Genomic DNA, 56076 nt, shown 5'->3' on the forward strand with positions numbered 1-56076 from the left:
GATCGCCGGCAGATGGCCGGTGAACTCGACGTCGACGACGGCGCCGATGACCTGGGCGATCTTGCCGGTGGCGACGATGGAGCCGGGCGCGGTCGCGGCGGCGGGCGCCTTCTTGACGGCGGGCTTCTTGGCGGCGGGTTTTTTGGCGACGGTGTCGGTCATGGCTGGGGTCCGTATCGGAATGTCTGTTCGGTCGGGATCAGAGGGCTTCGGCGCCGGCGATGATCTCGATCAGTTCGGTGGTGATCTGGGCTTGGCGCTTGCGGTTGTATTGCAGCGTCAGAGCGTTGATGAGGTCGCCGGCGTTGCGCGTGGCGTTGTCCATCGCCGCCATCTGCGACCCGAAGAAGCCCGCCTGGTTCTCGTACAGAGCGGCCAGGATCTGGGTCGTCAGGTTGCGGGGCAGCAGGGTCTCGAGGATTTCCTCTTCCGACGGCTCGTAGTCATAGACCGCGCCGTTCAGGTCGATGGGCTGGGCGTCGCCCTCGACCACGGCCGGGATCAGCTGCTTGCCGGTCGGGACCTGCTGGATCACCGACTTGAACTGGCTGTAGAACAGGGTGACCACGTCGGCCTGACCGTCCTCGAACGCCGTGGCGATCATCTCGGCGACCGGCTGGGCCGAAGGCAGGCCGATGGTCTTGTGCTCGCTCAGTTCGAAGGTGTGGATCACCTTGTCACCGTACAGACGCGTCAGCTGGTCGCGCGACTTCTTGCCGACCGCGATGATCTTCACATCCTTGCCGGCGTTGACCAGGCTGTTGATCCGCTCGCGTGCGGCGCGGATGACGTTGGTCGAGAAACCGCCGGCCAGACCCTTGTCCGCCGTCGCCACCACGATCAGGTGACGCTGGTCCTGACCCGTGCCGGCCAGCAGCTTGGGCGCGTCGGCGCCCGAGACGCCGGCGGCCAGGTTGGCGATGACCGAGGCCATCTTCTGGGCATAGGGTCGGGCGCTCTCGGCCTGATCCTGGGCGCGTTTCAGCTTGGCCGCGGCGACCATCTGCATGGCCTTCGTGATCTTCTGCGTCGCTTTGACGCTTCCGATCCGATTGCGCATTTCCTTGAGGCTGGCCATCCGGCGTTGCTCTTCCTCTAACTACCGGCGGGGTTCAGGCGAAGGTCTTGACGAAGGCGGCCAGGATGTCCTTCAGCTCGGCTTCGAGGTCCGAGGTCAGGTCCTTCTTGGTGCGGATGCCTTCCAGCAGGCTGGCGTGGTTCGCATGGATGCGCGCCAGCAGTTCCTTCTCGAACCGGCCGACGTCGCCCACGGCGATGCCGTCGATATAGCCGCGCGTGCCGGCGTAGACCGAGACGACCTGTTCTTCCATCGCCAGCGGCGAATACTGGGGCTGCTTCAGCAGCTCGGTCAGGCGGGCGCCGCGCGCCAGCAGCTTCTGGGTCGAGGCGTCCAGGTCCGAGCCGAACTTGGCGAAGGCGGCCATCTCGCGATACTGGGCCAGCTCGCCCTTGATGGTGCCGGCGACCTTCTTCATCGCCTTGGTCTGGGCCGAGGAGCCGACGCGCGACACCGAGATGCCGACGTTCACGGCCGGACGGATGCCTTGATAGAACAGGTCCGATTCCAGGAAGATTTGGCCGTCGGTGATCGAGATCACGTTGGTCGGGATGTAGGCCGAGACGTCATTGGCCTGGGTTTCGATGATCGGCAGGGCCGTCAGCGAGCCCGAGCCATAGTCTTCGTTCAGCTTGGCCGAACGCTCCAGCAGGCGCGAGTGCAGATAGAAGACGTCGCCCGGATAGGCTTCGCGGCCCGGCGGGCGGCGCAGCAGCAGGGACATCTGGCGATACGCAACAGCCTGTTTCGACAGGTCGTCATAGACGATCAGGGCGTGCATGCCGTTGTCGCGGAAGAACTCGCCCATGGCGGTGCCGGCGAAGGGCGCCAGGAACTGCAGCGGGGCCGGCTCGGACGCCGTGGCGGCGACGACGATGGTGTATTCCAGCGCGCCGGCCTCTTCGAGGGTCTTGACGATCTGGGCGACGGTCGAGCGCTTCTGGCCGATGGCGACGTAGATGCAGTAGAGCTTGGCGCTCTCGTCGTCGGTCTTGTTGACGTTCTTCTGGTTCAGGATGGTGTCGACGGCGACGGCCGTCTTGCCGACCTGACGGTCGCCGATGATCAGCTCGCGCTGGCCGCGGCCGACGGGGATCAGGGTGTCGATGGCCTTCAGGCCGGTCTGCATCGGCTCGTGAACCGACTTGCGCGGGATGATGCCCGGCGCCTTGACGTCCACGCGGCGACGCTCGGTGAACTCGATCGGGCCCTTGCCGTCGATCGGCTCGCCCAGCGGGTTGACGACGCGGCCCAGCAGGCCCCGGCCGACCGGCACGTCCACGATCTCGCCCAGGCGGCGCACGTCGTCGCCCTCGGCGATCTGGGCGTCCGCGCCGAAGATCACGGCGCCCACGTTGTCGCGTTCCAGGTTCAGGGCCATGCCCTTGACGCCGGCCTTGGTGAACTCGACCATTTCGCCGGCCTGGACATTGTCCAGACCGTGGATGCGGGCGATGCCGTCGCCGACCGACAGCACGCTGCCGACGTCGGAAACGTCGGCTTCGACGCCGAAGTTGGCGATCTGCGACTTGAGGATGGCCGAAATTTCAGCGGCGCGGATGTCCATGACGGGCTCTCTGTTCTTCAGTCTTATGCGGTTGCGCCGTTCAGGCGCGACATTCTGGTGGTCGGGTCGGGCTTACGCCCGCTTGAGGGCGAACTTCATCTGGTCGAGTTTGGTCTTCAGCGAGGCGTCGAACAGTTTCGAGCCGACCTTGATCTTCAGGCCGCCCAGGATCGACGGATCGACGCGCGCGGTCAGTTCCGGCGCCTTGCCCAGGCTGTTGGACAGGGCGGCGGTGATGGCGGCGACCTGTTTGGCGTCCAGCGGCTGGGCCGAGACGACCTCGGCGGCGACGACGCCGGCGTGTTTGGCGTAACGCGCCTCGAAGCCGGCGATCACGCCCGGCAGATCCTTGGCGCGATGGTTCTGGGCCAGCAGACCCAGGAAGTTGGACGTGGTCTGTTCGAACTTCGCCTTGGCGGCGATGGCGACCAGACCCTTGGCCTGATCGTCGGCGGAGATGACGGGCGAGGCGGCCAGGCGACGCAGGTCGGCGCTCTCGATCCAGGCCGCCTTCAGCGACTTCAGATCGGCGCGCACGGCGTCCAGGCGGCCGGTTTCCAGCGCCAGGTCAAACAGCGCCTGTGCGTAGCGATCGCCGACTTCCGTCGTTCTGAAATCATCAGCCACTGATTAGGGTCCGAGGTCGTTGTGTCAGGGTCGCGACCGACGCGAGGCTCGCAACGGTCAAAAGCTTGAAATGCTTACGGAAAGCACGACAGAGGCCGTATCCGTGAATACGCCCCCTTCAAGCCGGGCGCCTGATAGCACGGGGTTTCGCCGCTCGCAACATTGCGTGAAGGCGCGTCGATGCCGCAGGGGACAATGGAGGAACTCTCAAAGCCTCACAGACGCCTCTCCCTCCCCTTCATGGGGAGGGACGATCGCACAGCGATCCGGGTGGGGCCGTAAGAACGGGCGCATCGCTTCACACGCCCCCACCCCGGCGGCGCTTCGCTTCGCCGCCCCTCCCCATGAAGGGGAGGGAGAAAACTTCGCAGCGAAACGCCGCGAAGGCGCTTCCGCACGCCCGTTTTCCGTCGCAGACTGACTGGGGGTGCGACCATGACGCCGCACCCTGTCGCTTGATCGGAACTCGCGGCGGCCCTAGCGCTTTCCGCTCAAGCTTTATTTTCCACCAGGAACCCCAATGCTCGACAGCATAACCCCTCTGCTCTCCGATCCGGCCGCCTGGGCCGCATTGGTGACCCTCATCGTGATGGAGGTCGTGCTTGGTATCGACAACCTGATCTTCATCTCCATCCTCTCGAACAAGCTGCCCGAGCACCAGCGTCAGAAGGTCCGTCGCCTCGGCATCGGCCTGGCCCTGATCATGCGCCTGGCCCTGCTGTCGATCATCGCCTGGCTGGTCGGCCTGGTTCAGCCCGTCTTCACCGTCATGGGCAACGAGTTCTCGTGGAAGGATCTGATCCTGATCGCGGGCGGCCTGTTCCTGGTCTGGAAGGCGACCAAGGAAATCCACCACACCGTCGATCCCACGCCCAGCCATGACGTGATGGACAAGAAGGACGTGATGATCATGAACGCGGGCGCCGCGATCTTCCAGATCATCCTGCTGGACATCGTCTTCTCGATCGACTCGATCCTGACCGCCGTCGGCATGACCGAGCACCTGCCGATCATGGTCGTCGCCGTCCTGGTCGCCGTGACCGTCATGCTGCTGGCCGCCGATCCCCTGGCCAACTTCATCAACAAGAACCCCAGCGTGGTCATGCTGGCGCTCGGCTTCCTCTTGATGATCGGCATGGTGTTGATCGCCGACGGCTTCGGCTATCATGTGCCCAAGGGCTACATCTACGCCGCCATGGCCTTCTCGGCCGGGGTCGAGGCCCTGAACATGATGGGGCGTCGCGGCGCCACCAAGAAGGAAATGGCCGAACAGGCCCGCAGCGACGCGAACGCCGCCGAGGTCCGCGCCCAGAAGGCCGAGGCCGAAGCCGCCGCCGAGCACGGCTGAGGCTCATGAACCGCCTGTCGTCGCGTCTCGCCGGTCTGATCGCCGGCCTGATCCTGGCGACGGGCGGTGTCCTTCCGGTCCGGGCGGAAGTCCCGGTTCAGGCCTATGAGGTGGTGCGCGCCTATCCGCACGACCGGACAGCCTTCACCCAAGGCCTCTTGTTTCACGAGGGCGCCCTGTATGAGAGCACGGGCCAATACCCCTCTTCCATCCGTCAGGTGCGGCTGGAGACGGGCGAGGTGGTGCGCCGGCGCGACCTGCCGACCATCTATTTCGGCGAGGGCATGACCACGCTGAACGGAAAGCTCTACAGCCTGACCTGGCGCAACCACATCGGCTTCATCTGGAATCTGGACGACTTCTCGCCCCTGGGCGGCTTCTCCTATCCGGGCGAGGGCTGGGCCCTGACCACCGACGGCCGCCGCCTGATCATGAGCGACGGCACCGACCAGCTGCGCTTCCTCGATCCGGAGACTCTCGCAGAGACCGGCCGCGTCTCCGTCACCGCCGACGGCAAGCCGCTGGGTCAGATCAACGAGCTGGAGTGGATCGACGGCGAAGTCTTCGCCAACCTGTGGCAGGACAACCGCATCGCCCGCATCGACCCCGAGACCGGCGTGGTGAAGGCCTTCATCGACCTGACCGCCCTGGTCCCCAAGGACGCCGGCTTGGACCCCAATGACGACGTCCTGAACGGAATTGCCTGGGACGCCGCCGGCAAGCGGCTGTTCGTCACCGGCAAACGCTGGCCGCAACTGTTCGAGATCAAGCTGCGCTAGGACAGCGAAAGGGCCGGACGCGACGGCGTCCGGCCCTTTGCTTTCAGTTCTGGCTCAGGCTCAACCGTGCAGGTCGAACCGGTCCAGTTCGGTCACCTTGGCCCAGGCCGCCACGAAGTCCGACACGAACTTTCCTTGCGCATCCGCCCCGGCATAGACCTCGGCCAGGGCGCGCAGAACCGCGTTGGAGCCGAACACCAGATCGACGCGGGTGCCCGTCCATTTCGGTTCGCCCGTGCGACGGTCGCGCCCTTCGAACACGTCCTGGGCGTCCGAGGTCGCCGTCCACTTCACGTCCATGTCCAGCAGATTGACGAAGACGTCGTTGGACAGGACGCCGGGCCGATCCGTCAGCACGCCGTGCGTCGCCCCGCCGGTATTGATGTTGATGGCGCGCAAGCCGCCGATCAGCACCGTCATCTCGGGCGCGGTCAGCGTCAGCCGCTGCGCCTGGTCGATCAGCAGGGCCTCGGCCGGAACCGCATAGCGGGCCTTCTGGAAGTTGCGGAACCCATCGGCGACCGGCTCCAGATAGGAGAAGGATTCGACGTCCGTCTGCGCCTGGCTGGCGTCCGTCCGACCCGGCGTGAAGGGCACGCTGGTCTCGTGGCCCGCCGCCTCGGCCGCCTGCTCGACGCCCGCATTGCCCGCCAGCACGATCAGATCGGCCATCGAGACTTTCTTGCCGCCCGCCTGGCCCTGGTTGAACTCGAACTGGATACGCTCCAGCGTCTTCAACACCCGGTCCAGCTGTTCCGGCTGGTTGGCGGCCCAGTCCTTTTGCGGCGCCAGGCGGATGCGGGCGCCGTTCGCCCCGCCCCGCTTGTCCCCGCCCCGGAAGGTCGAGGCCGAGGCCCAGGCCGTGCCGACCAGTTCCGACGCGCTCAGGCCCGAATCCAGCACCTTGGCTTTCAGGACCGCCGCATCCGTCGCATCGATCAGCGGGTGATCGACCTCCGGCACGGGATCCTGCCAGATCAACACTTCGCGCGGGACTTCCGGCCCGACGTAGCGCGAGCGCGGCCCCAGGTCGCGGTGCGTCAGCTTGAACCAGGCCCGCGCAAAGGCGTCGGCGAAGGCCTGCGGATTGTTCAGGAAGCGGCGCGAGATCTTTTCGTATTCCGGGTCGAACCGCAGCGCCAGGTCGGTCGTCAGCATGGTCGGACGACGCTTCCTGGACGGATCATGGGCGTCGGGAATGATCTCCCCCGCGTCCTTGGCCACCCACTGGTGCGCGCCCGCCGGGGACTTCTCCAGCTCCCATTCGAAGCCGAACAGGTTCTCGAAGAAGAAGTTGCTCCACTGGGCCGGGGTCTGGGTCCAGGTCACTTCCAGCCCGCTGGTGATCGCGTCCCCGGCCTTGCCGGAACGGAAGCTGGAGGCCCAGCCCAACCCTTGCGCCTCAAGACCGTCGGCCTCGGGCTCGGCCCCGACGTGGTCGGCCGGGCCGGCGCCGTGGGTCTTGCCGAAGGTGTGGCCCCCGGCGATCAGGGCGACGGTCTCCTCGTCGTTCATCGCCATCCGTCCGAAGGTGTCGCGGATGTCCCGGGCGGAGGCGATCGGGTCGGGATTGCCGTCCGGCCCTTCCGGATTGACGTAGATCAGACCCATCTGCACCGCCGCCAGCGGGTTCTCCAGATCGCGCGAATGCTCGTCGCCGTCCGCGTCGTCATCGCTGACCAGCACGGCCTCGTCGCCCGGCTTCACCACCCCGTGCGAGCCGTGGGCGTAGCGTTCGTCGCCACCCAGCCAGGTGGTCTCGCGCCCCCAATAGACGTCCTGATCCGGCTCCCAGACGTCTTCGCGGCCGCCCGCGAACCCGAAGGTGCGGAAGCCCATCGTCTCCAGCGCCACGTTTCCGGTCAGGATCAGCAGGTCGGCCCAGGAGATGGCCTGGCCGTATTTCTGCTTGATCGGCCACAACAGGCGCCGCGACTTGTCGATATTGACGTTGTCGGGCCAGGAGTTCAGCGGCGCGAACCGCTGCTGACCGCGCCCGCCGCCGCCGCGCCCATCGCCGACGCGATAGGTGCCGGCGCTGTGCCAGGCCATGCGGATGAACTGCGGCCCATAGTGACCGAAGTCCGCCGGCCACCAGTCCTGCGAATCCGTCATCAGCGCGCGCAGGTCCGCCTTCAGCGCCTCATAGTCCAGCTTGGCGAAGGCCTCGCGGTAGCTGAACCCCTCGCCCAGCGGGTCGGACTTCGACGAATGCTGGTTCAGCAGGTCGGTCCTCAGTTGGCCCGGCCACCAGTCGCGGTTCTGCACGCCGCCGCCCGCGACCGACTCCGTCGTCCGCCCGGAAACGGGGCATTTGGCTTCACTGGACATGATAATCTTCCCTGCTGGTTTGCGCGGCTTGGGCCGGGTCTCGATAGCCGTGTAGATGACGGGGTCATTCGACACGGGTCAAACACATAAAGCCAATCGATTGTCCTTGGCGTCAGCATAGGTTCATCCTATCTTGCAGCCATGCTTCCAACCCTTCGACAGCTTCAGTATCTCAAGCTTCTCGCCGACCACGGCAGCTTCTCGCGCGCCGCCGAGGCCGCCCACGTCAGCCAGCCGGCCCTCAGCGCCGGGGTGCAGGAGCTGGAGCGTATCCTCGGCGCACCCGTGGTGGAGCGGGCGCGCGGCGCCGTCATCATGACCGCCGTCGGGGTCGAGGCCGTGCGCCGGGCCGAGGACGTGCTGGCCCGCACCGAGGATCTGGTCGAGGCGGCCAAGAACGCCGGCCGCCTGCTGTCCGGCCGTTTCCGCCTGGGCGTCATCCCCACCGTCGCCCCCTTCCTGCTGCCCGCCAAGCTTCCGTCGCTGAAGGCCGCCTATCCCAGCCTGAAGCTCTACATCCGCGAGGACCTGACGCCACGCCTGATCGCGGCCCTGAAGGCGGGCCAGATCGACGCCGCCGTCATCGCCCTGCCTTACGACGCGCCAGGCATCGAACACGCCCGCATCGGCGACGACGAGATCATGGCCGCCGCCCCCCATGACCACGCCCTGGCCGCGCCTGGGCCCATCCGCCCCGGCTCGCTGAGAGCCGAGGATCTGATCCTGCTGGAGGATGGCCATTGCCTGCGCGACCACGCCCTGGCGGCGCTCGACATCGAAGCGCCGCGCGGCGACGACGTCTTCGCCGCCACCAGCCTGCACACCCTGGTCCAGATGGTCGGTTCGGGCCTGGGCGTCTCCTTCCTGCCGAAGATGGCGGTCCAGGCGGGTCTGGCCGACAACCCGTCGGTCGCCATCCGCGCCTTCGAGAACCAGGCCGACGGCGCGCCGCCCCATCGCGAGATCGTCGTCGCCTGGCGCGCCGGCTCCAGCCGCGCCGCCGAGGCCCGGCTGCTGGCCGAGGCCCTGAAACTAGATTGAAGCTGGACTGAAACTGGACTGGCCCTGTTGACCTGAGCGCCGAACAGGCCGCTTGGGAAGCGCATGGCAACCGAAACCGTCTACATCGTCCAGGCCTATGTCCAGGGCAGAGGCAAGGCCCTCCGCGCCGAACAGCAGGTCGGCTGCAAGGACGCCGAGGAGGCGCGCCGCAAGGCCGAGTGCCTGGCCCCCTTACGCCTGGGCGTCGTCGCCTTCGCCGTCTCGGCCGACACCGAAATGGGCGACTATGACGAGGAGCCGACGATCATCTTCAAGTCCGGCCAGCTGCCGCCGCCATTCAGCGACGCGGATTAAAAGCAGGGCAACCGCCCTGCCCAGCAGGCGTTGACTTTCTGACAACGGATCGGCGCCGCCCCGGGCGTCCGACCGAAGCTTCAGGACGCCGCATGGCCTATCGCACCCTCAATCCGTTCACCGAACAGACGCTTCAGGAATACCCCGAACACTCGGACGACGCCGTCGAGGCCGCCCTGGCCAAGGCCGACGCCGTCTTCCGTTCCGACTGGTCCCAGGGCGACATCCAGCCCCGTCTGGCCGTGCTGAAGTCGCTGTCGACCCTGCTGACCGAGAACCGCGACAGCCTGGCCCGCACTATCGCCGAGGAGATGGGCAAGCCGCTGGCCCAGGGGCAGGGCGAGATCGACCTGTGCGCCGGCATCGCCGCCTACTATGCCGAAAAGGCCGCCGACTTCCTCAAACCCCAGAAGATCGACAGCGAGCTGGGCGAGGCCTGGGTCGAGTTCCATCCCGTCGGCGTGCTTCTGGCGGTCGAGCCGTGGAACTTCCCCATCTATCAGCTGATCCGCGTCATCGCCCCCGCCATCGCGGTGGGCAATCCAGTGCTCTACAAGCACGCCGGTATCGTGCCGCGCTGCGCCGCCCGTTTCGCCGAACTGGTGCGTGAAGCCGGCGCGCCCGAGGGCTGCGTCACCAACCTCTACATATCCTCGGACAAGGTCGCCGAACTGATCGGCGACGACCGCATCCAGGGCGTGGCCCTGACCGGGTCGGAGGGCGCCGGCGCCAAGGTCTCGGCCCGCGCGTCGGAAATGCTGAAGAAGTCCACGCTGGAACTGGGCGGCAGCGACGTCTTCGTCGTGCTGGACGACGCCGATATGGAGAAGGCGATCGCGGCGGGCGTCGAGGGGCGGCTGTCCAACGCCGGTCAGGTCTGCACCGGCTCCAAGCGTTTCATCGTCCAGAAGTCGGTCGCCGACGCCTTCACCAGCGGCTTCGTCGAGGGGATGAAGAGCGCCGTCATGGGCGACCCGCTGGACGAGGCCACGGTGCTGGGTCCGCTGTCGTCCGAGGACGCGCTGAAGACATTGACCCAACAGGTCGAGGAGGCGGTCCAGCACGGCGCCAAGGCGGTGATCGGCGGCAAGCCCGCCGACCGCACCGGCTTCTTCTACGAACCCACCGTCCTGACCGACGTGGCGCGCGAAAACCCGGCCTTCTATCAGGAGTTCTTCGGCCCCGTGGCCCAGGTCTTCGTGGTCGAGGACGACGATGCGGTCGTGGCCCTGGCCAATGATTCCCGCTTCGGCCTGGGCGGGTCGATCTTCTCGGGCGACACGGCGCGCGCCCGCAAGCTGGCGTCGCGGATCGAGACCGGCATGGTCTTCATCAACACCACCACGACCTCCATGCCCGAACTGCCGTTCGGCGGGATCAAGCGCTCGGGCTTCGGCCGCGAGCTGGGTGATGTCGGCATCAAGGAGTTCGTCAACCGCAAGCTGGTGGTCGTCAGCGCCGACTGACGCCGCACATTCGGACAAGCAAAAGGGCCGGCGGATCGCTCCGCCGGCCCTCTTTTCGTTTCAGCGAACCGCTGCCTATTCGGCGGCGATCGGCGCTTCGGTTTCCGGGCCGCGGGCCAGGTTGCGCAGCACGTAGGGCATGACGCCGCCGGCCAGCAGGTAATCCAGCTCGGTCTGGTTATCGATGCGGCAACGCACGGGGAAGCGGGCCATCTTGCCGTCCGACGGGCGGAACAGCTCGACCCACAGGTCCTGGCGAGGCTTCAGCTTGCCGATGTTGGCGTCCGACAGGCCGCGGATCGTGACGATCTCTTCGCCCGTCAGGCCCAGCTTCAGCCAGCCGTCCTGCTTGAACTGCAGCGGCACCACGCCCATGCCGACCAGGTTCGAACGGTGGATGCGCTCGAAGCTTTCGGCGATGACGGCGCGAACGCCCAACAGACGCGTGCCCTTGGCCGCCCAGTCGCGCGACGAGCCGGTGCCGTATTCCTTTCCGGCGAAGACGACCAGCGGCCGGCCTTCCGACTGGTAACGCATGGCGGCGTCATAGATCGACATGGTGTCGTTCGACGGGAAGTGTTTGGTCACGCCGCCCTCGATCTCGGGCGTGATCCGGTTCTTGATGCGGATATTGGCGAAGGTGCCGCGCATCATGACTTCGTGGTTGCCGCGACGGGCGCCGTAGCTGTTGAACTCGGCCGCCTCGACGCCGTGTTGGGTCAGATAGACGCCGGCGGGCGAGGTCTTCTTGATCGAACCGGCCGGGCTGATGTGGTCGGTGGTGATCGAGTCGCCGAAGATGGCCAGGACGCGGGCCTCGACGATGTCCTGGACCGGGGTCAGGTCCATCGACAGGCCTTCGAAATAGGGCGGGTTGGCGACGTAGGTGGAGGCGTCGTCCCACTCATAGGTCTGACCGCCCGTGACCTTGATCGCCTGCCAGTGCTTGTCGCCCTTGAAGACGTCCTTGTAGCGTTTGGCGAACATGGCCGGGGTGACCGACTTCTTCTGGATGTCGGCGATCTCTTGCGAGGTCGGCCAGACGTCCTTCAGGAAGACGTCATTGCCCTTCTTGTCCTGGCCGATCGGATCCTTGGTGATGTCGATCCGCATCGAGCCGGCGATGGCGTAGGCCACGACCAGCGGCGGCGAGGCCAGGTAGTTGGCCTGAACGTCCGGGTTCACGCGACCTTCGAAGTTGCGGTTGCCCGACAGGACCGAGGTGGCGACCAGGGCGTTGTCGTTGATCGCCTTGGAGATCGCCGGGTCCAGCGGACCCGAGTTGCCGATGCAGGTGGTGCAGCCATAGCCGACCAGGTTGAAGCCCAGGGCGTCCAGGTCCTTTTGCAGGCCCGCGTCGGTCAGATAGTCGGTGACCACCTGCGATCCGGGAGCCAGCGAGGTCTTGACCCACGGCTTGGCCTTCAGGCCCAGCGCATTGGCCTTGCGCGCCACCAGGCCGGCGGCGATCAGGACCGACGGGTTGGAGGTGTTGGTGCACGAGGTGATAGCCGCGATGACCACGTCGCCGTCGCCGACGGTGAACTTCTGGCCGTCAACGGACACGCGCTCGGCGTCGTTCGGGCGGCTGAAGACCTCAGCCAGGGCGGTTTCGAAGGCCGGGGCGGCGGTGGTCAGTTCAACACGGTCCTGCGGACGTTTCGGACCGGCCAGCGACGGCACGACGGTCGAGATGTCCAGTTCCAGCACGTCGGTGAAGACCGGGTCTTCCGAGGTTTCGTCGATCCACAGGCCTTGAGCCTTGGCGTAGGCTTCGACCAGGGCGACGCGCGCCTTGTCGCGGCCCGTGGCGGTCAGATAGCCGATGGTGGCGGCCGAGACGGGGAAGAAGCCGCAGGTGGCGCCGTATTCCGGGGCCATGTTGGCGATGGTCGCCTGGTCCTCAATGGTCATGTTCGGCAGGGCGTCGCCGAAGAACTCGACGAACTTGCCGACCACGCCCTTCTTGCGCAGCATCTGGGTGACGGTCAGCACCAGGTCGGTGGCCGTCGTGCCTTCCGGCATGGCGCCGGTCAGTTTGAAGCCGATGACTTCGGGGATCAGCATCGGGATCGGCTGGCCCAGCATGGCCGCCTCGGCCTCAATGCCGCCGACGCCCCAGCCCAGGACGGCCAGACCGTTGATCATGGTGGTGTGGCTGTCGGTGCCGACGACGGTGTCGGGATAGGCGACGGTCTTCTTGCCTTCGTCCAGCGTCCAGACGGTCTGGGCCAGGTTCTCCAGGTTCACCTGGTGGCAAATGCCGGTGCCGGGGGGCACGACGCGGAAGTTGTTGAAGGCCGACGAGCCCCAGCGCAGGAAGTTGTAGCGCTCGATGTTGCGTTCGTATTCGCGCTCGACGTTCTGGCCGAAAGCCTTGGACGTGCCGAAGTTGTCGACCATGACCGAGTGGTCGATGACCAGATCGACCGGCACCAGCGGGTTGATCTTGGCGGCGTCGGCGCCCAGGGCGCTCATCGCGTCGCGCATGGCGGCCAGGTCGACCACGGCGGGAACGCCGGTGAAGTCCTGCATCAGGACGCGGGCCGGGCGGAAGGCGATCTCGTGCTCGACAGAGCCCTTGTTCTCGACCCAGGCGGCGACGGCGCGCAGGTCGGCTTCGGTGACGGACACGCCGTCCTCGTTGCGCAGCAGGTTCTCCAGCAGCACCTTCATCGAGCGCGGCAGACGGGAAATCCCGGTCAGACCGGCTTCCTCGGCGGCGGGAAGGCTGTAATAGGCGTATTTCTTACGCCCGACGGAAAGGTCCTGGCGGGTCTTGAAGCTGTCGTTCGACGGCATGGAGTCTTCCTCTGGTCAGCGCCGCCCGACAATCCGGTTGCGCCTTCGCGCGACAGACGCAGCGGCTCACAGGGCCCCTGCGCGCGCGGCGAAAGCCTGCTGCGGCGACCGTGCCTATAGCTCCACGGGACCCGACCGTCCATGTGTCCACACCCTCGACAGGGACATTGAGAAGGGTTCGCAGATTCCGCGAACGTGGCGGGGCGTAGATGATCCACACCCTCACCCTCTCCGACCTGACCGTCTCGCGCGGCGAGCGGAGGCTGTTCCACGGTCTCGACCTGACCCTGCGCGCCGGCGAGGTCCTGGCCCTGACGGGCGCCAACGGCGCGGGCAAGACCAGCCTGCTGCGCACCATCGCCGGCCTGCTTCGCCCCGATGCGGGCACGGTCGGTTTCCAGGACGGCGACGGCAATCCGCTGGACGAGCGGCAGGCGCGCGGCCGCGAAACCCATTTCCTGGGCCATCTGGACGGGCTGAAGGGCGGCCGCACGGCGCGCGAGGAATTGGGCTTTCAGTGCGACTGGCTGGGCCACACCCAGTACGGCCTCGATCACGCCGTCGAGGCCTTCGGCCTGAAGCCCCTGCTGGATCTGGAAGTCCGGCGTCTCTCCGCCGGTCAGCGCCGCCGCCTGGCCATGGGGCGGCTGGTCGGGTCGCCGCGCGCCCTGTGGCTGCTGGACGAGCCGATGGCCCCGCTGGACGCCCGCTGGCGCGAGGCCTTCGCCGAACAGATGAAGCGCCATCTCGACGCCGACGGCCTGATCGTCGCCGCCGTCCACGACTCCCTGCCCCTGCCGACCCGCGCTCTCGACCTGGGGAGCCTGAAATGAGCCGCCGCAATCTCGATCAGGAACCGCGCCCGCCCGGCTTGCGGGGCGCCACCCGCGTCCTGCTGGAACGCGAGCTGGATCTGGCCTGGGGCGGGGGCGGCGGGCCGCTGCTGGCCTGCGGCTTTTTCGCCTGTCTCACCGCCATCCTGCCGTTGGCGGCCGGCGGCGACCCGCGCACGCTCGGCCCGGTCGCGGGCGGCGTCGCCTGGCTGGCCCTGGCCCTGGCGTCCCTGCTGTCGCTGGAGCGGCTGTTCGAGCGGGACATGGAGGACGGGGGCCTGGACCTGCTGGCGCTCGGCCATCTGTCGCTGGAGCAGGTCGTGCTGATCAAGGCCCTGGCCCAGTGGATCGCCGTCGGCCTGCCGCTCGCCCTGACCGCGCCCGTCGCCGCCCTGGCCCTGGGGCTGCCGGCGTCGCTGACGCCGCTCGTCGCCCTGACGGCCCTGATCGGCGGCGCGGGCTTCGCCTTCACCGGGGCGCTGGGCGCGGCTCTCGCGCTGGGGGCCAAACGCGGCGGCCTGCTGATCGCCGTGGTCGTCCTGCCGCTGTTCATCCCGCCCGTGGTCTTCGGCGCCGGCGCTCTGGAACGCGCCGCATCCAGCCAGCCTGTCGGTCCGGCCCTGGCCCTGCTTTGCGCCTACGTCCTCTTCGCCGCCGTCATCGCCCCCTTCGCCGGGGCGGCCGCCGTTCGGAACGCGCAAGGGTGAGCTTGCCCGTCGCCCCTTCGCCGCGTAAGCGCTGAACCGATGTTCGGCCTGTCCAATCCGCAGCGCTTCATGGCCTTCACCGGCCCGTTGACGCCCGTTCTGTGGGGCCTCGCCGCCGTGCTGCTGGGCGTCGGAAGTTGGCTCAGCTTCTCCGTCCCGGCCGATTATCAGCAGGGCGACACGGTTCGGATCATGTTCGTCCATGTGCCCGCCGCCGTCTGGGGCCTGGGCGCCTATGCGGCCCTGGGCGTGTCCAGCTTCTTCGCGCTCGTGTTTCGCCATGCGTTGGCCGACGCCGCCGCCCGCGCCGCCGCCCTGCCCGGCGCCGCCTTCACGGCCCTGGCCCTGTTCACCGGCTCGCTGTGGGGCCAGCCGATGTGGGGGACCTGGTGGGTGTGGGATGCGCGCCTGACCAGCGTGCTGGTGCTGTTTCTCTTCTACCTCGGCTATATGGCGCTGCGGGCCTCGATCGACGACGAGCAGAAGGCCGGGCGCGCCGCCGCCGTCCTGGGTCTGGTCGGCCTGATCAACCTGCCGATCGTCAAGTTCTCGGTCGACTGGTGGAACACCCTGCATCAGCCCGCCAGTTTCCTCACCCCCGGATCGTCGGGTCTGGACCCGGTCTATCTGCCGCCCTTCCTGACCATGCTTGCGGCCTATGGGGTGCTGTTCGCGGCGCTTTGGCTGACCGCCATACGCACCGAGATCCGCCGCCGCCGCGTCATGACCCTGCGCGCCCGCCAAGCCCAGGAGGCGTAGAATGCTCGACCTAGACATGACCCCCTACGCCGCCTTCGTCTGGCCCGCCTGGGCCGTCAGCGCCCTGGTCCTGACCGCCCTGACCGCCCGCGCCGTCATCGCCTCGCGCAAATGGAAACGAGAACTGGCACGGCTTGAGGCAGACCACGGCACACCTCCGGAAGCAGCGTACTCCAGCCGTCCTCAAGCAGCGCAAGGCGCGATAGGACAACAAAAATGAACCGCTGGCTGGCCCTCCTCCCGCTGGCCGTCCTCGCGGCGCTGGCGGCCCTGTTCGTCGGCTGGTCGCTGAAGCGCGATCCCGCCTTCAAGCCTGACGCCCTGGTCGGCCAGACCATTCCCGAGACCGTCCTGCCGATGCTGTCCGGCGACGAAGCCGGGCCAGGCAACCTCGACCTCAAGACCGCCGGCGTCGGTCGGCCCATGCTGGTCAATGTCTTCGCCTCATGGTGCGCGCCGTGCCGGATCGAACACCCCAAGCTGCTGGCGCTGAAGGCGCGCGGCGTCGCCGTCGTCGGCATCGCCTACAAGGACGAGCCGGTCGCGACCCGCGCCTTCCTGGACGAGCTGGGCGACTCCTATTCGATGGTTCTGGTGGACCGCGAGGGCCGCGCCGGCCTCGACCTTGGCATCTCCGGCGTGCCCGAGACCTTCGCCGTCGACGCCATGGGCCGGATCACCGCCAAACAGTCCGGCCCCCTGCTGGACGACGCCGACATCGAGCGGCTGGTCGCCTCCATGCAGGCCCCGCCCCGTTCAGCACCCAGCCCGGCCCCGCGCCCTCAATGATCGCCCCTAAAAGCCGTTAACCCTTTTTCGAGGGTTTCCATTAACCATACCGGCATGAGCGCGATTCGCACCGGCCTGCCGCTGAACCTGCCCGCCCAGGGCCTCGATCTGCCCAGCGCGCGCAACGCCCAGGCGGCCTTCTTCCGCGCCGCCATGGATCAGGCGGCCGCTCCCAAGGCGCCCGCGCCGGCCGCCGCCGTCATGTCCTCGATCCGCACGACCAACCCGGCCCGACCCGCAGAAGCCCCCGCCATGGCGCCTGAACGTGAAGAGCCCCGAATCATGCGCCCCGGCTCCTACCTCGACATCCGGGTCTGACGCTCAGTCCAGCGGCGTCGCGCCCAGCAGCGTCCGACACGCCTCGGCTTCCGCCGCCAGCGCCGCCCGCTTTGTTTCGCCGAACCCGTCCAGCGTCTTGTAGGGCATGGCCAGCCGCACATTGTCCCTCAGCCGAGGCCGGTTGCGCTCCAGAAAGCCCCAGTACAGCCGGTTGAACGGGCAGGCCGCATCGCCGCTCTTGCTCTTCACATCATAGCGACAGGCCCCGCAGTAGTCGCTCATCCGGTCGATATAGGCCCCCGACGCCGCATAGGGCTTCGACCCCACGATCCCGCCATCCGCGAACAGGGCCATGCCCCGCGTGTTGGGCATCTCCACCCACTCATAGGCGTCGGCGTAGACGCACATATACCAGTCGTCGACCGCGTCGGGATGCACGCCCAGCAGCAGGGCGAGATTTCCCGTCACCATCAGCCGCTGGATGTGATGGGCATAGGCGTTGTCGCGCGTCGTCTTCACCACATCGGCGACGCAGGCCATGTCGGTCTCGCCGGACCAGTAGAACCAGGGCAGTTTGCGGTCCGCGTCCAGGAAGTTTCGCACCCGATATTCCGGCGCCTTCAGCCAATAGATTCCCCGCACGAACTCGCGCCACCCCAGGATCTGGCGAATGAACCCCTCCACCGCGTTCAGCGGCGCGCGTCCTGCGCGATAGGCCGCCTCGGCCCGGCGACAGACGTCCAGCGGGTCCAGCAGGCCCAGATTGATCGAGGTCGAGATCAGCCCGTGCCACATCCACGGCTGGTTCTCAGCCATCGCATCCTGCCCGTCCCCGAACGACGGCAGGACATCGCTCAGGAATTGCGCCAGCGTCGTTTCCGCCTCGTCCGCCGTCGTCGCCCAGCCGAACCCGTCCAACGATCCGAAATGGTCGCCAAACAGCCGCTCCACATCCGCCATCGCCTCGTGCGCCACGGCGTTGGGCGGGATGCGCAGCCGACCCGGCGGCGTCACGCCCTTCGCCAACTTCTTTCGGTTCTCGGCGTCATAGTTCCAGCGCCCGCCCTCCGGCTGGGCGCCGTCCACCAGGATGCCCGTCTCGCGCCGCATCTCGCGATAGAAGAACTCCATCCGCAGCTGCGACTTGCCCGAGGCCCAGCGTCGGAAGCGGTCGTGCGAGCTGATGAAGCGGCGATCCTCGCGGATTTCGACAGGCAAGTCCGCACCCTCGGCGAAGGCCGCCAGATGCTCGGACAGCCGCCACTCGCCGCATTCCGTCAGCACCACCCGGTCGTAACTGCCGCCCTCCAGCGCCCGGCCCAGTTCGCCGGTGATCGAGCCGCTGTTCTCAGGATCGTCGATCCGCACATAGCGCACCCGCACGCCCCGCGCCTTCAACCGCTCGGCATGGTTCCGCATGGCGGCGAACACCAGGGCGAGCTTCTGCTTGTGATGCCGGACATAGGTCGCCTCGTCCCGGACCTCGGCCATCAGGACAGTGTCGGCTCCATGGTCCAGCCCCTCCAGCGCCGACAGGTCGTCGGACAGCTGATCGCCCAGCACCAGCCTAAGCACCGACATGCGTCATCCCCATTTGCGCGCCAGAGACTGAAGACGCGGACGCACGCGAAGAAAGAGCCGATACGCGCCTTCCAACGCCGCAAGAACCACCGGAACACGCGCCGCCAGCCCTATGGGCCGCAGCAAAGGTATGGCCCGCCACATGGCCGCAAAGGCCGCAGCGCCGGACAGCAGCCGCCCATCCTCGCTGGCGTGGAACCGGGCGAGCAGGGCGTCGCGGTCGATGGGACAAGTCGCGTCGCCCTTGTCCACATCGACGAACCGGATCGCGCCCCGGCGATCCAGCCGACGCATCAACGCGATCTCGCGACGACACAGGGGACAGCCTCCATCATACCAGACAAGCAGTTGGGTCATCGATACCGAGGGCTTTCGTGGACGTGGCGCATGGTCGCCATGATATACGGGCGTCTTCTGTAGTCTGGATTGCACGCAGCCCCGACAGGTGTCCGATGGATGTTGAAATGACCGACCGACGTCGATTGCCGCCGATCGCCCGTGTCCTGGGTTTCGCGGGCCTCCTGCCCCAGGCGGCGGCGGTCGCGGTGGTCGTCTTAGGCGGACCTGATCTTCGGTCCGCCGCGCTCGGCCTGGCCTATGTCTACGCCGCCTTGATCTTCAGCTTCCTGGGCGGGGTCTGGTGGGGACTGGGCGCGGCGGCGGACGGCCCAGCGCCGCGCTGGGTCTGGATCGTTGCGGTCGCGCCGTCCCTGATCGCTCTGGCTTGCGCCTTGCCCCTGGTGAACCGCCCGGCCGATCTCAGCCTGTCCCTGGTCGCCCTGGGCGGCCTTATCGCCTTCAGCCTGCTGGCCGATCTACGCCTCAAGGCCGCAGGACTGACACCCGAAGGATGGCTGGCTTTGCGCATCCCTCTTTCGCTGGGACTTGGCCTTCTGACGCTGGCGGCCGGCCTGATCTGAAAGGCGCTCCTAGCGGCGCCCAGCTATGCGATCACGGTTTGTCGGTGGAGATCGCCGACCAGGCGCTGACGAATGCGCGCGCCGCACTTTCCGCTTCCGTGGGTGTTGTTCCCGGCTTGTATAGGGATGCGCCGATGCCGAAGCCCGACGCCCCGGCGTCGCACCAGGCCTGCATCGAAGCCGGATTGGCGCCGCCCACGGCGTAGACCCGCGTGACAGGCGGCAGGACGGCGCGAACGGCGCGCAGACCCGGGGGGCCGGCGAGCTCTGCCGGAAAGAGTTTCAGCACATCGGCGCCCGCCGCCAGGGCCGCGAAGGCTTCCGACGGCGTGTAGAAGCCGGGCATCGAGACCAGGCCGGCCGCCTTGGCCGCCCGAATGACGTCCGTATCGGTGTTGGGCGAGATCACCAGTTGGCTGCCGGCGTCGGCGATGGCGTGGACAGCATCGCGCGTCAGGACCGTGCCCGCCCCCACGACGGCGCGACCGTCCAGGGCATCGCGCAGCTTGCGGATGCTGACCAGCGGATCGGGAGAATTGAGCGGCACTTCAAGGCAACGGAAGCCGGCGGCGACGATGGCTTCGCCCACCTCCACGGCTTCGTCGGGTCTAAGCCCCCGCAGAATGGCGACGAGTGGAAGCGTGTCGAGTTCGGACAGGACGGCGTTGGTCATTGGGATGCGCTCCATATACGCCAAAGGCCGAGCGCCGTGGCGGCTTGGCCATCCGCCACGACCATGTTGGTGAAGCCTGCCGCCTCCATCGCCAGGCGGTAGCGGGCAGAAAGACCAGGCGCGCCCACGATTCTCAGACGCGCGTCCCGCGCGACGGTCGCCTGCGCCGCCAGTTCGGCCCCGATCAGCAGACCGGACAGATAGTCGGCGGCGGCGTCGTCCTGCAGCCGACCGGACAGCCGTCGCGCGCGCAACGAAAACAAGGCGGCGGTGATCGCGGTATCGCTCAGACTTCGTCGGACGCCCTCCAGAAAGGCGGCGTCGTCCTGATCGCCTTCGCCCAATCCGGCGCCGATCACTGTCGCTTGGCGGACGGCGGCGAACAGTTCGCCCGTTACGAAGGTCCGGAAATCGGCGATCCGCCCATTCGTCACCGACACCCATTTGCTGTGGGTTCCAGGGGCGACGATGAGACCGTCCTGACCGGCGTCGAACATCCCCATGGCCTGGGTCTCTTCGCCCCGCATGACATCGACCAGTCCCCGCTCATCGACGACAGCCACGCCCGGCACGATCGCGACGTCCAGCGCCGGCTCAGGACGTACGAACGCCCCGGCCAAGTCGTCGAGCCCGGCGGAGCAGGCGACATACTCCGTTTCGCGCCATCGCCCCCGCGCCCCCGCCATGCCGCACACCACGATGGGATGACCGTCGTCGAGCCAGTCTCCCGCGACATCGCGCAACACACCGGAAAACTCTTGAGGCTGGAGCTGTCCCGCCCCCCGCGGGTCGCTTCGACTGTCGCGTGCGGCGCCGTCGGCGCCGATCCGCATTACGCGAAGATTGCTCGTTCCCCAGTCGACCCCGATGAGGGCGACCCGTCCTGGCGCAGCCGAATCCATCACCACCAGATCGTGTAGACGGCGATGAGGAACACGATCACGCCGACCGCCGCGATGTTGAACCCGATCGAGGTCTTGTAGCTGACGCCGTCAAGACGGATCTGCATGGTGCCGGGCTTGGGCGGAACCAGCAGCGACACGACGATCGCGGCGATCAGCGAGACGACGAACACCAGTCCCACGCGGTTCATGAAAGGGAGGGTGAACACGTCGGCCTTGTCGAGCCAGAAGAGCAAGCCCGACAGCGCCACGCCGCCCAGGGCGGCCGTCAGGGCGCCGGCTTCCGACGCCCGCTTCCAGAACAGGCCGAGGATGAAGATCACCACGATCGAAGGCGTGAAGAAGCCGGTGAAGTCCTGGATGAACTGGAAGGCCTGGCTGAAGCCGCCGAGCAGAGGCCGGGCGACCAGGATGCCGATCACCATGGCGCCGACGGCGGCGAGGCGTCCGACCAGAACCAGGTGCTGCTCGCTCATGCCTTTGCGAGCCTTGGCGTAGAGGTCCAGCGTGAAGATGGTCGAGATCGAATTCACCTTGGACGCCAGCGAGGCGACGATGGCCGCGATCAGGGCCGCGAACACAAGACCTTTGAGACCCACGGGCAGCAGGTTCATCATCGTCGGATAGGCTTGGTCGGGCTTGGCCAGGCCGGGGGCGATGACCAGCGCCGCCAGGCCCGGCAGCACGATGATGACCGGCATCAAGAGCTTGAGATAGGCGGCGAAGGCGATGCCCTTCTGCGCTTCCCCGATCGAGCGGGCGGCCAGGGCGCGCTGGATAATATACTGGTTGAAGCCCCAATAGCTGATGTTCATCACCCAAAGACCGCCCAGCAATACGGCGATGCCCGGTAGTTCCTGGTAGTGGGGATTGTCTTTCGACAGGATCATGTCGAACTTCTCGGGAAACTCGGTCATCAGGGTGGTGAAGCCTGCGATCGGGCCTGCGCCGTCCCCGATGTTCGACAGGGCGATGAAACCGATGATCAATCCGCCGGCGACCAGAAGGGCGACCTGAACGATGTCGGTCAGGGCGACGGCCTTGAGCCCGCCCCATAGCTGGTACGCCAGGGCGAAGACGCCGATTGCGATGATGGCGTAGTTCTGGTCGAGGCCGGTGACGGTGGTGACGGCGATCGAACCGAGCCACAGGATCGAGGTCACATTGACGAAGACGTAGAGCAGCAGCCAGAACACGGCCATGACGTTGCGGATGGTCGGGCCATACCGTTGCTGCAGGAACTGCGGCATGGTGACGATTTCGTTGCGCAGGAAAATCGGCAGAAAATACTTGCCCACGATCAACAGCGTCAGGGCGGCCATCCACTCATAGGAGGCGATGCCGAGGCCGATGACATAGCCAGAACCGCTCATGCCGATAATCTGTTCGGCTGAGATGTTGGCCGCGATCAGCGAGGCGCCTATGGCCCACCACGGCAGGTCCTTCGAGGCCAGGAAATAGTCGGTGGACGTCTTCTTCTCGCCGCCTTTTCCGCGCGACACCCACTGAGCGAGGCCGAAGATGAAGACGGCGTAGATCGCCAAGATGGCGAGATCGATGCCTGCAAGCGTCATGGTGCAGCCTCCCGGGTCCCGGCCCGTTTTCGGGCTCGTGGCAAAATCGTAGGTGACGCACCGACGCATCGCAACGATATTTTATATGTGCCGAACGATTTTACCCGCAGCAATACGCGACTATAACTCGACCCTGAACCGGCGTTCGCCTAGGACCGGCGTGTTTCAATAGTGGACCTATCATGACCGACCAGGATCAGGCTGAGGACCGAAAATATCGCGCGCCCGCGCTCGAAAAGGGCCTGGATATCCTGGAGTTGCTGTCGGCGCAGGGCGACGCGATGACGCCGTCGCAAATGTCGATCACCCTTGGACGTTCGGTCAGCGAACTGTTCCGAATGATCCAGGTGCTGGAGTTCCGAGGCTATATCGAACAGTCGTCGGACGGCTATCGCCTGACCAACCGCCTGTTCACCCTGGGCATGACCCAGTCGCCGATCAAATCGCTCGTGGACGTCGCCATGCCGGCGATGCGGGAACTGGCCTTCGCCACCATCCAATCCTGTCATCTGGTGGTGCCGTCCGAAGACCAGATCGTCGTCATCGCCCGAATCGAGAGCCCCGGCGACCTGGGGTATTCGGTGCGTATCGGCTATCGACGGTGCATCCTTGATGCGACATCAGGCCTGGCCTTCTACGGATGGGCCGACGCGCAGACCCGAAGTCACCTCCGCGACGTTCTGGTCGCCGGTTTCGGAGCGGAACGGGTCGACGCCTTTGTCGCCCTGGCGCTGGAAGCGACCCATCAGGATTATGTCGAACGGGTCAGCGATTTCGTGAAGGGCGTCACCGACCTGGTCGCTCCCATCCGGGGCGCGAACGGGATTATCGCAACCCTGATCACCCCTTTCATCGAACAGACGCCAAGCGCGTGCAGCAAGGCCGAAACGGCAAGGCTGCTGAGGCGAACGGCGGACTCGATCTCCGAACAGATGGGGGCGGTCTCCCAGGCGTGACGCACCCGTTGACATCGACCACGCGCTTGGTCATTTTTGCAGACGAGAACGTTTTTCACTTGTGAAAGACGAACGCCGTCGTCGGCGGCTGGTGTCGGAGCCGTGCGCGATCATGGGTGCTGTCTATCAAGACCTGAAGAACCAGGTCGTCATCGTCACCGGAGGCGCTGGCGGGATTGGAGAAGCCATCACCCGCGCCTTTGCGCGCCAAGGCTGTCGGGTGGGATTTCTGGATATCGACCGCGACCGCGGCCAGCGCGTCCAGGCGGAGATCCGCGGGACAGGCGCACAGGCCCTGTTCGTCGCCTGCGACCTGACCGACATTCCGGCGATGAAGGCTGCGATCGCCACGGTGCGCGACGCCTTCGGTCCCATCGACGTCCTGGTCAACAACGCGGCCCATGACGAGCGTCACGCCACGCTGGAGGTGACCGAAGACTACTGGGACGGCCGCATGGCCGTGAACCTGAAACACCAGTTCTTCGCCGCCCAGGCCGTGCTGCCGGACATGCAGGCGACGGGCAAGGGCGCCATCGTCAATCTGGGTTCGACCTCCTGGGTCATCGGTCAGGGCGGCATGGCCGCCTATACGGCGTCCAAGTCGGCGGTGATCGGCCTGACCCGCTCGCTGGCCCGCGACTTCGGCCCCTTCGGCATCCGTGTGAACGCCGTCGCTCCCGGCTGGATCATGACAGAGCGCCAGCTGGCGCTGTGGGTCACGCCTGAAACCGACGAATACATCAATGAAAACCAGTGCCTGAAGCGCCGGCTTGTGCCCGACGACATCGCCAAGGTGGTCGTCTTCATGTGTTCGGACGAAGCCGGGGCAATCACCAATCAACACTATGTCGTCGACGGCGGCTGGACCTGAAATGACCGATACCTCGAAGCCCAAGAAGACGCTACGCAGCCGCGCCTGGTTCGACAATCCCGAGAACCCGGACATGACGGCGCTCTATCTTGAGCGCTATCTGAACTACGGCCTGACGCGCAAAGAGCTGCAGTCGGACAAGCCGATCATCGGCATAGCCCAGACCGGCTCGGACCTGTCGCCGTGCAACCGTCACCACCTGGTGCTGGCCGAACGCGTCCGCGAGGGCATCCGCGAGGCCGGCGGCATCGCCATGGAGTTCCCGGTCCATCCGATCCAGGAGACCGGCAAGCGCCCGACCGCCGGCCTGGACCGCAACCTGGCCTATCTGGGTCTGGTCGAGAGCCTGTACGGCTATCCGCTGGACGGCGTCGTCCTGACGATCGGCTGCGACAAGACCACTCCCGCCTGTCTGATGGCCGCCGCCACCGTGGACATCCCCGCCATCGCCCTGTCGGTCGGCCCCATGCTGAACGGCTGGCACAAGGGCGAGCGCACAGGCTCGGGCACCATCATCTGGAAGGCGCGTCAGATGATGGCGGCCGGAGAGATCGACTATGACGGCTTCATCGAACTGGTGGCCTCGTCCGCCCCTTCGGTCGGCTATTGCAACACCATGGGCACGGCGACGACCATGAACTCGCTGGCCGAGGCCCTGGGCATGTCTTTGCCCGGCTCGGCCGCCATTCCGGCGCCGTATCGCGAGCGCGCCCAGGTCGCCTATGAGACCGGCCTGCGCATCGTCGAGATGGTGCGTGAAGATCTGAAGCCATCGGACATCCTGACCAAGGAAGCCTTCCACAACGCCATCGTCGTCAACTCCGCCATCGGGGGCTCGACCAACGCCCCGATCCATCTGACGGCCCTGGCGCGCCACGCTCACGTCGATGTGCCGTTGCAGGACTGGCAGACGCAAGGGTTGCACGTGCCGCTGCTGGTGAACTTGCAGCCCGCGGGCGACTATCTGGGCGAGGACTATTTCCACGCCGGCGGCGTGCCGGCGGTCGTGTCCGAGCTGATGAAGCAGGGACTGATCAACAAGGACGCCCTGACCGTCACCGGCAAGTCGATCGGCGACAACTTCCGCGACGCGGAGATCGTTCTGCCCGACGTCATCAAGACCTTCGACGCCCCGATGAAGACCGACGCCGGCTTCGTCGTCTTCACCGGCAATCTGTTCAACTCGGCCATCATGAAGCTGAGCGTGATCTCGCCCGAGTTCCGCGAACGCTATCTGTCCAATCCCGACGACCTGAACGCCTTCGAAGGTCCGGCCGTCGTGTTCGACGGGCCCGAGGACTATCACCACCGGATCGACGACGAGAGCCTGGGCATCACCGAACAGACCCTGCTGTTCATGCGCGGCGCCGGCCCCATCGGCTATCCGGGCGCGGCCGAGGTCGTGAACATGCGGCCGCCGTCCTACCTAATCCAGAAGGGCGTCAGCGCCCTGGCCTGTATCGGCGACGGACGTCAGTCCGGCACCTCGGGCTCGCCCTCGATCCTGAACGCCTCGCCCGAGGCGGCGGCCGGCGGCAATATCGCCCTGCTGAAGACCGGCGACCGTGTGCGCATCGACCTGAACACCGGCCGCGCCGACATTCTAATCTCGGACGAGGAACTGGCCGAACGGCGCAAGGGGTTCGAGGCGGCCGGCGGCTACAAATACCCCGCCTCCCAGACCCCTTGGCAGGAGATGCAGCGCGCCGTCGTCGGCCAGCTGGAGACCGGCGCCGTGCTGGAGCCGGCCATCAAGTATCACCGCATCATCGACCAGTTCGGCCTGCCGCGCGACAACCACTGATCACGACGGGGGTCAGACGACGGCCAGCGCCTGGGGCAGGCCGGGGGTCGTGACACGGACCCGGTAAAGGCCGCCCAGACCGGGCTGGGACGAGCGCTTGTCCGCATTGCCCAGCCAGGCGGTAGTGCAATACAGGTCGCACAGGTCGTCGCCGGCGAAGGCCGCCTTGGTCACGGTCTGGACCGGCAGTCGGATTGGCTCCAGCGGCTCCCCGCTCGCTGAAAAACGCGCCACGCCCCAGCCGTTGAACAGGCCCACGTGGAGCACCCCTGACGAATCGACGCTGGGACCATCGGCGCCGACGCCCGGCGTCTGGGCGAACAGCCGCTTGCCGGTCAGGACGCCGTCCGCATGATCGAAGGCGTAGATGCGACCTTGCGTGGTGTCATTGTGATAAAGAATGCGGCCGTCTGGGCTCATGGCCGGGCCGTTGGTGACGCGGTAGCCGTCGTCGTGGCGCGTCACACGGCCGCGGTGAAAGCGATAAAGGGCGCCCGAAACCGTCTCCTCGCTGTCATCCATCGAGCCGAACCAGACCGATCCATCGGGGGCGACAAAGCCGTCGTTGAGCCGGTTCTGCGGTCGATCCGGCTCGACTCGGACGATCAGCGAGAATTCCTCGTCGTCGGGATCGAAACGATACAGGCCGCCGCGAACGCCGCAGATCAGCGCGCCGTCCGCGGCCGGCAAGGCGAATCCCGTCTGGTCCGGCGTCGTCCAGGTCTGGGTGTCGCCCCGGTCGATCCCATAGCGATGCAGGGTGCGACCCTTGATATCGACGAACCACACAGAGCGACGCCTCTCGTCCCAGACGGGTCCTTCGGCCAGTTCGGCGCCCAGGTCCCACATCAGTTCGGGTTCGTGCAACGGCGGCTCTCCTGGGCGCGGTGTTGAGGGGATAACGGCGACAGGGGCCGCCCTTTGTCTATCAATACCGGAAACGTACGGCGAGACCGGATCGCCTTCGAGCCGAACGTCCCCAGCAAGCTCGGTGCAGCCGACCCGCATGAGGCGACCTGGCGCGCTAGAATTTGGGACGGGCGGAGAAGCGGAACACCATACGATTTCGATATCGTTGCCCGGGTTCCAGCCGAACCGAGCCGAACTCGGGGCGATTGGGCGTGTCCGGGAAGGCCTGGGGCTCCAGCGCGACGGCGTCCCCCGGGCGATAGAGCCGCCCGGCCTTGCCGAGGATCGATCCTGCCAGGAAGTTGCCCGAATAGAACTGAAGGCCAGACTGGTCCGACATCAGCTCCAGGATGCGTCCCGAGGCTGGATCTTCCAGCGTTGCGACCATGCGCAGATGTGAAGACGGTTCGCGGCTGATAACCCAGTTGTGGTCGTAGCCCCCGCCGAAGACGATCTGTTCGTCCGAGACGTCGCGGACGCGTGCGCCCACCGCCGTTGGGGTGCGGAAGTCGAACACGGTGCCGTCCACGCGACGAAACTCGCCCGTCGGAATGGCGCCGGCGTCGGTGGGCGTATATTCGGCCGCAGGAATGGTCAGGACATTGCCCATGGCGCCGGCGGCGGAGCCCTCGCCCGCCATATTCCAGTAGGCGTGGTTGGACAGATTGACGATGGTGGTCCGATCGGTCGTCGCTTCATAATCGACCGACAGTTCATTTCGCGCGTTCAGCGCATAGGTCGCCGTAACCGTCAGCACGCCCGGATAACCCTGGTCCCCATCCGGACTGACATGTCTCAGGGTCACGCTGGCTTGCGGGCCGTCTTTGACCTCGACGATTTCCCAAATGACCTTGTCGAATCCTCTGGCCCCGCCGTGCAGCGCATTCTCGCCATCGTTCTGCGGGATTCGATAGATCACGCCGTCGAGGGTGAAACGCCCCCCGGCGATCCGGTTGGCCACACGGCCTATGGTCGCGCCGAAATAATCCGGGTTCGTCAAATACCCTTCCAGCGTCGGATAGCCGAGGGTGACGTCGGCCATCACCCCGTCGCGGTCAGGCACGACCACCGACTGGATCGCTGCACCCAGGCTTATGATCCGCACAGTGACGCCGGCGGCGTTGGTCAGGCTGACCGCCTCGACGGATCCGCCGTCCGCCATCTTGCCGAACGGCGCGCGCACGACAACGGCCGTCCGGTCGCCGGCCGGCGTTCTCGACGAGGCGACACGACCCGAATGGCTCGCAGCGACGACAGTCATGAATGTCCCTACCCAATCATGGTCGCTGATGGACCGCCTTGGGATTTATAGGTCAAACCAATTTCATTGGCAATTGTCAGCCCAGATCACACACTGGGCCAAGCGCCACCACACGGAGGAGGCTGGAGCGCCCAATCTCGCCGAGCGCGATTGAACATCAGGCCATGATGAGCCCGGGAAATCATTTTAGCGGGGGAAGATGGGGTGGGCGATCCCGATGGGATCGCCCTGCCATAACTTGCTGACGACTTCAGCAATCTCGACTGGAGCGGGCGAAGAGATTCGAACTCTCGACCCCAACCTTGGCAATGTTGGGGATCAGCATTTCCGGGCTTTTCAGGACGTTCCAAAAATCAGCTTTTCATATTGTTTTACATAGGTTTTCTTGTTTATCCGGTTACGGAGCGTTTCGCACGGTTTCACTTGAGTTGGTAGCGGAGTGGTAGCGGTGGCTCGGAAATGAGCGTATATTTCTATCGCCATGACGAAGCAAAAACTAACCAAGCGAGTGGTTGAGAGCGCGCCCGTTCCGGAGATCGGCGAGGGTCGAATCTGGGACAGCGAGATCGCAGGCTTCTGTCTTCGAATCTATCCTGGGACCGAAACCCGACAGGGCCATGCCGCCAAGCCTGTCCGAAGGATGTTCGCCATCAAGTATCGGGTCCGCGGGATCCAGCGCTGGCTGACGCTCGGCGAGCATGGGGATGGGCCGGACAAGCTCACGGCGGATCGGGCTCGCAAGGAGGCGGCGTCGGTGGTGGTCGATGCGCGGCGCGGCATCGATCCCGGCGAAGCACGCAGGCGCATCGAGGGTCTCACCATCAAAGGCTTGGTCGAGTTGTATCTGGAGAAAGGGCCGGACGACAAACCGACCAAACGGGACTCGTCATGGGCCATGGACCGGACGAACCTCGAGCGCCACGTCGTTCCCCTGCTCGGCAAGATGGCGCTTGATACGGTCACCCGCGACCACATCACCGGGATGATCCGATCGATCACGGCCGGGAAGACCGCCAAGGATGTGAAGACCAAACTTCGTGGTCGATCCATCGTCAAGGGCGGGGCGGGTATCGCGGACCGGACCTATTCCACCCTGCGCGCGACCTTCAACTGGGCGATCGACAAGGGGCATTTCGCCGGCCCGAACCCGTGCGCGAAGGTCGAACGAAAGCTCCGACCGGCGGTCGAACGCTTCCTGTCCGAGTCCCAGGCTCAGGGTTTGATCGCCGCACTCGACGCCCTGGAGGCGGATGCGACGATCTCCGAACGGCAGGGCGCGGTCTATCGGCTTCTGCTTCTGACAGGCGCGCGCCGCAACGAGATCGCGGGCCTGCGGTGGACGGAGGTCGACTTTGACCGGCGCCGGCTCGTGCTACCGCCGAGCCGCACCAAGGCGGGCGGTCGCACGGGGGATCGTCGGATCTCGCTCAACGACATGGCCTTCGGAATCCTGCAGCGTCTCTACAAGACCCGCGGTCGAAGCCAGTTTGTCTTTCCGGCCACCAAGGGCGACAACGGATATGCGACCTCCGAGTCCAAGATCTGGCGCGACAAGGTGCTCCCGAAAGCCAAGCTGGAAGGCGTCCGCATCCACGACCTGCGCCACAGTTTCGCAAGCTTCGCCCTGGCGGACGGGGCCAGTCTCCCGATGATCGGCAAGGCGCTGGGACACGCCAACAGTCGCGCCACGGAACGGTATGCCCATCTGAGCGACGATCCGGTTCGGGCGCTTGCAGAGCGGATTGGTGAGCGATTCAGTCCCAAGACCTGAAGGAAACATTGGACGACTGGCTTCGCCAACCCGACAGGTGGCGAAGTGGAAAGCATCCGGTCGTACCTCTCAACCTGCGCAGCAAGACAGTTTGCTGACGTCCTTGTTGAACGTCAGCGCGGCCAGCTTCAGGCCCTCGACTGTCGTGAGGTAGGGGAAGATCGTGTCGCCCAACTGCTCCACTGTCATTCCGCACTTGATGGCCACCGCCGCCGTCTGGATGCTGTCCGCCCCTTCAGGCGCCAGAATGTGCGCGCCGAGGAGTCGCCGCGTGCCGCGATCCGCCACCAGCTTGATGAGCCCACGCGTGTCCCTGGCCGCGAGCGCGCGAGGAACGTGATGAAGGGTGATCATCGAGGTCTGCACATCGTGACCGGCCGCGCGGGCTGCGGCTTCCGTCAGTCCCACCGTCGCAACCTGCGGATCCGTGAAAACGACCGCCGGCATGGCGCGATTGTCGTAGACCTGGGTGTCGCCGTTCAGCGCGTTCCTAGCGGCCAGTCGCGCGCCGTAGGCGGCCATATAGACGAACTGATCCGTGCCGGTGACATCGCCTGCGGCATAGACGCCCGCGCGCGTCGTGCGCATCCGGTCGTCGATGACGACGCCTCCCGTTGGCGACATCTGGATCCCCATCTCGGAAAGCCCCAGCTCGTCGGAGTTGGGAACCCGGCCCGTTGTGATCAGAACGCGCTCCGCGGTTATCGTTTCTTTGCCACCGGCTTGCGTCAGCCTGAGTGAGCCCCCCTCGTCGGACGCGTCGATAGACCCGTAGACTGCCCCCGCTACGACCGTGACGCCTTCGTCCACGAGATAGCGCTGCAGCGCCTCACTGATTTCGGGTTCCCCCTCAGGCAGTAGCCGGGAGCGGCAGGCGATGGTGACGTGGACGCCCGCCCGGCTGAACATCTGGGCCAGTTCCACCCCGATATAGCCGCCGCCGATCACCAGCATCGATCGGGGCAGGGCCTCCAGTTCGAGCGCGGTCGTGCTGGTCAGATAAGGCACGGATTCGATGCCGGGGATCGCTGGAACCCCCGGACGTGAACCGGTCGCGATGATCACCTTGTCCGCAATCAGTCGGACGCCGCCGACCTCCACGCCGCCTTGGACGAGTCTCGCCGGGCCTTCGTGGTAGGTGATGGCGTCATAACCCTGCAGCACGTCCTCGTACTTTGCCTGGCGAAGGTCATCGACCAGTCTGTCTTTCTGGCGAACCGCTGCGGACCAGTCAGCGATGGCGGCCGAGGCCCGGACGCCGTCGAAGCGGCAAGCGGCCCGGGCCTGGTGCAGGGGTTCGACGGCCCGGATCAGCGCCTTGGACGGCACGCAACCGACGTTGACGCATGTGCCGCCTATCGTTCCGTCTCCGACGAGCGCGACCCGTGCGCCCTGTTCCGCCGCCGTGATGGCGGCCGAGAACCCGGCCGACCCCGCCCCGACCACGACGAGATCGTAAGTCTTGGCGATATCCCCTGAGGGCGTGCAACAATCACTCATATTGTCCGGATCCTTCTGAATAGACTTTGCCGCTAACAAAGCGGCGTCAACCCCGACGTTGCCCGGCTTACGTCGGATAGCGGCGAGAGCTGGATGTCATCACGAGCGTCTGCTGACGCGGAGACTGGCCGCGCGACAGAGTTTGAATGTCGGCCTCGAGGCGTCACGACCGGACGCCGGCAGCGTTTATCGGCGCGCCTGAACACGCGCGGGATAGCCGGCCCTGGTCGACGCGAGCGCCAGGGCGGCCGGCGTCACTCGGGCGTCATCGTAGGTCACCGTCGCCACGGCCTGTCCTCTCCCGCCCGGGGTCAAGGCGACGGTCACGGCTTCAACACCGGAGATGCGCGAGATCGTGCGGCGGACGATGGGCGCGCAGGTCACGCAGGTCACATTGCTAACGTCGAGCCTCACCGTGCGTTCGGCGGCTTGGGCGGCATCAGCGGTGAAGACAGCCGCCGCGAAGACGAGAGCGTTGCGGACCGAAAGGGTCATGATCGAAGTCTCCAGGAAAAATTCAGGCGCCGATCAGCAGCGGCGCGACATAGGGAAATGCGAGGGCGAGGGCGACGAGCAGGGTCGCCGTCCAGAGCGCGATCTTGACGAGGCGCGTCGAGGCCGGCCGGGCGCAGGTCACGTCGTCGGCGCAGGCGGCCCGGGGCTGGCGGTAGACCCGGAAGAAGCCGAGGCTCAGCAGCACCACGGCGGCGGCCACGAAATAAAGATGGTAGGGGGCCAGCGCCGTGACGTTGCCTATCCATGCCCCGCTGATCCCGAGCGCGAACAAGGCCAGCGGCAGTACGCAGCAGGAAGTGGCGCCGATCGCGGCGGCAAGTCCTCCGACGGCAAGCCACCCGCGAGCGATGGGTTTGTCGGTGCGCGCCGAGTGTCCGCCGAACTCTTGCTTGCCGTCTGCCATTAACACTCCTCACGCCTTCACTGGTCGAGACACACAAGGTAGGGTCTGTAGTCACTACAGATACAAGAGGTAAAACGCTTCATGGACAAATCGGCCCTGCGGGATACGGCCCCACAGCTTCCTATCGGCGAGTTGTCCCGGCGGACCGGGGTCAACATCGAAACCGTGCGCTATTACGAGAAGATCGGCCTGATGCCCGCGCCTGCTCGCAGCGAGGGTGGACACCGCCTCTATGGCCGCGGTCATCTGCTCCGGCTCAATTTCGTGCGCCGGGCCCGGGAGCTCGGGTTCACGCTGAATGAAATAAGGGATTTGCTCGAACTGGCCGAACAGCGCGATCTTCCGTGCGCGGAGGCGCGCGTGGTCGCTGCCGCCCATCTGGGCGACGTCCGTTCCAAGCTAGCTGCTCTGAGGAAGATGGAAGAGGTGCTCGTCGAGATGGTCTCGCGCTGCGCCGACGGCGCCACGCCGGATTGCCCGATCCTGGAAGCCCTGTTTGATTCCGAGGCTGGAACCCGGCCGGTGCCCTGAACGGCCCCTGCCCGCCCGCAGCTTTCAGGTTCGGACGTTTATATCCCGCCTCATCCGGGGCTGGCGGTTGATTTTTTGGCGCTAGTCCATCACGGCGAGCCTCGCCTCGTCACGCAATCGACCCGACGGATTTTGGAAAGACAAGAATGCTCTTGTATCTGTAGGGACTACAGACCCTACTCGGTTGTCCGAGACGATCGACACCAGCGCGCTCAACACTTGCTGGGCTCAGATCGCCATACTCCAGCTTCCCGAGGGAAAAGCGTGCCGGACCAAGAACCCATCACCCGCGCGGCTGATAAAGCGGGCGTAGTCGGCGCGATTGTTGCGGCTATGGGCTGCGCGGCGTGTTTTCCCGCACTCGGCAGCTTGGCCGCAGCTTTGGGTCTAGGCTTCTTGAGTCAGTATGAAGGGGTCTTCATCCGCTACCTGCTCCCTCTGTTCGCGGTTATCGCGTTGGCCGCCAACGTGGCCAGCGGGATGCGCCATCGGCGATGGTCAAGAATGACCCTGGGCATGGTCGGACCTCTGCTGGTAGTGGCCGCCGCCTTGCTGATGGCGAGCTTTGGCTGGCCCACGGCTTGGCTCCTTTACCCAAGTCTGACGTTGATGATCGCTGTGTCGATCTGGGATCTGGTGTCCACACCGAAAAGGAGGCTCGCCGGTGCGGCTTGAGTTTCCTTTCCCCCGGTAAGACGAGCAGATGAGCACCAAGGCCTCTCGTCGTAGGATCACACCCGCTGCCATATCGTGCGTCAAAACAGGGTCGATGGGCGAGGAGGTTCAGCGTGCTGAGCCATGTCCTTAGATCTGCTCCTTAGATCTGCAGGGTCCACAGACCCTATCTCCGTGCCGAAGCGATACGGCCGGTCTGGTTACGCGAGCTAGACCCGAAGAAGTGGCGTGAGGACCAATCCCTAGCAGCTCCCGTGTCGCTCTTATTTTAAGCTCCGGCTTCAACCGAAGGCCCACGTCGCTTGGCGCCTGTTGGACTATTTGTCGGCCGACTACGCTGGCATCTGAGTGACGATCCGGTTCGGGCGCTTACAGAGTTGATTGGCGAGCGATGCAGTGCCAAGGCCTGAACTCGGGGCGACTTGCTGGTATCAATCCCGCACCATGCATGGTTTGACTTTGAGCGCAGTAAGACACTCACGGCGTTCCAATTTCAAGAATGGCAAACCAATATGTTTGACAATCTTCATATTAGGACACTATGAGTGTTCAAATGCTGGGAAAGCTAAACAAGCTCGAACGTATCCTCCCGGAAGGCCTCCTGGTCGATTCCGGCTGGATGAATGAGAACGGCTATCCCAACTCGCTGAGGGCCAAATACGTCGCTTCGGGGCGCCTGGAACGCACGGCGCGCCGCGTTTATCGACGTCCGCGCGGAACCCTCGACTGGCCGGTCGCCGTGCTGTCGCTCCAGGCCCTGCTCGACTATTCCGTCGTCGTGGGAGGACGCACCGCGCTCGAGCTCCAGGGCTACGCCCACTACCTTCCTGCCACCCGCAAGGAGGTTCATCTCTACGGCGACGAAACCCCGCCGACCTGGCTGGCCGACCTGCCTCTGGATGTCGCGTTCAAATATCATCCGTCGCAGAAGCTGTTCAGCAGCGCCCGATACTTCGAGGTCGCCCGGCTCGGCGAGGACTCCAGCGAGACCGGCCTCCTGGCGGACTGGGCCCGCGCCGCAGTGGTGGACACCCCCCTGGGCCACTGGCAATGGCCCTTGCGCCAGTCGACGCCCGAGCGCGCCATCCTCGAACTTCTGGACGAACTCCCCGATCATGAGAGCTTCGACCAAGTGGATCAGCTGATGGGCGCCCTGGCCACCCTCAGCCCGCGACGGCTGCAGCGCCTGCTCGAGGATTGCGTGAGCGTGAAGGTCAAACGCCTGTTCTTCTATTTCGCCGATCGGCACGCTCATGCGTGGCTTAAAGCCCTGGACCGTAACACCATCGATCTGGGCAGCGGCAACCGCGTGCTCGCCAAGGGCGGCAGACTGGACCCGACCTACAAGATCACCGTGCCGAGGTCGCTCGATGCCGGTCAGTGACGTCTACGCCCGGCAGGTCCGCCTCCTCGTCCAAACCCTCCCCCTCGTGTTCCAGGAACCTGTCTTCGCCCTTAAGGGCGGCACGGCGATCAATCTGTTCGTCCGTGATCTGCCGCGGCTGTCGGTGGATATCGACCTGACCTATCTGCCGGTTGAGGATCGGGACACATCGCTCGCCGCAATCGACGCGGCCTTGAGGCGGATCGCTGACGCCATCGAACACGCCCTGCCGGGATCGGTCGTCGTGCGCGGCAAGGGTGGAGCCCAGCCCGTGATCGACAAGCTGCTCGTCCGCGCGGACGGCGCGGTGATCAAGGTGGAGGTGACGCCGGTCCTGCGCGGCGTGGTGTTCGAGCCCGAGGTCCGTCCGGTTTCAGCGGCAGTGGAAGAGCGCTTCGGCTATGCGGAGGCCCGGATGGTTTCCCACGCGGATCTCTATGCCGGCAAGATCATGGCGGCGCTGGACCGCCAGCATCCCCGCGACCTGTTCGATGTGCGCGACCTTCTGGCCAACGAGGGGATCACGCCGGCACTGCGACAGGCCTTTGTGATCTATTTGGCCAGCCACCACCGGCCCATGGCCGAGGTGCTCCGCGCCAATCCCAAGGATCTGACCCAGGAGTTCGAACGCGGCTTCGATGGGATGACCGAAGACCCAGTGGACCTTGAGGACCTCATCGCGGCGCGCGCCGCCCTGATCACTGCCATCGTCGACGATATGCCGGAGGCGCACCGCACCTTCCTGATCGGGTTCAAGGCCGGCGCGCCCGACTGGGACCTCATCGGCCTGCCCGACGCCGCCGACCTCCCCGCCGTGCGCTGGAAGCAGTTAAACCTCGACCGCCTGGAGCCCGCCCGGCGCGCGGACATGGTCGAACGGCTTCGACAGACTTGGCCGCAATCAGTCTGACAATAGCGCCAGACCGCAGCATGCTCACAGACTCCGAGGTTCGGACGGTATGAGCAACTGACAAAACGGTCGTTTAGGCGTCTGCGCGTCGGGTCTAGATGGCGATTTCCGGAACGCCAGCCTGCCCTAGGAGCGCGTAGAGCTCGGCTACCTTTGATCGTTGGCCACGTTGCTGGCAGAACGCAAAGATGGCCCGCTGCTTCGCTCGGGAGAGAGCGACGAAAAACGCGGCGAGGCCCTCTTTGTCGCCGGGTTTGTGCGCCCACCAAGCTTGGTCGTCGAGCCCCATGAAGACGATCGTGTCGTACTCAAGCCCCTTGCTCTTATGCACGGTCATCAGAGGTATCTGATCGAGACCTTCGAAGGCATCCAAGCACTCGGACCAGGTCGATACCCCAGTAGCCGATGCCATCAGGTGCTGCAGGAGCCCTTCAACGACGATCTCGAGAAGATTGCCTGCTCCATATTCAACATAGGTTCTTTGAACGGCCGCGGGATCGAGGAAGGTCAACACGGCCTCTGCGATGTTAACCGCCGCCTCCGCCGAGGGCGCGGTTTCAGTCATGTCTTTCCTAAGCCCGGCCAGAAAACGGGACAGAGCGGCTTCAGCCCGGGCGTCCGCAGCATCGTCGCCGGGCGGGATCGCTCTCAGCGCCGAGACAGCGGCGGATAGATACTGCCAGGCCTTAGGCGAACGCTGGACAGATCCGAGCCTCAGCGCAGCGACGACGAGTCGGCAGAGGCTGTCTGACAGCAGGTCCTGAAGCGGGACTTTGCCGACCAGCGCGCTTTCGTTGCGAATACGCAAGCCGCTCGCGGCCATCGGCGCGCGGAGTTCGGTGTCCACCGCCTCCGCCTTCTGCTTGACGAGGATCGCATAGTCGCGTGGGCGACGTCCTCTCCGCGTCATGTCGCTAGCCAACCACGTCGCGAGATGGCGCGTTTCTTGAGCGCATGTCGGGCTGTTCCAAATCTGGGCCACGTCGCCGTCGATAAGCTTGCCTGTCTTGGCCACGACCTGTGGCGACGATGGGTCGAGGACGCGTGCGACGACATGCTGGATGGCGACGAGATCCGGTGAAGAACGAAAGTTGAAGAGGAGGGGCACCCGCAGAGCATGGAAGTCTGCTTCCAATCGGGCAAAGGCATCGGGTCTCGCGCCGGCCCAGCCCATGATCCTTTGTTTGTCGTCTCCGACACCCGTGATGACGGCGCTGCTGCCCCTGAAGACCGAATAGAGGAAATCATACTGAGCGAAGGTGGTGTCCTGAAACTCGTCGACGAAGATGAAGGGATAGGTGGCGCGGAGTGCGTTCGCGATCTGAGGATTTGATCTCAGAAGTAGCTCGGCCATGCGGTTCAGCGTGACGAAGGTGAGGTTGGATGGATCTCCCGCACCCCGTTGCTCCGACCACCACCGTGCGGTCGCAAACTCTGCCCCGGATCGCGGTTCCGGGTGAGGAACGAGCATGCGTCTGGCCCCCACTCCGGTTCGTCAAGGACATAGCCAACGCCGCGCAACGTCCGGATCAACTCCACGTCGAAGCCTCGATCGACCTTGGAGCGCAAGCGGCTGACATGGGCATCGACGATATTGGTTCGGGGATCAAAATGGAATCCCCACAGGCTCTCCAGCAGCATGGTCCGGGTGACGGTCTCGCCGATGCGCCGCGCTAGGAACTCCAGCAACTTGTATTCCTGCGGGGTAAGTTCGATCCGTTTGCCAGCGCGGATCACCCGGCGGCGACGGGTGTCGATGACCAGATCTGCGAGGGCGATCGTCTCGCTCAGCCCGGACAACGGTGGCCGACGCACCAGGGCATTCAGGCGCGCGAGCAACTCGCTGAAGGCGAACGGTTTGACCAGATAGTCGTCGGCCCCGCCTTCGAGACCTGCGACACGGTCCTCGACCGAGCCGAGAGCGGTCAGGACGAGGACCGGGGCAGCGACCCCTTCGCTGCGCAAAAGGGCAATGGCGTCGAGCCCGTTCAACCCCGGCAACATCCGATCCATGACGAGAACATCGTAGGCCCCGGCCATGCCCATCTGGACGCCCTCATTGCCCGAGCGGGCGACGTCGACCGTGTGGCCGGTCTCGGCCAGGCCCCGGGCGATGAAGCCCGCCGTGCGTTCGTCGTCCTCAACGACCAGCACCTTCATGACACGACGCCAGGGTTCATGTCGGCCACATGATCACGATGCAGGGTCGGTCGCCAGTCCGACGCCGCTATTGCCGTCCCGAATTAACCCGCCCGTCAGACTAAGCGTAAACTGCGCGACCTAGAACGGTGGCAGACCACGAGAGAATGCCGCTTGCCCTTCGGCGCCACTACGATTGCCCCCAACGCCGTGCTTGTTTGCAGGCGCGACGATCCGTCGATCGGCGACGCATCCACATCGGCGCAGATCCATGGATTCGCGCCCGCTTGGGTCAGACGGGTTCTGTCCTGGGTCTGGCTCTGTCGGTACAGGATTCCACCCCCAAAACTCGTGATAGATGCAGCCAGATGTTCGATCTGATCGTCGGCATCATCGCCGCCACCGGTGTTTTGGGCGTCGCCGTCCTGATGTTCGCGGAGAACATCTTCCCTCCGTTGCCGTCCGAGGTGATCATGCCGCTCGCCGGGTTCGCCGCCGCGCGAGGCGACATCGACTTCGTTTTTCTGGTCATCGCCGGGACCGCCGGAGCGGTTCTCGGCGCCTGGGTTTGGTACGAGATCGGGCGTCGGGTCGGCCTGGAACGGCTGCGACGCTGGTCTGCGTCGCACGGCCGTTGGTTGACGCTGGCGCCGGACGAGGTCGATCGGATGGCCGGTCTGTTCACGCGGTTTGGGGCTCTGACGGTGTTCCTCGGCCGCCTCCTGCCCACGGTTCGCACATTCATCTCGATACCGGCGGGCGTGACCCGGATGCCGCTTGCCGACTTTCTGGTCTGGACCTCGGCCGGCACCGCCCTCTTCACCTTCACCCTTGCGTATGCGGGTTATAGGCTTGAAGCCCACTACGATCGCGTGGAGGCTTGGTTGAACCCTTTGACCACTGGGGTTCTGGCCTTCGCTGTCCTGGGCTATCTCTATCGGCTTGTGACCTTTAGGCCGCGCCCTGGCGCAGGGGTGCACGATGGTTGAGCTCTCCTCTTTCTGCGAGGGTAGGGTGCGAGCTGAACCGATTGGTGGTCGTCCGTCCGGATCGCCGGCCACGGAGAGAGACGGGGGTGCACCTCGGCCTCATCCCCTTTTCGACCGCGTCGTGGCGCGTTGTGGCGGTGGGTGCAGGAGCCGCCCCCACCACGGTGACAGGTCGACACCGACGGCGTCCTTCAAACGCAATCTCAACGAAAGCCTCGCTGGACTGTCTCTTCCCGAGGCGGCAGGCCGACCCACGAAGCCCTTGCAAACATGCCGACGCCATTGACTCGCCCTTTCACCACTATCCGGCGTCTGATTGATGTGCGCCGACTGCCCGGAATCTGACCATGTCGGAAGACAAGAACGCCGCCATTCAGCGCATGCAGTTGATCCGCAAGGTCGTGCTTTTCGTTCTGATCATCGCCGTGGTCATCCTGGCTGCCTTCAGCCGGACCCTGAGGGGTGAGACGCCGTTTCACGAGGGCCTGGAGACTGTCGGCCTGATCCTGATCGGCGTCGCCATCGTCGGGCGGGGCTGGTGCTCTCTCTATATCGGAGGGCGCAAGAAGGCCGAGATCGTGGATCGTGGACCCTATTCCATCACCCGAAATCCCCTCTATGTCTTCAGTTTCGTCGGCGCCTTCGGGATCGGCGCCCAGACGGGCAGCATCGTTTTGGCCGTTCTGTTTCTGCTGATCGCCGTCGCGGTCTTCTGGGCGACCGTGAAGAGCGAGGAGGCCTGGCTGCTCGACGCCTTCGGAGCGCCCTATGCGGCCTACCTCGATCGCACGCCTCGTTTCTGGCCAGACGTCTCGAAGTGGCGGGACGCCGAGACCCTCGAAGTCCGCCCCATCTTTTTTCTGGTCACCCTCAGGGATGGCCTGGTCTTTCTGTTAGCGATCCCGATCTTCGAGCTGATCGAACACGCCCAGACGAGCGGCTGGATCCAGACGGTGTTCACACTGCCCTGAGCCAGGCGCCGCGAACTCGCTGGACCGCCTAGAACCAAAAAGCCGCTTGGCTGGTGGACGGGGGCGTCGCACCAGAGTTGCCGAGCTCACCGAGCAGGACCCGCGCCTGCTGACACGACAGGAAGGCCCCGAGCGGTCTCCTATCCCGGCTGCGCTCCGGCGGTTGCCGCCGAAAGAGCGCGGGCTTCGCTGCGTATGCGCACCCACATCATCGCTGCGTTGAGAAGGCTGAACACGATCGCATAGCCGACCAGTCCGAAGGCCACCGGCAGGACCGCGATCTCGAGGGCGACCACGACATAGTTGGGATGGGAGACGAAGCGATAAGGCCCCCGAGTGACCAGCGGCGCGCCTGGCAAGGTGATGATCCGGGTCGTCCAGCGGGACCCGAGGGTGGCGATCACCCAGACCCGGCCTGCCTGGAGCAGAACGAAGACGGCGAGCAGGGCAAGGTTGACCGGCCTGTCCCACGCGAACGCCCACAGTCCCAGAAGCCAGGCCCCGTGCAGGAGGACGATGAAGACGTAGTGGTCCGCGCCCGTCTCGACGGCGCCCTGGGCGCGCAGACGGTGAGTGTTATACTCGGCCAGAACCAGTTCCCCGAGCCGCTGCGCGGTCACCAGGGCGAGGACGACGATGGACAACATCACGCCGCCGCCCTCAGGGTCACGGTGCTCAGGGTGAAACCTGGCCCCAGGGCGGTCACGACCGACCGGTTCGGCAGACCCTGCCGTCTCGCGCGGTCGAGGACATAGAGGACAGTGGGCGCGGACATGTTGCCGTGGTCGGCCAAAACCTCCCGTTCGTGATCCAGACTGCCCTGATCGAGGGACAGGGATCTCTCCAGGGCGTCGATGACCTTCATTCCGCCCGGGTGACAGATGAAACGATCAACATCCTCAAGCTCCAGGCCCTGGCGTTCGAGCATCCCGACCATCGCCGGTCGAAGGTTTTCGCGGGCGAACGGAGGAATGGCGCGGTCGAAGATCACGCCCAGACCGGTCGGGCCGACGCGCCAGCCCATGACGTCCAGACTTCCAGGCCAGGTGTGTTCGCCCGCCGCCTCGATCGAGGCGAAGCCCGCCTCGCCGCAGCGAACCACACAAGCGGCCGACCCGTCGCCGAACAGCGCCGTCGCAACGATGTCCGCCTTGGTCAGATCCTCCATCCGGAATGAAAGGGTGCAGAGCTCGACCACGACCACAAGGATCACGGCCCCCGGCGAGGCCTGGGCCAGCCTTCCCGCAAGGGCGAGGCCCGTCGCTCCGCCGGCGCAGCCGAGGCCGAAGACCGGGACCCGCGCTGCATCGGAGCGAAATCCCATCCGGGCCATGGCGCGGGCCTCAAGGCTGGGCGTGGCGATGCCCGTCGACGAGACCGTGATGATCACGTCAACATCGCACCCCTTCAGGCCTGCTTGATCGAGAGCCGCTTCGGCGGCGCGGGCGAACATGCCGACCGCGATGTCGAGATAGGCCTGGGTCCGTTCCGGCCAACCCCGTGGAGTGAGATACCAATCCAGGGGCATGGCCGATTGGCGCGTCCTGATCCCCGCCGTGTCGAACACGGGCAGCATCCGGTCGATTCCGGGAAACCGGTCTCTAAACAGCGCCTGAGCGACCCGGACGACGTCCGTCTGGGTCATGACATTCGGCGCGTCTGCGGTCGCGATGGAGAGAATTTTGGCGGAAGCAGGCATCAGGTTCGCTCCGGTCGGCATCGGCTGCGACCCGAACCCTAATCGCGCGAACGCTCTATAGTTCCGAAAAGGCTTATAAAACAGCTAGATAAGAACCGGTATCACTCGCAGCCCAGCCAGAAGCGGAAGCATATCCTTCGAGGATGAGGCACGAAACAGCCCCCAAGATGGGCGGTTGGCCTGCCTCTCGACCGGTTCATTCTCGACCGCTATCTCGCCAGCGCCGGTCAGAATGAGACGTCGTCGGGTCTCAAACGCCGTAACCCGCAAGGTGGACCGGAGCGATGGCCACGGCCTCACGTCTCTTTTCACACCGTCGGTTTCGGTGTGAGGTTGGCTGAAAGCCTGGCGAGACGACGTGGCAGATCCCGTTCGATGGTTCTCTTCTGATAGGGACTAAGCTTGCGCCAGCCCGCTATCTCCGGCCGCGTCCGACCACATCCTTCGCACTGACCCGAGCGGCCGTCGAAGGTGCAGATATCGATACAGGGCGTGCCGGTCATGAAGGAACTACCCGGCCAGGGCCACGACGGCCTGCCAGGTGAGAACCAGGCCGACGATGGCGATCAGCCCGCCTGAAAAATAGGGCGCTTTCCGCGCAAAAGCCGCGAAACCTCCCGACCAGCGCTTCTCCGCATGCCGCATCCCGATCGCCGCTGCGACACCGACGGTGACCATGGTCGCCGCCAATCCGATCGAAAAGCACAGGACGAGGGTCGCACCCAAGGCCACCTGCTTCAGCTGCAGGCAGAGCAGCAGGACGGTGATCGAGGCCGGGCACGGGATCAGGCCGCCTGTCAGGCCGAAGAGCATGATCTGCCAGGTGGTCACCTTGCGGTTGGCGAACCGTTTCTTGATGTCGTTGGCGTGGGCGCGTTCATGGGCGTCCTGGTGGCCGGGGTTTGAGACATCCAGGCCGCCGTGGTCATGACCATGCTCGTGATCGTGTTCGGCGAACTCGACGTCGAAGTCATGGGTGTGATCGCCGTGGCCCAGAACCAGCCGCGCCGTGAAGGCGTGGGGTTCGGGAATGACGTCAGCCGATTCGAGATAGCCGTCGCGTGTCTCGAAGTGGAATGTCTGGACGGAGCCGTCCGCGCGCGTGGTGGCGACCTTGATGTCGCCGGCCCTCGGGACAGGACCGTGATCGGGGGCAAACCGGAAGCGCGGCGGAATACCGTCCTCGAAGATACTCAGGCTGACGACGCCATGGCCCGTGTCGATCCAGCGCGTCTCGTCGTGGGTGTGGTCATGATCATGCTCGTTATGGACGGCGTTCTGCTCGCGCCATGTGGCCAACAGCATCCATGCGGCGACACCGAGGATGATCACGGCCGAGGCCAGTTGGAACCAGCCCTCCGAGGCTTCGATGTCGAAGAACTGACCGAAGTAAAGACCGGTCAGGGCGATCGCCCAGACGATGGCCGTGTGCGACAAGGTCGCCGAAAGCCCGAGCAATACCGCCTGCCAGACCGTCCCGCGCACGGCGACGATGAAGGCCGCCATCATGGTCTTGGAATGCCCCGGCTCAAGACCGTGAAGCGCCCCGAGAAGGAGGGCCGAGGGAATGAACAGCCAGGCATGGGCCGAGCCCTGCGCGAGCAGGTCCGCAAACGGAGTCATCGGCGTCTCACAGGTATTTGGTGATGTCTTTGAACTCGGCCATGGCCCGACGGGCCTCGGCCGGGTCGCCCTCGGCCGCATGGGCGAGGCAATGGTCGATGTGATCGTGGATCAGGGTCTTCTTGGCCGCCGCCACGGCCTTCTCGATCGCATGAAGCTGCTGGGCGAGATCCAGACACGTTCGCCCACCCTCGATCATGGCGATGGTCTTGCGCAGATGACCCTCGGCGCGCTTCAGCCGATTGATGATCTCGGGGTGGGATTCGTGGACGACGTGAGCCATGAGGCTATGCTATCCCCCTGGAGGGGATAAGACCAGCCTCTCTTGGTTACCCGCCACAGGACGACGTTCGATGTTTTCACCGCTTCGCCATGCCGGTTACCGGCATCTGTTCATCGCCCAGGTCGCGGCCCTGCTCGGCACGGGCATGGCGACGGTGGCGCTGGGTCTGCTGGCGCATGATCTGGCCGGGGCCAATGCCGGCGAAGTCTTGGGGATGGCCCTGGCCATCAAGATGATCGCCTATATCGGCGTCGCGCCCTTCGCGAGCGCCCTGGCGGCCAGGCTTCCCCGCAAGGCCCTGCTGGTCTCGCTGGATGTCGTCCGGGCCTGTGTCGCCGGCGCCTTGCCGTTCGTTGGCGAGGCCTGGGAGGTCTATGCCCTGATGACGGTGCTGTACGTCGCCTCGGCGGCCTTCACCCCGGCGTTCCAGGCGATGATCCCCGACCTGCTGCCTGACGAGGCGGAATACACCAAGGCCCTGTCGCTCTCGCGCCTCGCGGCCGATCTCGAGAGCGTGGCCAGTCCCGTGCTGGCGGCCGTGCTCCTCGCCTTCATGAGCTACAACAATCTGTTCGCCGGGACGTCCCTCGGCTTCGTTATCTCGGCCCTTTTCGTCGTCACGGCTGCACTGCCGGTACTGACGCAGACGGCTCAGAAACCCTTCATCCAGCGGCTCACGGGCGGGGTTCGCCTGTTCGCTTTGACGCCACGTCTGCGCGGTCTGATCGCCATCAGCATCGCCGAGGCCGCCGGCGGGGCCATGGTGTTCGTCAACACGGTCGTCCTGGTGCAGTCCCGCTTCGCCATGTCCGGCCAAGCCGCCGCCTGGGCGCTAGCGGCTTTCGGGGCGGGGTCGATGGCGGCGGCGATCGCCCTGCCTCGCCTGCTGGACCGGGTCGCAGACCGGACCGCCATGTTGTGGGGCGCCGCGATCATGACCCTGGTGCTGCTTGGAGGATCGGTGCTGGCGACCACCTATGTCGCCCTGCTCATCCTCTGGGCCGTCATGGGCGTCGGCTATTCGTTGACCCTCACACCGGCGGGTCGCGCCTTGCGTCGGTCTTCCAACGCACAGGATCGTCCGGCCCTGTTCGCGGCGCAGTTCGCCCTGTCCCACGCCGCCTGGCTGATCGCCTATCCGGTCGCCGGTCTGGTCAGCGCGGCTGCGGACCCCAGCGCGGCCTTTCTGGTGCTGGCCGCCCTGTGCGCGTTCGGAACGGTCCTAGGATTTGTAGTCTGGCCTGCGAACGACCCGACGGACCTGCCGCATCGGCATGACGCACCGGCCGAAGACGATCCGCATCTGGACGGTCAATCCGGAGAGGCGTTGCACAGCCATCCCTTCGTCATCGACGAGCGCCACCCGCGATGGCCGACGACGAAGGAGTGAGCCCAAGGCGGGAGACATCCGACCGTAAGCCTCAGTCGACGAAATCGACGCTCTCGTAGTCGCCCGAGGTTTGAAGCGTGATGGTGACACGCTCGCCGCTGCGGTTACGCCAGAACCAGCCGTGATGACCCGCGAAAGCGGCCGTTAGCACCCCCGTCTCGCGGGCGGAGGTTCCCTTGCTATAGCCGTGATAGGTGATCCCTTGGCCGTCACCATGGGTGTCATAGTTCACCGCCGGGCCACTGGTGGACCAGGTGAAGTTCGCCTTCGCGCCGTCCCCCATGGCCATTTTGATCTCGGCCCCCTCGTCAGGCTCAAGGGTCAGGGACGTGCGATGGCTGCGACCCGCCGATGCGCCATTGGTTGTCGTAGCTGCGGCTGCCGTCTGGGTCGTGACCGCTGGCGGGACGGCTTCGGTCTTGGCAGACCTGGCCGGCTCCTGAGTTGCGGTGTCTGGTGAGCCCACTGGTGCGGCTGCCGGCAAGGCAGGCGCGGTCCTCGTGGATGTAATGACCGCCGCCGTTGAGGCCGCTTCAGCCGCAGCTTCAACGGCGAGTTGGCGCTTGATCCGGCCCATCTCGGTCAGCCCGAAGACCGAGCCGATGCGGGTAGGATCGACGCCGTACTCGGCTGGAAGGACCACGGTGACCAGCAGGGCCGAGGCGATGACGACGGCGACGCCGGTAGACTTGAGCAGCTTGGCCGTCGACGGCAGTTCGGCGGGATCGGGTTGATTGAGATTTTGCATGGAAGGTCTCCCGTCAGGCGACGAAGAAGCCGACGAGCTGATAGCCCGTCAGGATGAAACCGAGGATCATGAGGATGACGTTGGCCAGATAGGCGTGGCGCCCGAAGCTGGCGGTCCGGCGCCAGAATCCCATGGCGATCAGGATGGCTCCGAGCGCCAGAAGCTGGCCGATCTCCACGCCGATGTTGAAGGCGATCAGGTTGACCAAGAGGCCGTCGGAAGACAGCTGGAAGTCCTGCAGTTTGGTCGCCAGACCCAGGCCGTGGAACAGACCGAACGCCAGGGTCGCGGCCCTGGCGTCCGGCTGGACACCGAACCAGCGTCGGTAGGCCCCCATGTTGTCGAGCGCCTTGTAGACGACGGACAGGCCGATGATGGCGTCGATCAGATAACTGGAGACGTTGACGTTCAGCATCACGCCCAGCAGCAGGGTCGTCGAATGCCCGACGGCGAACATGGTGACGTAGAGGCTGATATCCTTGAGGCGGTAGAGGTAGAAGATCACCCCGAACAGGAACAGCAGATGGTCGTAACCGGTGACCATGTGCTTGGCCCCCAGATAGACGAAGGGCCAGAAGACGATGCCGGACGTCTCCTGGATGTAGCCCTTGTCCCCTGCCGCCACCCCGTGCGCCAGGGTGGCGGTGAACAGGCCGTTGAGGAAGAGCACCAACAGGCCTGCGCTCAGCAGGCCGATGGGCGTTCGCAACCAGGCGGTCGCGCGCTGGAGACGCGGGTTCATGAAGTCCTCCGGGAGTATGCGAAGGGAAGCCGCTCACGCCACGACCGTCTGACGCCGTTCGGCGAAGACGGGCGGCCGTGGACGAGGCTGTAGAGGGCGGGGAGCACGAGCAGGGTCAGCAGGGTCGAGGAGATGATCCCGCCGATGACGACCGTGGCCAGCGGGCGCTGGACCTCGGCGCCGGCTCCGACGTTCAAGGCCATGGGCACGAAGCCGAGGCTGGCGACGAGCGCCGTCATCAGCACCGGGCGAAGACGGGTCAGCGCCCCCTCCCGGATTGCCTCGCCAAGAGGCTTCCCTTCGGCGATCAAGCTGCGGATGAAGGTGACCATGACGACACCGTTGAGCACGGCGACCCCGGACAGGGCGATGAATCCGACCCCCGCCGAGATCGACAGAGGCAGCCCACGCAGCATCAGGGCGGCCACCCCTCCGGTCAGGGCCAGAGGCACGCCGGAGAAAACGATGGCCGAGTCCTTGACCGAGCGGAACAAGGCGAACAGCAGGCCGAAGATCAGCAGCAACACCGCGGGAACCACGAGTTGCAATCGTTTGGCGGCCGAGATCAACTGCTCGAACGTTCCGCCATAGGTGACCCAATAGCCGGCCGGTATGGCGACCTCAGCATCGACCCGGTCCTGAACCTCGCGGATGAACGAACCCAGGTCGCGGTCGCGGACATTGGCCGTGGTCACGATGCGGCGTTTGCCGTTCTCTCGGCTGATCTGGTTCGGACCCTTTGTGAGTTCGATCGTGGCGACCTCATTCAGGGGCACGAACTGACGCGGCTGTCCTTCGCCCGCCGGGAGCGGGACCTGGAGACGACCGATGGCGTTGGTGTCGGCGCGCAGACGCTCGGGCAGGCGGACAACGACGTCGAAACGACGGTCACCCTCGAAGATTTGCCCGGCGGTCGTGCCGCCCATCGAGGTGGAGATAACCGACTGGACGTCTTCGATGCTCAGGCCAAGGCGCGCCATGGCGGGTCGGTTGGGTGTGATCTGGAGCACCGGCAGGCCGGTGATCTGTTCGGTCTGGGGATCGGCGGCCCCGTCCACCGAGGCCACGATGGCTTCGATCTCGGCGCCGAGGCGCAGCAGTTCGTCGAGATCGTCGCCATAGACCTTGATGGCGACGTCGGCCCGCACCCCGCTCAGCAGTTCGTTGAACCGCATCTGGATCGGCTGGGTGAACTCGTATTTGCTGCCGGGAATCTCATTCACGGCCTCTTCCATCTCGGCGACGAGGTCGCCGCGAGACTTGCGAGGGTTCGGCCAATCCTTCCTGTCCTTCAGCATGATGAAGGTGTCGGCGACCGAGGGCGGCACCGGATCGGTGGCGACCTCGGCGGTGCCGATCTTGGCCACGACCCGCTCCACCTCGGGGAAGCGGGCGATGCGGGCTTCCAACGCAGTCTGCATCTGCACGGCCTGGGTCAGGCTGGTGCCCGGGATGCGCAGGGCGTGCATGGCGATGTCGCCTTCGTCGAGATTGGGCACGAACTCCGAGCCCATCCGCGACGCCCCGAACCCGGCGAGCAGCACCAGCACGACCGCAATGCCGATCATCAGGCTGCGGGTCCTGAGCGCGAAGTCGAGCGCCGGCTGATAACCCACCCGGGCCCAGCGCATCAGGAAGCTGTCCTTCTCCTCGACCTTGCCGGTGACGAACATGGCGACGGCGGCGGGTACGAAGGTCAGGGACAGCAGGAGCGCTGCCGTCAGGGCGATGACGACGGTGATCGCCATCGGGTGGAAGGTCTTCCCCTCCACCCCGGTCAGGGCGAAGATGGGGACATAGACCAGGGTGATGATCATGACCCCGAATAGCGAGGGCCGGATTACCTCGCTGGAGGCGGTCGCCGCCAGATCGAACCGTTCCTCGCGGGTCAGGATACGACCCAGGCGATGCTGGGCCTCGCCGTAGCGCCTGAGGCAGTTCTCGACGATGATGACGGCGCCGTCCACGATCAGGCCGAAGTCGAGCGCGCCGAGGCTCATCAGATTGCCGGAGGTTCCGGTCCGCACCATGCCGGTGATGGTCATCAGCATGGTGACGGGAATGACCGCCGCCGTGATCAGGGCCGCGCGGATGTTGCCGAGCAGCAGGAACAGCACGACGATGACCAGCAGGGCGCCCTCGACGAGGTTCTTTTCGACGGTGTGGATGGCGCGTTCCACCAGTTCGGTGCGGTCGTAGACCGGCGTGGCGACGACACCGGGCGGCAGGGCCTTGGCGGCTTCCTGCAGGCTGGCGGCGGCGGCCTGGGCGACGATACGGCTGTTCTCGCCAGCCAGCATGAGAACCGTCGCAAGGACCGTCTCCTTGCCGTTCTCGGTCGCGGCGCCGGTGCGAAGTTCCTGGCCCATTCCGATGTCGGCGACGTCCAGGATGCGGATCGGAACGCCCCCACGCGTGGCGATCACGATGTTGCCCAGGTCTTCACTCGTCGAAGCCTGCCCCGGCACCCGGATCAGATACTGTTCGCCGAAGCGCTCGACATAGCCCGCGCCGACGTTGGCGTTGTTGTTGTCCAGCGCTTCGACCACCTCGGCCATGGTCACCCCGTAGGCCGCCAGCCGCTGCGGATCGGGTGTGACGTGATACTGACGCTCGTAGCCGCCGACGGTGTTGACCTCGGTGACACCGCGCGTGTTGCGAAGCTGGGGCCGGATGACCCAGTCCTGAAGCGTGCGCAGGTCTTCGGTCGTATAGGGCTGGCCGTCGGGACGTCGTGCACCCGGCTCGGCCTCGACCGTATACATGAAGATCTCCCCGAGGCCGGTGGCGATAGGGCCAAGTTCAGGGGTGACGCCGGGGGGAAGCTGACCGAGGGCGCTTTGGAGGCGCTCATTCACCAGTTGGCGTGCGAAATAGATGTCGGTGCCGTCGTCGAAGATGACGGTCACCTGGCTCAACCCGTATCGCGAAACCGAGCGGGTGTATTGAAGGCCCGGAACGCCTGCGACGGCGGTCTCGACGGGGAAGGTGATGCGCTGTTCGGCCTCCAGCGGCGAATAGCCGGGGGCTTCGGTGTTGATCTGAATCTGGACGTTGGTGATGTCCGGAGTGGCGTCGATCGGCAGGCGCTGGAAGCTCCAGACGCCGATGGCGCAGGCCAGGAGGACGAGCCCCATGACCGCCCATCGGAAGCGGATCGACAGGGCGATGATGCGTGCAAGCATGGTTCTCGCGCCCCCTAGTGATCATGGCTCGCGCCGGACTTTTCGATGTCCGCGCGAATGAGGAAGGCGCCGTCCACGACGTATTCGGTTCGGGGTTCGAGCCCGCCAAGCACCTCGGTCCACTCGTCGGTCCTTCGGCCCAGTTCGAGCATCCGCACCTCATAGGTGTTGCCGACCTTGGCGTAGACGACCTGGAAATCGCGGAACGGCTGGATGGCCTTGGTCTGGACGGCGAGAGGCACTGCACCCTCACCGACCTGAACGGTGCCCTGTACTCCCAGGCCCGGCCGCCAGACGCCGCCCTGATAGGCCAGTTCGACATGGGCGATCAGGGTCTGGCTCATCGGATCAGAGCCGGGCAGGATGGTTTCGATGACGCCATTGAAACGGTGGTCACCTGCCAGACTGGTGACCTCGACCCGCTGGCCCCGGCGGACACGTTCTGCATCGCGCGGATAGAGGGCGAACTCGGCATGGAGGCGGGTTGGGTCGCCGATCACCAGCATCGGCTCGCCGCCCGCGCCGGTGATGGCCCCGGCGTTGACGTTCTTGGCCATGATGACGCCGGAGATCGGCGCGGTGACGGAATAGGTCTGGAGGCTCTCGCTGGACTCGACCCGCGCCACAACCTGGCCTCGCGATACGCGCTGGCCCAGTTCGACGTTCAACGCCATCACCCGACCCGGATAGCGGGCGAAGACATCGCTCTGGCCCTCAGGCGTGATCTCGACCCGACCGCTCAACGGCAGAGACTCGCCCAGGACTGCGGAACCGGCGCGCTGCGTGGTGACGCCACCGGCGCGGGCGGCGTCGGCTGAGATGACGGTGCGACCCTCATAGGACTGGTAGGCCCAGGTCGATCGCTTGCCGTTCTGGGTCGCCGCGACCGCCACGTCGAAGGAGTGCGGCTCGGAGACGACACCGGGGCTGGCGAGATAGTCCTCGGTCGGGATGAAGGTGAACCGATCGACCTTCGGCCCGAGACGGGTCAGGGCCATGGTCGCCTGGACCTGACGTGGATCGAGCGGCTTGTCCTTCAGATAGGGATAGAGCCGGAACAGGGGCTCTGGTCCTTCCTCGAAGATGGTGATCTCAAGGGCGAAGTCTCCGTCGCGGAGCATCCGGCCTCGGTGAGGGCCACGCTCATAGTCGGCGGCGGCAGCCTCGCCGTTTTCGCCTGCCTTTTCGGCGGGCTTGTCTCCGCAAGCGGCGGCGGCGAAGGCGAGGACGATCGCGGACGCAACGAGCCAGCGCCGCGAAGGTGTCAGGCGGATCATGGTTGAGTCTCCAGGGCGAGGATCAGGGCGCCGTGCGCGCCGGTCAGTCTGTCGAGGCGGGCGCGATCGATATGGAATTGCTTGAGCACCGCGACGCGGCGGGCGCGGGTCTGCAGCAGGGCGGTCTGGGCGGAGATGACGTCGTTGTAGGTGAAGCCGCCCCTGTTGAAGCCGTCGCGCACCAGAACGACGGCGCGCTCGGCCTGGGGAAGGGTTTCCTGCCCGATCCTGCGAGCTTCGCTGGCTCGGGCCATGACCTGAACCTGCAGGCGCGCGATCTCACGTTCACGGTCGATGCGGGCGGCGGCGAGATCACCCTCGGCGGCCAGCCCCTCCGCTCGGGCGCGGTCGATGGCCCCGAGGTTCTGGTCGTAGCGACCAAGGGGAATCGACGCGCCGACGACAAAGCCGAGGTCGTTGCCGTCCCCGAAGTGACGGACGCCGGCGCTGACCGTGGCGTCCGACCGGGCGCGGGCCGTCTCCACCGCCACCCGGGCGACGGCGATGTCGCGCTGTGCGACGAAGATGTCCAGGTCCGCCTGGGCGACCCCATCCGTGACGTCGAGCGCCGACCGGGTGTCGGCGAAGGTCTCGGCGCCAAGGGTGAAGTCCGATGACCCATCCCAGAACCGGGCCAGCGAAATGTTGGCGACCCGGACGGTAATCCCGGCCTGATCGAAGTCGATCTGGGCCTGAGCCAGTTCGGCCTCGGCGCGCGCCCCGGCGAACAGAGGATCGCGCGCCATGTCCACGCGGCGACCGACCTCGGTCTGGAACCGTTCGGCGAGGTCAAGGCGCTCGCGGGCGATCTCCAACTCGGCCTGAGCCGCCAGAGCTTCCGCCCAGGCGCGCTGCACCTGTTCGAGCCGGTCCAACTGGCGAATGCGCGCGGTGGCGTCGACCAGCAGCCCTTCGGCTTCGGCGAGAGAGACACGGGCGGACCTGTCACCGCCCCGCTCGAACCGTTGCTCGACTGTGAGCGTGGTCTCGGTCCGACGGAACAGGTCGCCTCCGCCGATGGTCGGAAAGTTCTCGACCATCACCCCAAGCGTGGGGTTGGGACGAACGTCCGCCTGACGCACGGCTGCCCGCGACGCCTGTCGCCGGGCCTGGGTCGGTGCCAGTGAGGGATCGACCAGGGCGGCTCGACGCAGCGCCTCGTCCAGCGACAGTACAGGCGCGGTGGACGTGGCCGCCGCATCCTGTGCGACAGCAAGGGTCGGCGGCAGCGAGGCCGCCAGAATGAGCGCGAGGGCCGACACGGCCGTCAGTCGCGCCCACGGCCCGGCAATGCCGGACGATGGGGTCTTCAAGGGATTCTCTCCGGGAAACGGGGGTGCACGCGCGACCGATTGGCCGCGTCGGATCAGATGATCGTGCGCGTCCGTCTGGGAGGGTATTCAGGCCCGTCGCCGTCGTGGGCCGGACGTGCGCCATCGCCCGCCGGCTGGATCAGCACGGCGTTCATGGCGACGAGGGGGCTCAGATCGCGGTTGAGGATCGGGATGGCGGTGTGGCTGTCGCCGCTCGTATGGTGGTGATGGCTTGCTGGACGCCCGGCCTCGCCCTCGTCTTCGCCGTCTTCGGCTTGATCCAGTGGATCCTCGGCCGGCGCGTCGGGGGCGATATGGACGTGCAGCGAGCCATGATCGACGTCCGCGATCTCTGCGTGATCACCGTGGCCGATCGCGACTGCCGGCCAATCCGACGCATGGGCAATCTGGTGCCGCCCTTCCTGAACCCCATGCAGGCTCAACGTCGCCACGAGGGCGGCGCACAGGCTGACGCAAATGGTGCGAAACAGGCGAGACAAGATTGAACGGCTCCTTCATCCGCCATAGTGCGACCCGATCCCAATGGCAACGGTCGAGGTTGCCGCATCACGATATGGCTAGGATTCGTCCTTCAGGTGGATACGTGATGGCGGAGGTCGGGAGCTCCGTTGACGGCTGCGACGATGCGAACATTGATCGATCCGCCAGTCGTGGTAAGGGGCGGCATGGGAGTGACTCACTATCATTCTCAAAATGTTTTCTTGGTGGGCTGCGGGTCGCTGCGGCGCCAGTGCGGCGCCGACCGGTCGGGATTGACCGACGCCGAGGCAGTACCCACGTCTCGTGGCCCGGGGTCAGGCCGGCGCTGCGGGCCGGGCTCGCCGGCTTTCGAACCGGCGTCGGATCCAGGTTCGCCCAGGTTTCTCAACGAGCAGATGCAGGGCCGCCGCGATCAGCGCCGTGACGACGAACAACCCTGCCAGTTCGACTGGCGTGATGCGGAAGGCGCTGTCGATGCCGCGCAGTTCGGCGACCACGCCCTTGAAGGCGACGAGGACGGGCATGTGCACGAGATAGAGGGCGAAGGAGGCTTCACCGGCGAAAACCAGCGCAGGGGCGGCGAGAGGCCCCTCGCAGTCCGCGCGTGCGAGCAGGGACCAGGTCAGGATAACGGGGGCTGAGAGGGCGACGATGATCCGGTCGTCCAACGACAGCTGCATAGCGCCGAGCAACACGAGGGTAGCAGCCAGGGCGGCGGCGATGGCGACGGGCCGGCTCCAGCGCCAGCGATGGCCCAAGCCGTAGAGCGCCATGCCGATCAGAAAGGCCGGCGCTATGCGCAAGATGCCCATGTCGTCCTCGGCCCGAGGCAGAACCTTGCCGAAGGTTGAGACGTAGGCCGCGTCGATGACAACATAGCTGACGATGCCCAAGCCGAGCAGGAACCAAGGACGATGTCTCATCCGGATCGAGAGAAGGGCGTAGGCCGGGAACAGCAGATAGGCGAACCATTCCGCCGAGAGCGACCAGGACGGGCCGCTCCAATTGTATCCGATTTCGCTTGGAAACCACGCCTGCACCAGGAACAGGGTCTTGAAGAAGCCCTCTGTCGTATAGGTCGAGAGATCGAACGGAACGCCAGAGATTGAAGCTCCGAGCACCATGATCAGAACACCGCCCAAAATCGCCAGATGGAGGGGATAGAGCCGAGCCAAGCGGGCCACGAGGAAGCGCCTGTAGCTGAATGTTCCTGCGGCGAAAGCGGGGCCGTAGACGTGGGCCAGAATGAAGCCCGACAGCATGAAGAAGGCGTCGACCGCCAGCCGGCTTCGCTCGATGATCGGGCTGTAGCCGAGGGCCGGATCCCACTGAAGCTGGTAGTGGAACAGCACCACGCCCATGGCCAGGAAGGCCCGCAGGCTGGTCAGGGCCATCAGATCAGCCGGGTAGCCTTCGTGAGTCGGAGAAACGGACGTCATGAACGATGGCCCCCCAAAGGCAGGCGGCACAGGACGGACCGCTTAATTGGTCTACGCATCGGTCGCCTCCATCCCTCATTCTGTCGCATCTGGGGATCAGGCCTGCCGCGCTGGAGAAAAGGCCATGATCTGATCCTGCGCCGCTCGCGGGCTCATGGCGATCGGCTTGCAGGTTTTCATCGGAAGGCGCGATGACGCGCGCCACCGGCTCAGCCCACAGACCGGCGCGGCCATGGTGAACGATGGCCTGGATCTCATCGAGCGCGGTTTTCTCCATGGGCGATGGATCGGCCGCCCATGCGGGCCCGCACGAAGACCACGTCGCCCACGCCCATGTCGCAATCCAGCTGACCGTGGCTCGCGCGGGCTCGGCCCGCGTGGTTCTGGACGACCGTCGCGCCCCGAGCCGTCAGGCGATCGTCATCGGGCTTTCTGGCGCTGATCGGGCCGGCCCTCGCCTCGTCATTCCGCCCTCCCTGACGGCCCTGTCGAGCCCTGAGGCCCAGCCGGACCGCATCGTGGCGGGCTTCAGAGAACGGCTCGGCGTCAAGGCGTATAAGCTGGATCCACGCCTTGAAGGGGTGCTTCTCAAGCCGTCTGAGGACCCGGCGCCCGGAGCCGTCGCCCGTGGGGCCTGGTCGGTCGGCGCCTCAAGGTCCTGGCCTAGGCGCAGATGCAGGCTCCACGTCTTCGCTATGCGCCCGTGATTCTCCGTGGGTTTTTCGGCCTGTTCATCAGCCTGTGGGATCATCTCTTGGGCAAGTTCCGGTCCGGGGCCCACACGCCCCCGGACAGGCCAGATCGGCGTGTCCGATCGGCCCTACTACCCGAGAGGATATTTTAGGACGCTCGCCGAACCAATCCGACAGGCCGTCTAGGGAAATATCCTGCGCTAGCGCGATGCGCGTCCGAGAAGGTTGATCAGTTCTGTGGCCTTGGCCTTGCGATCGGAGAGATCGTCGCCGGTCATCGCCCCCATGACGCAATGGTCGAGGTGGTCTTTCAGCACCTCCCTCTCGACGCGCAGCAGGGCGGCCCGCACGGCCTGGAGCTGGGTGAGGACCTCCACGCAGTAGCGGTCCTCCTCGACCATCCGGGCGATGCCGCGAACCTGGCCCTCGATCCGGTTCAGGCGGTTCAACACCTTGGGTTTGGTTTCCGTCTGCATCCAATTCCTCGTTCTGACCGTTCGACCCTACCCCAGGACAGCGCCTTGCGCGATACCCCCATAGGGTATATCTGGCGTCCAGCTGTTTCAAGGAGCCCGCCATGTCCATGCCCTCCCATTCGCATCCGGCCGGTCACAGCTGCTGTTCGGCCAAATCGGCCGACGGCGGCGCGAAGGCGGTCGATCCGGTCTGCGGCATGACCGTCGATCCCGCGACCGCGGCGCATCGGGCCGTCCACGACGGCCAGCACTATTTCTTCTGTTCGGCGGGCTGCCGGACCAAATTCATCGCCGATCCGGACCGCTATCTCGGCGAGGCCCGGCAACCGGCGCCTGTCATCCCGGGCGCCATCTACACCTGCCCGATGCATCCGGAGGTGCGCCAGGAGGGCCCGGGCTCCTGCCCGATCTGCGGCATGGCGCTGGAGCCGGAGACCGTCACCGCCGAGGCGCCGGTCAATCACGAACTGATCGACTTCACCCGCCGCCTCTGGGTTGCCGCGGTCCTGACCCTGCCCGTCTTCGCGCTCGAGATGGGCGGCCATCTGACCGGACTGGCGATGCGGATTTCGGGCCAAACCTCCAACTGGATCCAGTTCGCGCTGGCGACGCCCGTGGTGCTGTGGGCCGGCTGGCCGTTCTTCCAGCGGGGCTGGGCTTCCCTCCGCAACCGCAGCCTCAACATGTTCACCCTGATCGCCATCGGCGTCGGCGCGGCCTGGATCTACAGCGTGGTCGCGGTGCTGG

55 protein-coding genes (2 of these 55 running past the window's edge) are annotated in these 56076 nt (G+C 65.7%); 24 read left to right on the top strand and 31 right to left on the bottom strand.

Going from position 1 to position 56076, the window contains the following annotated elements; genetic code table 11:
• The 4 genes from atpD to ACP69V_RS01655 form a co-directional block, all read right to left on the bottom strand.
• Nucleotides 1-162, bottom strand: partial view of a F0F1 ATP synthase subunit beta gene (gene atpD / locus ACP69V_RS01640; protein ID WP_409719602.1) — the beginning only. It extends 1374 nt beyond the left edge of the window; the window shows 162 of its 1536 coding nt (coding positions 1-162); it begins with the start codon at nt 160-162; its stop codon lies off the left edge, out of view.
• Nucleotides 163-199: 37 nt separating this feature from the next.
• Nucleotides 200-1078 (bottom strand): F0F1 ATP synthase subunit gamma, encoded by an 879-nt coding sequence (locus ACP69V_RS01645; RefSeq protein WP_426022397.1) that lies wholly within the window; start codon nt 1076-1078, stop codon nt 200-202.
• A gap of 34 nt (nt 1079-1112) precedes the next feature.
• A complete protein-coding gene (gene atpA, locus ACP69V_RS01650) occupies nt 1113-2645 on the bottom strand; it encodes a F0F1 ATP synthase subunit alpha (protein ID WP_135194047.1) in 1533 nt (510 codons plus the stop codon).
• 72 nt (nt 2646-2717) lie between these two features.
• Complete coding sequence (locus ACP69V_RS01655) at nt 2718-3272, bottom strand: F0F1 ATP synthase subunit delta (RefSeq protein WP_426022398.1); 555 nt, start codon at nt 3270-3272, stop codon at nt 2718-2720.
• 520 nt (nt 3273-3792) lie between these two features.
• On the opposite strand from ACP69V_RS01655, the gene ACP69V_RS01660 reads away from it, so the two are divergent.
• Both ACP69V_RS01660 and ACP69V_RS01665 read left to right on the top strand, forming a co-directional pair.
• Nucleotides 3793-4620, top strand: coding sequence for a TerC family protein (locus ACP69V_RS01660; RefSeq protein ID WP_426022399.1), 828 nt, complete (start codon nt 3793-3795; stop codon nt 4618-4620).
• A 5-nt stretch (nt 4621-4625) separates the two neighbouring features.
• Complete coding sequence (locus ACP69V_RS01665) at nt 4626-5399, top strand: glutaminyl-peptide cyclotransferase (protein WP_426022400.1); 774 nt, start codon at nt 4626-4628, stop codon at nt 5397-5399.
• 60 nt (nt 5400-5459) lie between these two features.
• Here the strand turns inward: ACP69V_RS01665 and katG are convergent, their stop codons facing one another.
• Nucleotides 5460-7730, bottom strand: coding sequence for a catalase/peroxidase HPI (gene katG / locus ACP69V_RS01670; protein ID WP_426022401.1), 2271 nt, complete (start codon nt 7728-7730; stop codon nt 5460-5462).
• A 141-nt stretch (nt 7731-7871) separates the two neighbouring features.
• On the opposite strand from katG, the gene ACP69V_RS01675 reads away from it, so the two are divergent.
• The 3 genes from ACP69V_RS01675 to ACP69V_RS01685 all read left to right on the top strand — a co-directional run bounded on the left by ACP69V_RS01675 (nt 7872) and on the right by ACP69V_RS01685 (nt 10552).
• The gene (locus ACP69V_RS01675; RefSeq protein ID WP_426022402.1) at nt 7872-8771 is read left to right on the top strand and encodes a hydrogen peroxide-inducible genes activator; all 900 of its coding nucleotides are present in this window, start codon (nt 7872-7874) and stop codon (nt 8769-8771) included.
• Nucleotides 8772-8834: 63 nt separating this feature from the next.
• Nucleotides 8835-9086 carry a hypothetical protein gene (locus ACP69V_RS01680; protein ID WP_426022403.1) on the top strand — a complete coding sequence of 84 codons (252 nt, stop codon included), beginning with the start codon at nt 8835-8837 and terminating at the stop codon, nt 9084-9086.
• Between the two features lie 92 nt (nt 9087-9178).
• Entirely contained in the window at nt 9179-10552 is a 1374-nt protein-coding gene (locus ACP69V_RS01685) for an NAD-dependent succinate-semialdehyde dehydrogenase (RefSeq protein ID WP_426022404.1), read from the top strand.
• Nucleotides 10553-10627: 75 nt separating this feature from the next.
• Here the strand turns inward: ACP69V_RS01685 and acnA are convergent, their stop codons facing one another.
• Nucleotides 10628-13354, bottom strand: coding sequence for an aconitate hydratase AcnA (gene acnA, locus ACP69V_RS01690; RefSeq protein ID WP_426022405.1), 2727 nt, complete (start codon nt 13352-13354; stop codon nt 10628-10630).
• A gap of 209 nt (nt 13355-13563) precedes the next feature.
• Here acnA and ccmA point away from each other — a divergent pair, with 209 nt between their 5' ends.
• From ccmA to ACP69V_RS01720, 6 genes are read left to right on the top strand one after another with little or no spacing between them, the layout of a single operon-like run.
• Entirely contained in the window at nt 13564-14187 is a 624-nt protein-coding gene (gene ccmA / locus ACP69V_RS01695) for a heme ABC exporter ATP-binding protein CcmA (RefSeq protein WP_426022406.1), read from the top strand.
• Complete coding sequence (gene ccmB, locus ACP69V_RS01700; RefSeq protein WP_426022407.1) at nt 14184-14894, top strand: heme exporter protein CcmB; 711 nt, start codon at nt 14184-14186, stop codon at nt 14892-14894. The genes ccmA and ccmB overlap by 4 nt, the downstream gene beginning before the upstream one ends.
• A 39-nt stretch (nt 14895-14933) precedes the next feature.
• Nucleotides 14934-15653, top strand: a complete 720-nt coding sequence (locus ACP69V_RS01705) for a heme ABC transporter permease (RefSeq protein ID WP_426022408.1) — start codon at nt 14934-14936, stop codon at nt 15651-15653.
• 1 nt (nt 15654) lies between these two features.
• On the top strand, nt 15655-15873 hold the full coding sequence (gene ccmD, locus ACP69V_RS01710; protein ID WP_426022409.1) for a heme exporter protein CcmD: 219 nt from the start codon (nt 15655-15657) through the stop codon (nt 15871-15873).
• Nucleotides 15870-16442: a DsbE family thiol:disulfide interchange protein gene (locus tag ACP69V_RS01715; RefSeq protein ID WP_426022410.1), complete on the top strand. Its 573-nt coding sequence runs from the start codon at nt 15870-15872 to the stop codon at nt 16440-16442. Before ccmD ends, ACP69V_RS01715 begins: the two co-directional genes overlap by 4 nt.
• A 54-nt stretch (nt 16443-16496) precedes the next feature.
• A complete protein-coding gene (locus tag ACP69V_RS01720; protein WP_426022411.1) occupies nt 16497-16760 on the top strand; it encodes a hypothetical protein in 264 nt (87 codons plus the stop codon).
• A 3-nt stretch (nt 16761-16763) separates the two neighbouring features.
• On the opposite strand, the gene ACP69V_RS01725 is transcribed toward ACP69V_RS01720, so the two are convergent.
• Both ACP69V_RS01725 and ACP69V_RS01730 read right to left on the bottom strand, forming a co-directional pair.
• A complete protein-coding gene (locus tag ACP69V_RS01725) occupies nt 16764-18302 on the bottom strand; it encodes a cryptochrome/photolyase family protein (RefSeq protein ID WP_426022412.1) in 1539 nt (512 codons plus the stop codon).
• 3 nt (nt 18303-18305) lie between these two features.
• Nucleotides 18306-18659: a thiol-disulfide oxidoreductase DCC family protein gene (locus ACP69V_RS01730; RefSeq protein WP_426022413.1), complete on the bottom strand. Its 354-nt coding sequence runs from the start codon at nt 18657-18659 to the stop codon at nt 18306-18308.
• Nucleotides 18660-18766: 107 nt separating this feature from the next.
• On the opposite strand from ACP69V_RS01730, the gene ACP69V_RS01735 reads away from it, so the two are divergent.
• Nucleotides 18767-19222, top strand: a complete 456-nt coding sequence (locus ACP69V_RS01735) for a DUF3429 domain-containing protein (protein WP_426022414.1) — start codon at nt 18767-18769, stop codon at nt 19220-19222.
• Nucleotides 19223-19253: 31 nt separating this feature from the next.
• On the opposite strand, the gene ACP69V_RS01740 is transcribed toward ACP69V_RS01735, so the two are convergent.
• Genes ACP69V_RS01740 through ACP69V_RS01750 form a run of 3 tightly spaced genes read right to left on the bottom strand, consistent with a single transcriptional unit; the run spans nt 19254 to nt 22371 of the window.
• Nucleotides 19254-19895 (bottom strand): 2-dehydro-3-deoxy-6-phosphogalactonate aldolase, encoded by a 642-nt coding sequence (locus ACP69V_RS01740; RefSeq protein ID WP_426022415.1) that lies wholly within the window; start codon nt 19893-19895, stop codon nt 19254-19256.
• Entirely contained in the window at nt 19892-20797 is a 906-nt protein-coding gene (locus ACP69V_RS01745; RefSeq protein WP_426024019.1) for a 2-dehydro-3-deoxygalactonokinase, read from the bottom strand. The genes ACP69V_RS01740 and ACP69V_RS01745 overlap by 4 nt, the downstream gene beginning before the upstream one ends.
• Nucleotides 20797-22371, bottom strand: coding sequence for a sodium/sugar symporter (locus ACP69V_RS01750; RefSeq protein WP_426022416.1), 1575 nt, complete (start codon nt 22369-22371; stop codon nt 20797-20799). Before ACP69V_RS01750 ends, ACP69V_RS01745 begins: the two co-directional genes overlap by 1 nt.
• 182 nt (nt 22372-22553) lie before the next feature.
• On the opposite strand from ACP69V_RS01750, the gene ACP69V_RS01755 reads away from it, so the two are divergent.
• The 3 genes from ACP69V_RS01755 to ACP69V_RS01765 all read left to right on the top strand — a co-directional run bounded on the left by ACP69V_RS01755 (nt 22554) and on the right by ACP69V_RS01765 (nt 26002).
• Nucleotides 22554-23327, top strand: coding sequence for an IclR family transcriptional regulator (locus ACP69V_RS01755; RefSeq protein WP_426022417.1), 774 nt, complete (start codon nt 22554-22556; stop codon nt 23325-23327).
• A gap of 112 nt (nt 23328-23439) precedes the next feature.
• Entirely contained in the window at nt 23440-24198 is a 759-nt protein-coding gene (locus ACP69V_RS01760; protein ID WP_426022418.1) for an SDR family NAD(P)-dependent oxidoreductase, read from the top strand.
• 1 nt (nt 24199) lies between these two features.
• The gene (locus ACP69V_RS01765) at nt 24200-26002 is read left to right on the top strand and encodes an IlvD/Edd family dehydratase (protein WP_426022420.1); all 1803 of its coding nucleotides are present in this window, start codon (nt 24200-24202) and stop codon (nt 26000-26002) included.
• 12 nt (nt 26003-26014) lie between these two features.
• Here ACP69V_RS01765 and ACP69V_RS01770 read toward each other — a convergent pair whose 3' ends face one another.
• Together ACP69V_RS01770 and ACP69V_RS01775 are read right to left on the bottom strand one after the other, a co-directional pair.
• Nucleotides 26015-26869 carry an SMP-30/gluconolactonase/LRE family protein gene (locus ACP69V_RS01770; RefSeq protein WP_426022421.1) on the bottom strand — a complete coding sequence of 285 codons (855 nt, stop codon included), beginning with the start codon at nt 26867-26869 and terminating at the stop codon, nt 26015-26017.
• A gap of 157 nt (nt 26870-27026) precedes the next feature.
• Complete coding sequence (locus ACP69V_RS01775) at nt 27027-28172, bottom strand: aldose epimerase family protein (RefSeq protein WP_426022423.1); 1146 nt, start codon at nt 28170-28172, stop codon at nt 27027-27029.
• 481 nt (nt 28173-28653) lie between these two features.
• Between ACP69V_RS01775 and ACP69V_RS01780 the strand changes: the two genes are divergently transcribed.
• Complete coding sequence (locus ACP69V_RS01780; RefSeq protein ID WP_183197774.1) at nt 28654-29943, top strand: tyrosine-type recombinase/integrase; 1290 nt, start codon at nt 28654-28656, stop codon at nt 29941-29943.
• 69 nt (nt 29944-30012) lie between these two features.
• On the opposite strand, the gene merA is transcribed toward ACP69V_RS01780, so the two are convergent.
• The 3 genes from merA to ACP69V_RS01795 all read right to left on the bottom strand — a co-directional run bounded on the left by merA (nt 30013) and on the right by ACP69V_RS01795 (nt 32362).
• Nucleotides 30013-31443 (bottom strand): mercury(II) reductase, encoded by a 1431-nt coding sequence (gene merA / locus ACP69V_RS01785; protein WP_183197772.1) that lies wholly within the window; start codon nt 31441-31443, stop codon nt 30013-30015.
• A gap of 186 nt (nt 31444-31629) precedes the next feature.
• On the bottom strand, nt 31630-31938 hold the full coding sequence (locus ACP69V_RS01790; protein ID WP_183197770.1) for a heavy-metal-associated domain-containing protein: 309 nt from the start codon (nt 31936-31938) through the stop codon (nt 31630-31632).
• A 22-nt stretch (nt 31939-31960) separates the two neighbouring features.
• On the bottom strand, nt 31961-32362 hold the full coding sequence (locus tag ACP69V_RS01795; RefSeq protein WP_183197768.1) for a mercuric transporter MerT family protein: 402 nt from the start codon (nt 32360-32362) through the stop codon (nt 31961-31963).
• 81 nt (nt 32363-32443) lie between these two features.
• Between ACP69V_RS01795 and ACP69V_RS01800 the strand changes: the two genes are divergently transcribed.
• The 4 genes from ACP69V_RS01800 to ACP69V_RS01815 all read left to right on the top strand — a co-directional run bounded on the left by ACP69V_RS01800 (nt 32444) and on the right by ACP69V_RS01815 (nt 35862).
• On the top strand, nt 32444-32893 hold the full coding sequence (locus ACP69V_RS01800) for a MerR family transcriptional regulator (RefSeq protein ID WP_183197766.1): 450 nt from the start codon (nt 32444-32446) through the stop codon (nt 32891-32893).
• Nucleotides 32894-33157: 264 nt separating this feature from the next.
• Nucleotides 33158-33568, top strand: coding sequence for an organomercurial transporter MerC (gene merC / locus ACP69V_RS01805; protein ID WP_426022424.1), 411 nt, complete (start codon nt 33158-33160; stop codon nt 33566-33568).
• A 553-nt stretch (nt 33569-34121) separates the two neighbouring features.
• Nucleotides 34122-34952: a type IV toxin-antitoxin system AbiEi family antitoxin domain-containing protein gene (locus ACP69V_RS01810; RefSeq protein ID WP_312572337.1), complete on the top strand. Its 831-nt coding sequence runs from the start codon at nt 34122-34124 to the stop codon at nt 34950-34952.
• Entirely contained in the window at nt 34939-35862 is a 924-nt protein-coding gene (locus ACP69V_RS01815) for a nucleotidyl transferase AbiEii/AbiGii toxin family protein (protein ID WP_183197762.1), read from the top strand. Before ACP69V_RS01810 ends, ACP69V_RS01815 begins: the two co-directional genes overlap by 14 nt.
• 94 nt (nt 35863-35956) lie before the next feature.
• Here the strand turns inward: ACP69V_RS01815 and ACP69V_RS01820 are convergent, their stop codons facing one another.
• Complete coding sequence (locus ACP69V_RS01820) at nt 35957-37216, bottom strand: UvrD-helicase domain-containing protein (RefSeq protein WP_426022426.1); 1260 nt, start codon at nt 37214-37216, stop codon at nt 35957-35959.
• A 5-nt stretch (nt 37217-37221) separates the two neighbouring features.
• On the bottom strand, nt 37222-38022 hold the full coding sequence (locus tag ACP69V_RS01825; protein WP_426022428.1) for a winged helix-turn-helix domain-containing protein: 801 nt from the start codon (nt 38020-38022) through the stop codon (nt 37222-37224).
• 347 nt (nt 38023-38369) lie between these two features.
• On the opposite strand from ACP69V_RS01825, the gene ACP69V_RS01830 reads away from it, so the two are divergent.
• Together ACP69V_RS01830 and ACP69V_RS01835 are read left to right on the top strand one after the other, a co-directional pair.
• Entirely contained in the window at nt 38370-38990 is a 621-nt protein-coding gene (locus ACP69V_RS01830; RefSeq protein ID WP_183197662.1) for a DedA family protein, read from the top strand.
• Nucleotides 38991-39337: 347 nt separating this feature from the next.
• Complete coding sequence (locus tag ACP69V_RS01835; protein ID WP_183197660.1) at nt 39338-39961, top strand: methyltransferase family protein; 624 nt, start codon at nt 39338-39340, stop codon at nt 39959-39961.
• Between the two features lie 140 nt (nt 39962-40101).
• Here the strand turns inward: ACP69V_RS01835 and ACP69V_RS01840 are convergent, their stop codons facing one another.
• The 5 genes from ACP69V_RS01840 to ACP69V_RS01860 all read right to left on the bottom strand — a co-directional run bounded on the left by ACP69V_RS01840 (nt 40102) and on the right by ACP69V_RS01860 (nt 43566).
• Nucleotides 40102-40608 (bottom strand): isoprenylcysteine carboxyl methyltransferase family protein, encoded by a 507-nt coding sequence (locus ACP69V_RS01840; RefSeq protein ID WP_221205266.1) that lies wholly within the window; start codon nt 40606-40608, stop codon nt 40102-40104.
• Nucleotides 40608-41660 (bottom strand): type III polyketide synthase, encoded by a 1053-nt coding sequence (locus ACP69V_RS01845; RefSeq protein WP_183197656.1) that lies wholly within the window; start codon nt 41658-41660, stop codon nt 40608-40610. Before ACP69V_RS01845 ends, ACP69V_RS01840 begins: the two co-directional genes overlap by 1 nt.
• 308 nt (nt 41661-41968) lie before the next feature.
• A complete protein-coding gene (locus ACP69V_RS01850; protein ID WP_135194134.1) occupies nt 41969-42163 on the bottom strand; it encodes a DUF1289 domain-containing protein in 195 nt (64 codons plus the stop codon).
• Between the two features lie 7 nt (nt 42164-42170).
• Nucleotides 42171-43283: a nickel/cobalt efflux transporter gene (locus tag ACP69V_RS01855; RefSeq protein ID WP_183197654.1), complete on the bottom strand. Its 1113-nt coding sequence runs from the start codon at nt 43281-43283 to the stop codon at nt 42171-42173.
• A gap of 7 nt (nt 43284-43290) precedes the next feature.
• Nucleotides 43291-43566: a metal-sensing transcriptional repressor gene (locus ACP69V_RS01860; protein ID WP_035308120.1), complete on the bottom strand. Its 276-nt coding sequence runs from the start codon at nt 43564-43566 to the stop codon at nt 43291-43293.
• Between the two features lie 70 nt (nt 43567-43636).
• Here ACP69V_RS01860 and ACP69V_RS01865 point away from each other — a divergent pair, with 70 nt between their 5' ends.
• Nucleotides 43637-44956 carry an MFS transporter gene (locus tag ACP69V_RS01865; RefSeq protein ID WP_035308117.1) on the top strand — a complete coding sequence of 440 codons (1320 nt, stop codon included), beginning with the start codon at nt 43637-43639 and terminating at the stop codon, nt 44954-44956.
• Between the two features lie 31 nt (nt 44957-44987).
• Here ACP69V_RS01865 and ACP69V_RS01870 read toward each other — a convergent pair whose 3' ends face one another.
• From ACP69V_RS01870 to ACP69V_RS01905, 8 genes are all read right to left on the bottom strand, one after another.
• Entirely contained in the window at nt 44988-45704 is a 717-nt protein-coding gene (locus ACP69V_RS01870; RefSeq protein ID WP_035308115.1) for a hypothetical protein, read from the bottom strand.
• Between the two features lie 13 nt (nt 45705-45717).
• Complete coding sequence (locus ACP69V_RS01875; protein WP_035308114.1) at nt 45718-46446, bottom strand: HupE/UreJ family protein; 729 nt, start codon at nt 46444-46446, stop codon at nt 45718-45720.
• Nucleotides 46443-49631: an efflux RND transporter permease subunit gene (locus ACP69V_RS01880; protein ID WP_035308111.1), complete on the bottom strand. Its 3189-nt coding sequence runs from the start codon at nt 49629-49631 to the stop codon at nt 46443-46445. Before ACP69V_RS01880 ends, ACP69V_RS01875 begins: the two co-directional genes overlap by 4 nt.
• A gap of 14 nt (nt 49632-49645) precedes the next feature.
• Nucleotides 49646-50908 (bottom strand): efflux RND transporter periplasmic adaptor subunit, encoded by a 1263-nt coding sequence (locus ACP69V_RS01885; RefSeq protein WP_035308110.1) that lies wholly within the window; start codon nt 50906-50908, stop codon nt 49646-49648.
• Nucleotides 50905-52221 carry a TolC family protein gene (locus tag ACP69V_RS01890; RefSeq protein ID WP_052004992.1) on the bottom strand — a complete coding sequence of 439 codons (1317 nt, stop codon included), beginning with the start codon at nt 52219-52221 and terminating at the stop codon, nt 50905-50907. The genes ACP69V_RS01885 and ACP69V_RS01890 overlap by 4 nt, the downstream gene beginning before the upstream one ends.
• Nucleotides 52222-52274: 53 nt before the next feature.
• On the bottom strand, nt 52275-52721 hold the full coding sequence (locus tag ACP69V_RS01895) for a hypothetical protein (protein WP_088582500.1): 447 nt from the start codon (nt 52719-52721) through the stop codon (nt 52275-52277).
• A gap of 315 nt (nt 52722-53036) precedes the next feature.
• On the bottom strand, nt 53037-54161 hold the full coding sequence (locus ACP69V_RS01900) for an acyltransferase family protein (protein ID WP_291537777.1): 1125 nt from the start codon (nt 54159-54161) through the stop codon (nt 53037-53039).
• An 892-nt stretch (nt 54162-55053) separates the two neighbouring features.
• Nucleotides 55054-55329 carry a metal-sensitive transcriptional regulator gene (locus ACP69V_RS01905; RefSeq protein ID WP_035308104.1) on the bottom strand — a complete coding sequence of 92 codons (276 nt, stop codon included), beginning with the start codon at nt 55327-55329 and terminating at the stop codon, nt 55054-55056.
• Nucleotides 55330-55430: 101 nt separating this feature from the next.
• Here ACP69V_RS01905 and ACP69V_RS01910 point away from each other — a divergent pair, with 101 nt between their 5' ends.
• Nucleotides 55431-56076 carry the 5' portion of a heavy metal translocating P-type ATPase gene (locus tag ACP69V_RS01910; RefSeq protein ID WP_426022429.1) on the top strand. 1709 nt of this gene lie beyond the right edge of the window, so only the first 646 of its 2355 coding nucleotides appear in the window; it begins with the start codon at nt 55431-55433; its stop codon lies beyond the right edge, outside the window.

The sequence above is a fragment of the Brevundimonas sp. PWP3-1b1 genome (assembly GCF_049896065.1).
GTDB classification, from domain to species: domain Bacteria; phylum Pseudomonadota; class Alphaproteobacteria; order Caulobacterales; family Caulobacteraceae; genus Brevundimonas; species Brevundimonas intermedia_B.

Coding starts and splice junctions, on each gene's coding strand:
- ACP69V_RS01645 (WP_426022397.1), bottom strand. CDS start 1,078: ATGGCCAGCCTCAAGGAAATGCGCAATCGGATCGGAAGCGTCAAAGCG.
- atpA (WP_135194047.1), bottom strand. CDS start 2,645: ATGGACATCCGCGCCGCTGAAATTTCGGCCATCCTCAAGTCGCAGATC.
- ACP69V_RS01660 (WP_426022399.1), top strand. CDS start 3,793: ATGCTCGACAGCATAACCCCTCTGCTCTCCGATCCGGCCGCCTGGGCC.
- ACP69V_RS01665 (WP_426022400.1), top strand. CDS start 4,626: ATGAACCGCCTGTCGTCGCGTCTCGCCGGTCTGATCGCCGGCCTGATC.
- katG (WP_426022401.1), bottom strand. CDS start 7,730: ATGTCCAGTGAAGCCAAATGCCCCGTTTCCGGGCGGACGACGGAGTCG.
- ACP69V_RS01675 (WP_426022402.1), top strand. CDS start 7,872: ATGCTTCCAACCCTTCGACAGCTTCAGTATCTCAAGCTTCTCGCCGAC.
- ACP69V_RS01680 (WP_426022403.1), top strand. CDS start 8,835: ATGGCAACCGAAACCGTCTACATCGTCCAGGCCTATGTCCAGGGCAGA.
- ACP69V_RS01685 (WP_426022404.1), top strand. CDS start 9,179: ATGGCCTATCGCACCCTCAATCCGTTCACCGAACAGACGCTTCAGGAA.
- acnA (WP_426022405.1), bottom strand. CDS start 13,354: ATGCCGTCGAACGACAGCTTCAAGACCCGCCAGGACCTTTCCGTCGGG.
- ccmA (WP_426022406.1), top strand. CDS start 13,564: ATGATCCACACCCTCACCCTCTCCGACCTGACCGTCTCGCGCGGCGAG.
- ccmB (WP_426022407.1), top strand. CDS start 14,184: ATGAGCCGCCGCAATCTCGATCAGGAACCGCGCCCGCCCGGCTTGCGG.
- ACP69V_RS01705 (WP_426022408.1), top strand. CDS start 14,934: ATGTTCGGCCTGTCCAATCCGCAGCGCTTCATGGCCTTCACCGGCCCG.
- ccmD (WP_426022409.1), top strand. CDS start 15,655: ATGCTCGACCTAGACATGACCCCCTACGCCGCCTTCGTCTGGCCCGCC.
- ACP69V_RS01715 (WP_426022410.1), top strand. CDS start 15,870: ATGAACCGCTGGCTGGCCCTCCTCCCGCTGGCCGTCCTCGCGGCGCTG.
- ACP69V_RS01720 (WP_426022411.1), top strand. CDS start 16,497: ATGAGCGCGATTCGCACCGGCCTGCCGCTGAACCTGCCCGCCCAGGGC.
- ACP69V_RS01725 (WP_426022412.1), bottom strand. CDS start 18,302: ATGTCGGTGCTTAGGCTGGTGCTGGGCGATCAGCTGTCCGACGACCTG.
- ACP69V_RS01730 (WP_426022413.1), bottom strand. CDS start 18,659: ATGACCCAACTGCTTGTCTGGTATGATGGAGGCTGTCCCCTGTGTCGT.
- ACP69V_RS01735 (WP_426022414.1), top strand. CDS start 18,767: ATGACCGACCGACGTCGATTGCCGCCGATCGCCCGTGTCCTGGGTTTC.
- ACP69V_RS01740 (WP_426022415.1), bottom strand. CDS start 19,895: ATGACCAACGCCGTCCTGTCCGAACTCGACACGCTTCCACTCGTCGCC.
- ACP69V_RS01745 (WP_426024019.1), bottom strand. CDS start 20,797: ATGGATTCGGCTGCGCCAGGACGGGTCGCCCTCATCGGGGTCGACTGG.
- ACP69V_RS01750 (WP_426022416.1), bottom strand. CDS start 22,371: ATGACGCTTGCAGGCATCGATCTCGCCATCTTGGCGATCTACGCCGTC.
- ACP69V_RS01755 (WP_426022417.1), top strand. CDS start 22,554: ATGACCGACCAGGATCAGGCTGAGGACCGAAAATATCGCGCGCCCGCG.
- ACP69V_RS01760 (WP_426022418.1), top strand. CDS start 23,440: ATGGGTGCTGTCTATCAAGACCTGAAGAACCAGGTCGTCATCGTCACC.
- ACP69V_RS01765 (WP_426022420.1), top strand. CDS start 24,200: ATGACCGATACCTCGAAGCCCAAGAAGACGCTACGCAGCCGCGCCTGG.
- ACP69V_RS01775 (WP_426022423.1), bottom strand. CDS start 28,172: ATGACTGTCGTCGCTGCGAGCCATTCGGGTCGTGTCGCCTCGTCGAGA.
- ACP69V_RS01780 (WP_183197774.1), top strand. CDS start 28,654: ATGACGAAGCAAAAACTAACCAAGCGAGTGGTTGAGAGCGCGCCCGTT.
- merA (WP_183197772.1), bottom strand. CDS start 31,443: ATGAGTGATTGTTGCACGCCCTCAGGGGATATCGCCAAGACTTACGAT.
- ACP69V_RS01790 (WP_183197770.1), bottom strand. CDS start 31,938: ATGACCCTTTCGGTCCGCAACGCTCTCGTCTTCGCGGCGGCTGTCTTC.
- ACP69V_RS01795 (WP_183197768.1), bottom strand. CDS start 32,362: ATGGCAGACGGCAAGCAAGAGTTCGGCGGACACTCGGCGCGCACCGAC.
- ACP69V_RS01800 (WP_183197766.1), top strand. CDS start 32,444: ATGGACAAATCGGCCCTGCGGGATACGGCCCCACAGCTTCCTATCGGC.
- ACP69V_RS01810 (WP_312572337.1), top strand. CDS start 34,122: ATGCTGGGAAAGCTAAACAAGCTCGAACGTATCCTCCCGGAAGGCCTC.
- ACP69V_RS01815 (WP_183197762.1), top strand. CDS start 34,939: ATGCCGGTCAGTGACGTCTACGCCCGGCAGGTCCGCCTCCTCGTCCAA.
- ACP69V_RS01820 (WP_426022426.1), bottom strand. CDS start 37,216: ATGGCCGAGCTACTTCTGAGATCAAATCCTCAGATCGCGAACGCACTC.
- ACP69V_RS01825 (WP_426022428.1), bottom strand. CDS start 38,022: ATGAAGGTGCTGGTCGTTGAGGACGACGAACGCACGGCGGGCTTCATC.
- ACP69V_RS01830 (WP_183197662.1), top strand. CDS start 38,370: ATGTTCGATCTGATCGTCGGCATCATCGCCGCCACCGGTGTTTTGGGC.
- ACP69V_RS01835 (WP_183197660.1), top strand. CDS start 39,338: ATGTCGGAAGACAAGAACGCCGCCATTCAGCGCATGCAGTTGATCCGC.
- ACP69V_RS01840 (WP_221205266.1), bottom strand. CDS start 40,608: ATGTTGTCCATCGTCGTCCTCGCCCTGGTGACCGCGCAGCGGCTCGGG.
- ACP69V_RS01845 (WP_183197656.1), bottom strand. CDS start 41,660: ATGCCTGCTTCCGCCAAAATTCTCTCCATCGCGACCGCAGACGCGCCG.
- ACP69V_RS01850 (WP_135194134.1), bottom strand. CDS start 42,163: ATGACCGGCACGCCCTGTATCGATATCTGCACCTTCGACGGCCGCTCG.
- ACP69V_RS01855 (WP_183197654.1), bottom strand. CDS start 43,283: ATGACTCCGTTTGCGGACCTGCTCGCGCAGGGCTCGGCCCATGCCTGG.
- ACP69V_RS01860 (WP_035308120.1), bottom strand. CDS start 43,566: ATGGCTCACGTCGTCCACGAATCCCACCCCGAGATCATCAATCGGCTG.
- ACP69V_RS01865 (WP_035308117.1), top strand. CDS start 43,637: ATGTTTTCACCGCTTCGCCATGCCGGTTACCGGCATCTGTTCATCGCC.
- ACP69V_RS01870 (WP_035308115.1), bottom strand. CDS start 45,704: ATGCAAAATCTCAATCAACCCGATCCCGCCGAACTGCCGTCGACGGCC.
- ACP69V_RS01875 (WP_035308114.1), bottom strand. CDS start 46,446: ATGAACCCGCGTCTCCAGCGCGCGACCGCCTGGTTGCGAACGCCCATC.
- ACP69V_RS01880 (WP_035308111.1), bottom strand. CDS start 49,631: ATGCTTGCACGCATCATCGCCCTGTCGATCCGCTTCCGATGGGCGGTC.
- ACP69V_RS01885 (WP_035308110.1), bottom strand. CDS start 50,908: ATGATCCGCCTGACACCTTCGCGGCGCTGGCTCGTTGCGTCCGCGATC.
- ACP69V_RS01900 (WP_291537777.1), bottom strand. CDS start 54,161: ATGACGTCCGTTTCTCCGACTCACGAAGGCTACCCGGCTGATCTGATG.
- ACP69V_RS01905 (WP_035308104.1), bottom strand. CDS start 55,329: ATGCAGACGGAAACCAAACCCAAGGTGTTGAACCGCCTGAACCGGATC.